A 57671-nucleotide genomic window follows, 5' to 3' on the forward strand; every position below is an offset into this window, starting at 1 on the left:
GAAAATAATTGCTCCGGCACCAATTCCAAGGTCAAATGCGGAGAAGAATGTAGCCGTTGCTACGCCGCGTCGATGCGGTGCTACGCCGCGTCGATGCGGTGCTACGCGGTCAATCATCCATGCTTGTAGTGCAGGTTGGATCGCTCCAAAACCACTTCCGTAACATGCTGCAGCAATAATTAAGCTCGGAATTGTCGTCGTATACGACAATAAAATAATACCTGTAAACGTTATAATAACTCCCGGAATGATGACGAATGTATGGCCTTTTGCATCATATAGCTTTCCAGAGAATGGACGAGTTACAGCGATTGCTAGTGCGTTACATAAAAAGAAGAGGCTAATATCAGCTATGCCGACTTCTGTAGCAAATAGTGTGATAAAACTTCCGATTCCTCCGTACATTAATGTAATACATAATATTAATAATGAAGGAAGTAAAGCTTTACGCTCAATAAATCCATCGAGAAAAGTACTAGATGATTGTTGTGGAGGCTGTTTCGTTTTTTGGATTTGAAGTAGTTTCGTTAATATTAATGAAACAATTGTGCACGATAATGCACATAAAAAAAGAATTGTGAAGTTATATGTTTGCATAAGCCATAGTCCGATAAGTGGACCGAGGGCCATTGCAATTGTTCCAGAAAGACCAAAATATCCCATGCCTTCTCCGCGGCGAGCTGAGGGAATTAAATCAGAAACGACAGTCCCATATGTAGTCGTTGTAATACCGAAACCAGCTCCGTGTAAAATACGAACAGCAAGCAAGAGAAAGATTGTTGAGGCGAAAAGGTAACTGCCCATAGCGAGTAAACAAATAGCAGTACCGATCATTAAGATGATTTTTTTATTAAATTTTTGCAAGGCGTTCCCAGTTAGCGGTCTAACAAAAAGTGCCGCAACGGTAAACATGCCGACAACCAATCCGATATTGGAACTTGTGCCGCCAATTTCTTTCACATAAACAGGTAAGGTTGGAATTAACATTTGAAACCCTAAAAACATACATAAGTTTGCAAAAATTAAAGCAACAAACTCTTTTGTCCATAACGGTTCTCGTTTTACGAGTATTGCTTCTCCCATATATTCATCCCCTATATAAAATTTTCTCTTTTCTTTCGAGTATATGTATTGGCCAATGCAACAGTCAAGGAAGGTGTCTTGAAAACGGATAACAATTTTTAAGGTGAAAAACTGACAAATTTGTGTAAAGGCTACACAACTATGAAAAAAAGATGTAAAGTATAGATGTATAGACTTGTAGGTGTTAAGAATGATAGAAATTGTTTTTTCTTTAAAGAAAGCGGATTCAAAGGAGTAGTGAACAAGAAGGGGATATATACTTTTTCACTACATATATTTGAAAAGGTTTACAATATGATGAAGAAAGAGGCGTGTACATATGAGACGATTAGGTATTTCTATTTATCCAGAACATTCAACAGTAGAGAAAGATAAGGAGTATTTAACATTAGCAAGTAAATATGGATTTACACGTGTATTCACATGTTTATTATCTGTGGATGGAGAAAAAGAGAAAATTATAGAAGAATTTAAAGGAACGATCTCTCATGCGAATGCATTAGGGTTCCAAGTATTAGTTGATATTAGTCCATCTGTTTTTGAACAATTAGGTATTTCGTATAATGATTTATCATTCTTCCATGAATTGGGTGCGTACGGTATTCGTTTAGATGTTGGTTTCTCAGGATTAGAAGAATCAATTATGACTTATAATCCGTATGGTTTGAAAATTGAGATTAATATGAGCAATGGTACGAAGTATGTAGATAACATTATGAGTCATAGACCAAATCGTGAAAATTTAATTGGTTGTCATAATTTTTATCCGCATCGTTATTCAGGGTTATCATACGATCATTTCATTAAATGCTCGAAACAATTTAAAGATTACGGTATGAGAACGGCTGCTTTTATTTCATCATTTGATGCAACATACGGACCTTGGCCAGTAACAGAAGGGTTATGTACATTAGAGCAGCATCGTGAATTACCGATGACAACACAGGCGAAGCATTTATTCGCGACGGAATTAATTGATGATGTTATTATTGCAAACGCATATGCGTCAGAAGAAGAATTACAAGCACTAGGTGCATTAAATAAAGAGAAACAAACATTTGATATAGAACTATATGATACAACGACAGAATTAGAAAGAATTATCGTATTAGACGAACCACATTTTTATCGCGGAGATGTATCTGAATATATGATTCGTTCTACACAAAGTCGTGTGAAATATAAAAAAGAAGAGTTTAAACCTCATAATACGCGTGAAATTAAGCGTGGAGATTTATTAATTGATAATGAACAATATGGCCAGTATAAAGGCGAATTACAAATTGCATTAAAAGATATGGTGAATACAGGAAAAACAGATGTAGTTGGTCGAATTATAGAAGAAGAAATTTTCTTATTAGATTATTTACAAGCATGGGATAAATTCGGGTTCACATTAAAGAAATAGAGAGAATATAAAGGGGAAAAACTACTGATTTCAGCAGCTTTTCCCCCTTTATATATAAAGAGCGAGAGGAAGAGCTATGACAAAGGTGCATCAGCGATTAATTTCTATTTTAGAGGAGTTTTTAGAAGAGAAATCGATGTTAAATCGAGCTTTTTTAGCGGGCCGTTTACATGTATCAACGAAGACGATTCAAAAGGATATAAAATTATTAAATGATATATTGGAAGAAAACGGAGCGAAAATCGAATCGCAAAGAGGGACTGGGTACGAATTAGAAATTATACAAACGAAGAAATTTGAAGAATTTTGTGTGAGTCTATTTCAAAAACAGACGGAAAAGATCCCAACTTCTTATGAAGAAAGAATAGCGTATATTCTGCAGCGTGTTTTAACGACAGAGGGATATGTGAAGCTTTCAGAATTAGCAGAAGAGATTTATGTGAGCAAATCAACGGTCAATTTAATTATGAAAGATGTTACAGATATATGTGGCCGCTATAAATTACAAATTGAGAAGAGACCGTATTATGGTATACGTATTGTTGGAGGGGAATTTAATATTCGTTCTTGTTTATCACAATATGGTTTACCGCGTTATGACCATACTCCGTTTCATGAGCAATTTGAGCAGACGGAGACATATTTATCGCTACCTCATATATCACTCATTCGTTCAATTATATTAAAGTATATTGAAGGCGGAACAATATATTTATCTGATATAGAAATTGATAATTTAGTCATTCATATTGCAATCGCATTAAAGCGTTGTCAAAGTCAACATTATATGAAAGAACTGCATGCGGAGCAATCAGAACTTATAATAAAGAAAGAATATACAATTGCGAAGCAGATTTTAGGAGATTTAGAGAAAGAGTTAAAATTTTTATTTCCAGAAGAAGAAGTATTATATGTGACGATGCATTTATTAAGTACTGCTGTTACAACGAGAGATCGCTATGAAAATGTAGAAGAGCTATTAGGAAAAGATATATATGCATTTATGCAACATATTCTTTTTAAAGTAGCGGAAGAACGGAATCTTATTTTTTATTATGATGAAGAATTATTATTTGGATTTGGTATTCATTTAAAAACGTTATTAAATCGTTTGAAGTATAAGTTAAATACGAGAAATCCTCTTTTGGCAGAAGTGAAAAAGAATTATCCATATGCTTTTGAAATTGCGGTTCTTGTTGGAGATATCATTGGTGAATATACGGGTGAATCGATCCCTGAAAGTGAAATTGGTTATATAGCAATTCACTTCGGCGGAGCGATGAGCCGTTTGCAGGAGCAGAATCAAAAGAAAAGATGCTTATTAGTTTGTGCGACTGGTCAAGGAAGTGCACAACTATTAAAATATAAAATTTTATCACAGTTCCGAGATAAATTAGAGATTGTAGGTATTACAGGCTATTATCAATTGAAAGTAGAAGATCTTTATAAAGAAAAAACTGATTGTATTATTAGTACGATTCATATACCGAGTGGCTTGCCTGTTCCAGTTATAAAAGTGAATTCAATATTTGATGATAAAGAGATTAAATCGATTGGTCAGCGGTTGTTTACGCATGTGAATAATAGTGTGCAGCAATATATTAAGGAAGATTTAATCTTTTTAAATCATAGTGCTTCTACGAAAGAGGATGTTATTCAGTTTTTATGTGAGAAAGCTGCTGAGAAACGCTATGTACCAGAAAATTTTTATGCTTCTGTTATGGAAAGAGAAAATACGTCTCCGACAGCGGTTGGGAATTCAGTTGCAATCCCGCATCCGATGCAGTTATTAAGTGAGGAAACTTTTTTGATGTTTTGCACACTTGAAAAGGCTGTTGATTGGGGAGATAAAAAAGTACAAGTAATTATTTTATTTAGTGTAAAGCGCAATAATAATGAAGATTTGCAAAGGCTTTATGATTTTTTATATGATATTATGTCTAGTCAAACTACGATAGAGAAACTTACTCAGACCGAGGTAATTGAAGATTTTCAAGAGATTTTATTATCATTTTGAAAAAGTATATAAAAACTTCCGTTACATAACGGAAGTTTTTTATGTTTAATTGTATGCGTTTTCATAATAAGATAAAAATATAGAAAACATATAGCTTGGGGGAATTTAAAATGGCTGATATGCAAACTCCATTTGCATTAATTTTACATGGTGGCAATGCGAGAAGTGCGGCGCTTGAAGCAATCGCTTTTGCAAGACAAGGAGATTTTGAGAATGCGGGTGAAAAGATGAAACTTGCTAGTGAGGGAATTTCAGCAGCGCATCGTATTCAAACGGATTTAATTCAAGAAGAGGCAAGAGGAAATCATGCAGAAATCAGTTTACTGTTAGTGCACGCACAAGACCATTTAATGAATGCAATTACAGTGAAAGAACTAGCTAAAGAATTTATTACTCTTCATAAACGCGTGGAAGAGAAAGTGACAGTATAAGATGTATATTTTATTATGTTGTGCAGCAGGTATGTCAACGAGTATGGTCGTAAGAAAAATGCAAGAAGAGGCAAAGAAACAGGGGAAGAATTATAAAATTAAGGCGGTTGATTCAGAACTTGTGAAACTTGAAATTAAGGAAGCTGATGTCGTTTTAATTGGTCCACAAGTGAAATATTTATTTCCAGCTGTAGAGTTTCTTGCAAACTCATACAACATACCAGTTGCAATTATAGACCAACGAGATTATGGCATGTGTGATGGTTTGAAAGTGCTTAGGCAAGCAGAACAATTAGTTTTAGCATAATTATATCTTTTTAAATATAAACATTATAATGTTATAAAGTTTATTTCATTCTTTTATAGTAGAGAGAAAGAGGAGGGCTATTGATGAATGGGTTTATGAATTTTATGGAACAAAAGATTATGCCAACAACGCAAAAGATTGCAGGACAACGACATTTATTGGCAATACGAAATGGGGTTATTTCTACATTACCGTTAACGATCGTCGGGTCATTTTTCGTTATCTTTTTAAATTTACCAATTGATGCATATATGGAATGGATTGCACCGTTTCGCCATATTTTAGATATTCCATTCCGATTTACAGTAGGACTAATGGCATTATACGCAGCGTTTGGTGTAGGAGCTTCGCTCGCGAACTTTTATCAGCTCAATCAATTAAGTGCAGGGCTACTATCTGTACTCGCCTTTTTACTAGCATCAGTTGAACCAATTCAAATTACGAAAGCTGTACCAGGTGTTATTGATGCAGGTCGATATATTTCAGTAGGAACATTAAGTGCAACGTCTTTATTCGGCGCAATTGTTACAGCATTAATTGCAGTAGAAATTTATCATTTTATGATTAAGCATAATATCTCAATAAAATTACCAGACAGTGTCCCACCAGCAGTTTCAAATTCGTTTGCAGCATTAATTCCAACATTAGTAGTTATTCTTTTATTCTGGGGCATTCGCTACGGTTTGAAATTCGATGTAAATACAACAATTACATACTTAATCGCACCATTAAAATCAGTACTAGTAGGAAATAACTTATTCGGTGGTTTATTAACAGTATTCTTAATCGTGTTCTTCTGGTCATTTGGTATACATGGACCGGCGATTTTAGGACCAATTATTCGTCCGATGTGGGATTCAGCAATTCTTGAAAATATGGAAGTGTTCACGGCTACAGGAAATGCACATCAGTTACCAAACTTATTTACAGAGCAATTCATTCAATGGTTCGTATGGATTGGCGGATCAGGCTCAACGTTAGCTTTAGTAATTATGTTTATGTTCTCTAAATCTAAGTTCCTAAAAGAGTTAGGTAGATTATCATTCGTACCAGGTTTATTCAATATTAACGAGCCAATTATTTTCGGGGCTCCGATTGTAATGAACCCAATCTTAATTATTCCGTTCGTTATTACACCGCTAGTGACAACGACAGTATCATATTTCGCAGTTGTTTCAGGTATGATTCCACTCATGATGGCGAAACTGCCATTTACGATGTTAGCACCAATTGCAGCGATTATTAGCACGGACTGGACAATTATGGCTGGTGTACTTGTACTTGTTAACTTTGCGATCTCATTCGTTATTTACTATCCATTCTTCAAAATGTATGAGAAACAACAATTAGCAGGAGAGGAGAAAACAGAATGCTCGGAGCAATTATCATCTTAATTACATTCGTGGTCGGACAGTGTATTGCCCATTATTCGAAATGGATACAAAGTAAATCTTTATTAGTGTTACTACTAGTATCAGTTTTATTTATCGGTTGTTCAATGGGTGCATATGTAATGTTAGGATTGCAATCACCGTACGTAATTATTGTACCGACAATTTTATGTGCAACGTGTTTATCTGCAAAATATAGATTTACGAGCATGGCATTAATACAACGTGTGAAGGAGATGCAAAAGCATGGAGCGTAAATTAGGAATTTCACTTTATCCAGAACATTCAACGAAAGAAAAAGATATGGCTTATATTTCCGCAGCGGCACGACACGGTTTTTCAAGAATATTTACTTGTTTGTTATCTGTGAATCGTCCGAAAGAAGAAATTGTAGCTGAATTTAAAGAGATTATCAATCACGCAAAAGATAACAATATGGAAGTTATTTTAGATGTAGCTCCAGCTGTGTTTGATCAGCTTGGTATTAGTTATAGCGATCTATCATTTTTCGCAGAGTTAGGCGCAGACGGTATTCGTTTAGATGTAGGTTTTGACGGATTAACGGAAGCGAAAATGACGAATAATCCGTACGGTTTAAAAATTGAGTTAAATGTAAGTAACGATATTGCGTACTTAGAAAATATTCTTTCGCATCAAGCGAATAAATCAGCTTTAATTGGTTGTCATAATTTTTATCCGCAAAAATTCACTGGTCTTCCGTACGATTATTTCATTCGCTGTAGTGAACGCTTTAAAAAGCATGGTATTCGCAGTGCAGCATTTATTACATCACATGCCGCAAACATCGGTCCATGGGATATTAACGACGGATTATGTACGTTAGAAGAGCATCGTAATTTACCAATTGAAGTACAAGCGAAGCATTTATGGGCAACAGGGCTAATCGATGATGTCATTATCGGAAATGCTTATGCGAGTGAGGAAGAGTTAGAGAAACTAGGAAACTTAAATCGCTACATGTTACAGCTAAAAGTGCACTTTGTAGACGAAGTGACTGAAGTAGAGAAGAGAGCTACGCTGCAAGAATTACACGTAAGACGCGGCGACATAACAGAGTATATGGTACGTTCTACAGAAGTACGTAAAAAGTACAAAGACTATGACTTCCCAGTGCGCGAAAGTGTGCTACAGGAAAGAGGGCAAGTTGTAATTGGTAACAATTCATTTGGTAAGTATAAAGGTGAACTGCAAATCATTCTAAAAGAAATGCCGATAGATGAACGGAAAAATATTGTCGGTATAATTGCGGAAGAGGAGTTATTCTTACTAGATTACGTAGGGGCTTGGACACAGTTTACTTGTGTGGAATAGGGAAGATAGGGGGCGGTCCAAATTTTGGAACGCCTTTTTAATATTAAAGTACTTTTAACGTCAAAATTTGTCGGTAAATCGATATCTCTTGTCGAATCGTTGATATATTGTAAGTTATGATAGATATATTCGAAAAATCGTTGATATATTGTAGGTTACGATAGATATATTTGAAAAATCGTTGATATAATTTCATTTACTATGTCATTTTTCAGTAGTTTAATAGAGTAAAAAAAAGAGCCAGCCTCAACGATGAGACTGACTCTTTTTTTTAACTAGTTTAATACTTTAACTGTAACTGTTTTACGTCCCCAGCTACTTGATGTGCCTTTATCTGGCATTAAAACGTCGATTTTATTACCTTTAATAGCTCCACCAGTATCACCAGCGATTGCTACTCCGTAACCTTCAACCCATACTTTTGAACCTAATGGAATGACACTTGGATCAACTGCAATTAGTTTCATGTTTGGATTAGCTGTTAAGTTGTGGCCTAAAGCTGATTTTACTTGGTCGCCTGCTTTATAACCATTTTCAAGTGGATCTGCTGTATAAGCTGTTGCTACAACACGTAACTCACGAGAAGATGATGGTGCACTTGTTTCAGTTTCTTTTACAACAGGTTGTTGTGTAGCTGGTTTTTGAGCTTTAACTGCTTCTTTAGCTTTAGCCGCTTCACGAGCTTCAGCTGCTTCTTGAGCCTTAGCCGCTTGAGCTTCAGCATCTGCTTGAGCTTTAGCCGCTTCACGAGCTTTAGCTGCTTCTTGAGCTTTAGCCGCTGCTTGAGCTTCAGCATCTGCTTGAGCTTTAGCTGCTTCACGAGCTTTAGCCGCCTCTTGAGCTTTAGCTTCTGCTTGAGCTTCAGCATCTGCCTGAGCTTTAGCTGCTTCTTGAGCCTTAGCTGCTTCACGAGCTTTAGCCGCTTCTTGAGCTTTAACTTCTGCTTGAGCTTCAGCTGCTTTAGCTTTTGCTTGAGTTTCAGCTACTTCCTGAGCTTTAACAGCTTCACGAACTTTAGCTGTATCTTGAACTGTAGTTGTTTTTTCAGCTTTAACTACTGGTTGAACTTTAACTGGTGCTTTACCTGTTAAGTAAGGAACATGAACATAAGCTGTTTTTCCGTTATATTCAAATTGAATCCAATCATTTTGTACTTGGTGTGTTGTTTCGATTACATCATCTTTTTTCAACTTACCAAGAATCTCTGAATCTGTGTTTGCACTAGCACGTACATTTAATACGTTTGCTGTTACGTAGTAAGTGTCTTTTGTATAGTCAGCGCTTATGAAAGCTTCTTTACCGCTATTCAATTGAACTTTTGACCAACCATTTTCTGTATGTAAAACATTTACTTTATATCCATCTAATAATTTTCCTACAACTTTTGATTCAGTAGTTGGGTTTTCTCGTACGTTTAGTACGTCAGTCGTTACGATCGTTTCTGCTTTAGCAGATGTTGTGAAAATCCCAAGACCAAAAACCGCTGCTGTTGCTATACCCATAAATTTTTTCATAATAGCCTCCATTGCATTTGTTTTCGTTGACCTCATTATAGCAACCATTATTTTCTTATTTGCGAAAAACATAAAATTACAAAGCTTTCGTAACGGGGCATTAATATTCTGTAACAATTCCATAAATATCCTGATAGCGCTTCCTTGTTGTTTTTTTGGCGTATTAGGGCATGTAAAACACAAAATGAGTAGCATTTCAATTACCGTAACATTAATAATGTTACGGTAATATTTCTTGTGGGTATCTATAGTATTACAAAAACAGCGTATTTTACTGTCTGAATGAAAAGATAGTTATGGAATGATAACCTTTTTAGATGTAAAAAGATATAAATGAGGCGAAATTTAATAAAATATCGATATAATTGTTACAAAATCAGTCGAAGCATGGAAAAAATTACGCCTTGATTTTCGTCTGTTACATAGTATTTTTGCAATAATAGGATTAGATAATAGCCTTAGTACCTATAAATAATGAAGAGTATTAGAGTGATAGTTGTAACGTGAAATATATATATAATAGAAGAAACTCGATTTAATAGGTAAATAAAAAACGCAGGAGTGTAAACTCCTACGTTTTTGTTTATTCATATCGTAAACATTCAATTGGATCAAGTTTTGCAGCTTTGTTGGCTGGTAGTAGTCCGAATGCAATACCGATTAGCATTGAAATACCTACGGCAAGAAGTCCAAGTTCTTTTGAGACAACGAGTGGCCATCCAGCAAAGATTGAGACGATCCAAGCGAAGAAAATACCAAGCATGAATCCGATGAAACCACCAAGTCCTGTTAAAATACAAGATTCGATTAAGAATTGTGTTAATACTTTACCACGTGTTGCACCAAGTGCTTTACGAATACCAATCTCACGTGTACGTTCTGTTACAGATACGAGCATGATGTTCATTACACCGATACCACCAACAAGTAAGGAGATAGCAGCAATACCACCGAATACCATTTTCATCATACCGATTGATTCGTCTAGTTGTTTCGTAAATTCACCTAAATCTTGTGCTTCGAATTTGTGCTCAAATTTAGGAGCTTTCATTTCGTTTAAGACAGAAACAGCTTGTTTTTCTACACTTTTACGTTCTGTCGGAGAGGTCATTGTTAATCTTACAGAGTCATACTCATTTACTCCTGAAATGACAGGCGCGTTTTCAAGTGATGTATAACCTTCAGGCATAGGCATTCCGAAGTCGTTTTTCGTTTCGTATACACCGACTATTTTATAAGGCTTTCCTTTTATATCTGTGTATTGGTTTGATTCCCAACCACTAAATAATTTGTTGAAAGCTTCTTCATTTAATATAACAGCAGGGATTGCTTGGTTTAGTTCACTGTCATTTAATTCACGACCGTTAACTAATTTTATTTTCGAATCTTTCATAAAGGCGCCTGTGCCACCTTTTAAATCAAGATTTACATCTTTTGAACCAGCAGATGCTTTTACTTTCATACTTACGTCTGGATATACATCTTTAACGCCTGGTACAGTTTGCAGACGGTTTAGCATATCAGGTGTGATTTTGGCACTATCTGTTCCGTAATCAGGGTTGTTGTAGTAAATCGTTACTTCATTATCTTTTCCTTGGCCTAATTCTTTTTTAAACTTTGCGTTTGTACCATCACCCATTGAGATGATAGTAATAATGGCACTAATACCGATAATAATACCTAACATTGTTAAGATAGAACGCATCTTATGAGCAAAGATAGAGGAAAGGGCCATGCGTATATTTTCACTCGTATTCAAAATTAACCTCTCCAATCTTGGACGATATTTCCGTCACGAATTACAATTTGACGTGCTGCAGCTTCCCCGATTTCACGATCATGGGTAATCATAATAATTGTTGAGCCTTGTTTATTTAATTCGTAAAAGAGGTCCATAATTTGTGTGCTTGTTTTCGTATCAAGTGCTCCCGTCGGTTCATCGGCTAAAATGAATTTTGGGTTATTTACGATTGCACGTGCAACAGCGACACGCTGCTTTTGCCCACCGGACAATTCGTTCGGTAAGTGAGTAGCGCGATCAGCTAAGCCTACTTTTGTTAAAGCAGCTAACGAGCGCTCACGTCTTTCTTTTTTATCGACTCCAGCGTAAATAAGAGGTAGCTCTACATTTTGAAGTGCTGTAAGTCTAGGTAATAACATGAAGTTTTGGAATACGAATCCGATTTCTTTATTACGTACGTGTGCAAGTTCTGTTTCAGACATGTTTGAAATGTTTTGACCAGCTAGTTCGTACGTACCTGTCGTCGGTTTATCTAAGCAACCGATAATGTTCATTAATGTTGATTTACCAGAACCAGAAGGTCCCATAATTGAAGTGAATTCTCCTTGGTTCAGTGTTACATCAATTCCGTGTAATATTTGAACGGACTCTGCACCATTTTGGAAGGATTTCGTGATGCCTTTTAAGTTAATCACTGGGCGACAACCTCCATACCATCTTTTAAGTCTTTTTCAGGCTTAGAGATAATTTCCTCTCCTTTTTTCACTCCAGAAACTTTTGCTTCGCTATCAGTCTCGAATTCAACAGTAACTGCTTGTTCTTTCGCTTTACCGTCTTTTACAACGAAGACAACATTTTTGTCACCTTTTTTCACGATACTGCTTTTCGGAACAATTGTACCAGTTGCTTCGCCAGATTTACTTGTTACGTAAACGTGGAATCCGTTTTGTAATTCGTCACTATTATCTAATGTGACAGTGAATTGATAGTTAGAAACAGTTTTATTTTCATCCATGCTCTTTAATGGTGTAGAACCGATTTCTGTTACTTTTCCTGCCCAAGTCTTACCAGCGACAGTTTTTGATGAAACAGTTACTTCTTGCCCAACTTTCATACTAGCAAGCTCATATTCAGAAAGTTGACCTTTTACTTTAAATTGACCAGCGTGACGAAGAGTAACTCCGCTCATACCTGTTTTTTCGTCAGCAGTTTTCACGATATCATCAATTACGCCATCAGCAGGACTTGTTACAGAAAGAGTGTTTACTTTCTCTTTTGCTGTTTTAATCATTTCATCAGCTTTTTCAACTTCAAACTTTTTCATTTCAAGTTGTGATTCTAATTGCCCAACTTCAGCTTCTGATGCTTTTAATGCTTCAGCAGGAAGGCCTGAATTTTTATCTTTTTGTAATTTTTGTTTCGCCGCATCAATTTGTTTTTGGAACAACGTTACTTCTTTTTGTGCGATTTTCTTTTGCATTTCTGCTTCTGTTACCCCTTGTTTAGCAGTCGGGTCATTGTATTTAAATAGAAGCTGCCCTTTTTTCACTTCATCGCCTTTTTTTACAGCTAATTCATATGTTCCTTTTGTTGGATCGAATGAAATAGTTTCAATTCCATTTGGAATAACTTCGCCACCAAATTTTTGCGCGTTTTGGATTTGTTTTTCGGTTACTTTATATCCGCTATATGCCATTGCTACATCTGAACCGCCCCCAGCAAATGCAAAGTATGATCCAGCTGCAATTCCGATTGCTACTACACTAGTAATTAACACTTTATTTTTCTTTTTCATCTATTTATCACCTTTTCGTTCGTTTTAGTATCTACATTAAGTATAGAAGAGGTGAAGAATCTGACAAATCGTTTTAGCTTACAATAACCTTACAGTTTTGTAAGGTATGAATATGTAAATGTAAGGTAGAGGTTGTCCTAGTGTAAGCAAATGAATTGACTCGTCGTTTCTTTCTTACAATAATATTGTATGGAGGAAAGGAGGAAGGAAGATGGAAGCTTATTTTAGCGCACACCCATTAAAACCATTTATTCCATACTCAAGGCAACATGCCCTTATATTATTTATTATGTTGGTGGGGATATTTTTTCTGTATCAATACCAAGATGTATTACGTCAAAGTGAGTGGAATATAACGGTTCGATATGCAATTGCATTTTTATTTATAGGTAGTGAAATTGGGCTTCATATGTGGGAGTGGAAAGCGGGGATTTTTGAGCTAGCTACTTCATTACCGTTTGAATTATGTACGATTAGTTTATTATTAGCGTCGATTATGATCGTAACGAAAAGTTACCGCATATATGAGATTGTATTTTTCACGGGAATTATTGGTGCATCACAAGCTATTTTAACGCCAAACTTGCAGTATGCTTTTCCGCATTTTCGTTTCATTGAATATTTTATCGCGCATATATTGCTCATTTGGGCACCACTCTTTATGACTTGGGTGGAAGGATATCGTCCGACAGTACAATCTATTAAACGCACAATGATATTTTTAAACATATTGATTCCAATTGTTTCGTTTGTAAATTACAAAACAGGTGGTAATTATATGTTTTTAGCTCATAAGCCAGAAACAGCTTCATTACTTGATATGTTAGGGCCGCATCCTTACTATATTATTTCATTAGAAATAGCTGCGCTTATTGGATGTTTGGTTTTGTATATGCCGTTTGCGAAAAGAGAAAGGCATGCGCATAAGGAATCACTAGGATCATAGCCTAGTGATTTTTTGTTCTTAAAATATTTACAATTCAGAAAATTAAGAATAAAATTAAGGGGTAAATTATAGAGAGAGAAGGGCGAAAATGGTCAAAAAGGTATTTTTGAATGGAATGGAAGTGACGATTCAATTTCTTATTTCGATTTTGGGGATTATTATTTTAGGGGCTTTGCCGAAATTATTTTATGGATTTAAGGTGGATGTATCAAAGTACATACAGAGTTTAAAAGAAGTGTTTGTGAACTTAATGGATATTTCCAATTTGCAATATGTGAGAGGTAAATTTTTATTTCCACAGTTGTTCGTCCATTATAAAGAAACGATTATTATTTTTTGGGCTGCTTTTTTCATTTCATTATTTGTAGCATTTTGTATCGTTTATGTAATTATGAGTAGTTCACCGCGTATACAACATCGAATTAAATCATTTCTTATCTTCCTAGAATCCATTCCAGATATTCTTCTTATTTTAGTATCACAAATTTTAGTTGTATGGTTTTTTAAACAAACAGGTTTTTTACCTTTTCAAATTGCTTCAATTGGAGGCGAGTCGATTAGAGGATTGCCGATACTTTGTTTGAGCATCCCGACTACGATTATGTTTGTAAAAATGGTAGTGCTTCGTTTCGAAAATGAATTAGAAAAAGATTATGTACTATTTGCTAAGGCGAAAGGTTTGGGGCGTTTTCATATTTTAAATCGTCATATTTTACGAAATGTGTTGCTTAGTACACTTTTCTTTGCGAAAACGAATATCTTTTTTATGTTATCTAATTTATATATTATAGAATGGATTTTTAATACGGGTGGTATTTTCATGTTTTTAAAATCGTACGAAGGTATTAGGGTGGAGGTTTTCATCGTTAGTGTACTGCTTATTTATATTCCGATTTTTATTTTATTTAAATTGTTTCATTATCTCATTCCGGCTGCGATGAAGGAGAGATTATAATATGTGGACGTATATAAAACGTGATAAAAGATTTTGGATAAGCATTGGGTTTCTTCTCATATTAGTTCTTTTGAGCATCGGAAATACGTTATGGAATGATGGACACATTAGGCAAGTTACATTGCAATATGATGCGGATGAAAATCCACAAGTGCCACCGTTTTCACCTTCATTCCAATTTTTACTCGGGACAGATCGGAAAGGATACGACCTTTTACATTTAGTTATTGAAGGCGCGAAGTGGACGATTGGTATATCTATTTTAATTGCGGCACTTAGAATGGTAATAGGTGTGTTCTTTGGTGTTGTACTTGGAACATATGTAAGAAGAGGTTTTTCAAAGATTGAGGCTTTTTTTGATAGTTTCACAGTTATTCCAACAGTTATGATTGCGTATTTTTTTCTTCAATTTGCAAATCTATTTGGAAGCGGGGAGGAAACAACAAGCTTTTTTGAAAGGGCTTCGTTTCAAGTTGTATTACTTGTAATGCTTGTGATGCCAGTTATTGCACTGTATGTCGCGAAGGAAGTTCGTAAATTACAAACGGAAGAATTTGTTGATGCTGCGCGCATATTAGGCGGATCGAGGAGACGTATTGTTATAAAACATCTTTTTCCGCATATCTATATGACTTTTATACTCGTATTTCTTCAACAGTTTACGCAGACTCTTACTATTTTACTGCACTTAGGATTACTAGAAATATTCTTTGGTGGAACGGTTAATTTTTTAGGGCCGATAGAAGAAATAGAATCTTATACACATGAATGGTCAGGTTTAATTGGAGTCTATTTTAGATCATTAACAGTGCATCCATGGATTCCTCTCGTCCCAATTACATTTTTCGGGCTTACTATTTTTTCAGGAAATATGATTTTGAAAAGTATAGAAGAGGCGATGTTGAAAGTAAGATTAGGAGGAGAGATAAAGAGGGACGTTGTAGAAGAGGAACAATCTGTTGTGCAGTCGAAAGAAGAGTTATTTACTTTTAAGCATACGATGTGAAAATAAAAAGAAGCAAGCATGTATTTCATGCTTGCTTCTTTTCTTTATTTTGTAGAAACTTCGCCTTCAGCTTCTGTTTGCGGAATAAAGTATCCGATTATACCACCAATTATTGCTGGAACGATCCAGCCGATTCCTAAGTTATAAAAAGGAATCGTGTGTACGATATTAGCGATAAAACTTGGTATCATTCCCACATTATCAAGTGCGTGAATACAGCTAATAATAAATGCTGCGATCATTGCTCCGATGTAGACAGAAGGTTTACGTTTCGTATATTTGTCGATAAATGATACGAAAACTAAAATGATTGTAATTGGGTACAAAATAATTAATACAGGTAGTGTGATTTTAATTAATAAGCTTAATCCTAAGTTTGAAATAACGAAGCTAAAGATACAAACGTATAGTACAAGCTTTTTGTAGGAAACATTTGTTAGTACTGTTGCGAAATAGTTTGCAAATGCACTTACAACACCAATTGCCGTCGTTAAACAAGCGAAGATAATGGCGATACTTAATAAAATATTACCGCTTGTCCCAAAGAATTGATACATAACAGTAGCTAATAGTTGACCACCGTTTTCGAATTGCCCTAAGTTCCCGTTTGAAGCTCCGATATAACCGAGTAAGAAGTAAACAATTGTTAAGAATAGAGCAGCAATGCTTCCGCAAATGATTGTATATTTTGCGATAGATTTCTTCTCTTGTATACCGTTTTGACGAATTGCATTTACAACAATTGTTGATAGTACGAGAGCGCCAATTGCATCTAACGTTAAAAATCCTTCGAGAAATCCTTTGAAAAACGGGATGTTTTTATAGTCACCGATAGGCTCTGCAAATGTTCCTGGTGAAAGAATCGCTTTTGTTGCCATAATTGCAATAATTACAAGTAAAATTGGCGTTAATATTTTACCGATATGATCTACTAGCTTGGATGGATTTAATGATAAGAAGTAAACGACTGTAAAGAAAATCGCACTAAAAACTAACATAGAATACCATTGATCTGGGAAAAGTGGTGCAATCCCGATTTCATAAGATACAGATCCAGTTCGTGGAATAACAAATAGTGGGCCGATTGAAAGATAAATAATGATAGCGAATACTGCTGCGAATTTTGGATGAACACGGCTCGCTAAAGTGTTAAAACTACCACCAGCAAGGGCAACAGCAACGATAGCAAGTAAAGATAAACCGACGTCTGTAATAATAAATCCTGTAATAGAAACCCACATATTTTCTCCGGAAGAAAGACCGAGAAGGGGCGGGAAAATCATATTACCAGCACCGAAGAAAACTGCGAATAGTAATAAACTAATCGAAAGTATTTGCGCTGGTTTTAAAGTTGTACGCATATAAAGAAAATCCTCCTAATGAGTATTTTTGTCGAAAATTCAAATAATTTGTCGAGTAACTGTTATTATTTTAAAGGTCTGATGACTAGAAAGCAATAGGGAATTTTGAAAAAATTAAAAAATAATGCATTAAATCGAATAAATATACTATTTATATGTTTAATAGGAAGGATTTAACTTTTAACATAAAAAAACACATATCGCTAGGATACGTGTATTAAAAATATATTTTTCTATCGCGTTCTTCTTTTAAAATTTCAACCGCTTCTCGGAAACGTTGTGAATGGACAATTTCTCGTTCGCGTAAAAAGCGTAAACTGTCATTTATATCGGGATCGTCAGATTGGTTAATAAGCCATTGATATGTGGCACGCGCTTTTTCTTCAGCAGCAATATCTTCGTATAGGTCGGCAATTGGATCACCTTTAGCTTGTATATAGGTTGCAGTAAATGGAACACCAGCTGCGTTATGGTAATGAAGTGCGCTGTCATGGTCAACGTAATGAGGGTCGAGACCAGCTGCCTTCATCTGTTCAGGAGTCGCATCTTTTGTCAGCTTATAAACCATCGTAGCAATCATTTCAAGATGTGCAAATTCTTCTGTACCAATATCGGTAAGGAGGCCAATGACTTTATCGGGAATTGTATAGCGCTGATTTAAGTAACGTAGTGCAGCAGCTAATTCTCCATCTGCACCACCGTATTGCTCAATTAATAATTTTGCAAGTGCTGGATTACAAGTTCCCACTTTAACTGGGTATTGTAATTTCTTTTCATAAATCCACATAGTTTCTCTCCTTTATATTTGCCATGGCCAAGGACCTTTGCTCCATTCCCAAGGGGCATTAGAATAGCTGTTTCCAAACTGTTGGAGTGGTCCGTATTTTTCTTCCATCTTTTGTTTTAATACTCTCCGCTTATAGGAAAAGTCATTAAATTGATTAATCGCGGCGGTGTCATCTGGATGTGTATCTAAATAAAGAGTGAGTTCAACTAGTACAAAGTCTAATTCTTGAAGCTCCAGTAAAAGCTGATAGTATTCTTCTGGTAGCGATTGATTCACGTCAGTAGTCACCGCCCTTTTTTATAAGGATTTTCATAATAGTCATAAAAAACAGGCCATAAAGTCCCTTTTTGTAGTGCTTCTTTTGGTGTGAATTGAGGCAAGTTTGGCGGTTGAAAGCCTAAAAATAAATTAGGAGGAGTAGAATAATATTTTTTTCCGATAGGAGGACAAGGATCGAGAGGACTATGATAGGGTACGAATGATCTCATATATTTATTCATGAATAAACCTCCTTACATGTTCATTACTACGTATTGTATTCAGACATAATAGGCCTTTATGACACATATAAAAAAGTAATAGGTACGGGGGGAATGAATGTGGAGAATGTGAAACAATTCATTGTATTGGAAGTGAAAAACTTAAAGGAAACTTTGTATTTTTATGAAGGGATTTTAGGAATCAAGCCTAGTTTAGAAAGACCCCAATTAGATGTAACAGGGGTTTGGTATGATGCTGATTCAATGAGAGTTAGTTTTGTAATGAATCGTAGTTTGGGTGGGCGTGAGAAGAGTGTTACGGATTCGGTTGATGTACTAATGTTTTCAATTTCTAACATAGAGAACTTAAAAAAGAGGTTAGTGTTTTATAAAATTGCATATACAGAAAACAAAAGTGAGAAGAGTATTGTAGTACAAGACCCAGATGGATATAAACTTAGAGTGATAGAGAAGGATGAATAAACGGAGGGGATTTAGTGGAGAGGAATTATGAAGAAAGTGCGTTGTTTGAGCATCAATTTTGGCTAAAGGTGCTTACTGATCATTCACAATTTTTACTTGATGCATTAGCTCCGAAGGAAAAAGAGGATATAAAGAAGGCCACTTATTTTCTTGAAACATTTACGAATCTTTTAAATAAAGTTCATAATGTGAATCTCATTGCACTTTCAAAAGAGGCAGAACGAGCCGCAAAGGAAATACGAATGTTTAAATTAAGTATTATACAGAAACAACTCGAGGGAAAAATCACTATTCATTTTACGCCAACTTTCATCAATCATATGGTAAACGAAGTAGAAGAATATATAACGGTGTTAGAATTTTTAAAGAAAGGAGAAGTTCCGCCTGTTTTTCATGAATTACATTACCATCTCGTTTGGTTAACGGATGCGGCTGGTCATGCAGGCTCTATTTCTGGTGGATTAGATCTTGTTGAAAAAAGATTGAAAGAGAAAAGTGAAGAATTTACGAAGCACTTTGAACAATTTTACTTAAAGGCAGTTGAGATGACAGGTTATTTACGGACAGAGCTTCATCATTTTCCTGCATTAAAGAAGTTTACAAAAGATGTTTCACTTGAGTTAAAATTATTTTCGCATTTTCTCCATGAGGTTGAAGAGATGGAGTTATCGAATGAAATATTAAGTGCATTATCTGCTAGAATGGCGGATCATATGGCAAGAGAAGAATGTTATTACTTATTAAAATTAGCACAATCTTCTGGACTTGAGATGCCAAAATGTAATCCGCTTTAAAGAAAAAAGAGGTCAATTTTATTTGGCCTCTTTTTCTGTTTTATTGTCTCTTTTTATTTTTGTTTGTTCAATACTTGCCTGTAATGTCTCCATAATATTGATGATGTTTGGAGCAGGAGAGATGGTTTCGGTTTTTTCCTGTTGTTCAATTTTATTTTCGATTAATTCGGTAAGAGCTTCTTTATATTCATCTGTATATAACTCTTGTTCAAAAGGATTTGTAAGATGGTGGATTAAATTGATTGCTGCTGTGAGTTCTTGTTTTTGAATCGTATAATTTTCGTTACTTGGTAAGTTAGGTGTATTTGTTATATCGCGAATTTCATTAGGGTAGTGAATAGTTTGTAATATAAGCCCATCTTCAAAGTTACGGATAATAGCTAAATGTTGTTTTTTTCTAATGGAAATATGGATAAGACCAAGTTTATTCGTACGTTCAAGAGCTTCTTTTAATAATAAATACGATTTTTCATGTCCTGAGGTAGGGCCTATAAAATAAGAACGATCGTAGAGAACAGAATCAATTTCGTTATTTTGGACAAAAGATATAATACGAATAGATCTTGGTTCGTGAGCTTTTTGCAACTCAGCTAATTCTTTTTCATCCATAATAATGTACTTATGAGGTGCGTATTCATAGGCTTTTACAATATCTTTATCATCAATTTCTTCATCCGTACAATCAGGAGCAAATTTTTTATATTTAATAGGTGTTAAGCATTCTTTATGAAGACTTAAAAATTTTATATCGTTTTCTTCTACGGCACTGTATAGTTTGATTCCTATATTTAATAGTCCAAGTGAAAGTGCGCCTTTCCATACGGTATGCAAATGAAACATCTCCTTTCATTCAAAAACGATTATGTATATTATTAGATAGTAAGAAATTTCCTATACGTTTATTTGTTTTTAGTAAAGAGTAAGCGAGAGAGCTTGAGATATAAAATATATTGACAAGCCCCAAAAAATATTTTAATGTGATTGTATAAAATTGTGTATATAAAGGGGAGTAACTTATTACAGTAAAGTCGTCATTACAGGGAGAAACCCTCGGCTTTATTGGCAACGTTTCGTTGTTAGTGAGACCTTTACCAGCAATGGTAAAGGCCCCTTATTGTCTTTTTTAGGACCCTTACCATGTTTGGTAGGGTCCTTTTTGTATACAAAGAGAGGAGATATAAAAATGAAAAAACTTATTAGTAGATTAAGAGTTGTATTTCATGTTCGCCGATTTGTTCCATTCCTATTTGACTTTTTCACTTCAAAAGAGGTTTCAATAAAGAAGAAAATTTTATCTATTGCGTTTTTAGTTGGTTATGTTGCGATGCCGCTCGATTTAATTCCAGACTTCCTGCCGTTTATCGGTATTTTAGATGATATTGGAATTGTGTTATTTATTTTGAACCGAATTGTAAAAATGGCGCCAATTCAATTACAAGAAAAGCATAACGTAAACGTAGGATAGGAGTTAAAAATATGGAGCAAAATATTTTAGATATAATCGAGTTTTTAAAGCAGTTTTCTTATTTTGGAGTTGTGTTAGCATTAACGTTTGAATTTATTCCAGCAGAAGTAGTTTTGCCCATGGTTGGTTATTGGGTGTACGAGGGAGATATGAATTTTTGGCTTGCTGTACTAGCTGGAACCCTGGGCGGAACGACAGGACCTTTAACTTTATATGCACTCGGTTATTACGGCGGTCGTCCTCTATTAATAAAATACGGGAAATACTTCTTCATTAAAGAAGAACAAATTCAAAAAGCAGATGATTTCTTTGAGAAATATGGACCGGTTGTAGCATTTGTTGGACGCTTTGTGCCAGGGGTTCGAACGCTTATTTCTGTTCCGTGTGGTATGGCGAAAATGAACATATGGAAATTTAGTATATATACATTTGTAGCAATGTTCCCGTTAACGACTTTGTATGTTTATTTTGGAATGAAATTAGGTCCGCATTGGGAAAAGGCAGCGGACGTTGTTGGGCAATATATGCTACCAATATTAGGCGGCGTTATTCTTATCGTGGCTAGTATCTTTGCCTATAAATATATGAAGAAAAGAAACAAAACGGAATCTATCTAGTCATTTGAATATTTTTTGAAAATAGATGAATAGTACAGGCAAAAGACTCTGAGGGACATACACATATAGGGAATATAAAAGAGAGAGGGGAAGCAACTATGTCTTGTGAGTGCTCAGGGTCAGCATTAACTTGTTGTCCAGATAAAAATTATGTGCAAGATAAAGTGTGTAGTCCGTGGTCTGCTACTGTAGTTGCAACAGCAATTGATAATGTTCTCTATACAAATAATATTAACCAAAACGTAGTTGGTACTGGTTTTGTTAAATATGATGTTGGACCAGGCCCAATTACTGTAGAAGCGCTTGATTCTGCTGGGGGTACAATTGATACACAAACATTAAACCCAGGAACGAGTATTGCTTTTACGTATCGTCGCTTTGATAGTATACAAGTTGTGTTACCTGCAACACCTGCTGGAACGTATCAGGGAGAATTTTGTATTACAACACGTTATCCACTTTCATAGCAGAATAGGAGAGGATCGAAATGGGAATGAGAAGTTCCAGTTTGTCTTGTTGTTCTAATAAAACACTTGTGCAAGACCAAGTATGTACAGACTGGTCTATTACAGGTGCTGGTACTCAAATTGTATATACAAATAATATCACGCAAGAAGTATATGGTTCAGGTTACGTGAAATATGATGTAGGAGCCAACCCGATTACAGTTGATTTTTTAGTAGGTGCAACAGTAGTTGATACAATTACTGTACAACCACAAAGCAGTGGTACTTTCACTGTCCGATATTTTACTACTGTCCGAATTACTACGACAGGAACGACTGTTAATCAAGGAGAATTTTGTATTACAGTACGTTATCCAATCTCATAAAAAGCATACCGTGAACGGTATGCTTTTTATATTAAGGAAATAATGAAATTGGTATTCTATAAGCAACATGTAAATTCGCAACAGTACTTGCCTTCTAAATATAGTGAAGGATTACTTGTTATATTGATAATATTGACAGAATGTAGGTCTTTTCCTGTGTACGATATTGTATTACCAGGAAAAACAGTGAAAATATTGGTTACTGTTCCAACGATTTGAATTGTAATTGCTTTGGTGCTGCTAGTACTATTGTAAACCGAGACAGTACCTGATATAAGTAGTATCCCATCACTTTGCCATAGTATCATTAATTGTGATGCATCTTTGGCAGAGGGGATGGTGTTATTAGTTATGAGGAAATTCCCTGCAAATTCATTTGTTACTCGCTCGCAATTTGGATTTGGAGGAGGGGGCGGTGGACAAGGGTCTGGACAAATAATAGATAAAGGAGCGAAACAGCCGATATTTTTTTTATTCTTCAATACAACCCCTCCTTTTAAGTTGTCTTTTACTACTATTAAATGTAAAAGCATGGCCGATGTGTTAAAAAAAGAAGGAAATATTAAAAATTAAGATTGTCTAATAGGCTTAAACCTTAACTTATCATTAGCGTTATAGAAAAGATTATATGTGAATAGTCATAGGAAAAGAATGATCAGACTCGTTTAGACAAAAGGTGGTTGTATACAATAGTACGAGGAATGTTGGACTTAATTTCTAATTAACTGTATATTTACAAAAATCTAATAAAGTTCATTTGTTATTTAAACGACATTAACATGTATTAGATAAAATAGCCCTTGTAATGAATCAATTATTATGAGGAGGATTCACGTGGACAGAAATGCTTTAAGAAAAGTAAAAGGCCTTATTGGATTATTAATGGTTTTTGTATTAGCGTTCGTATCATTTCCGTGGAGTACATCAGTCAAGGCGGAAGAGAAAAAGCAAGAAAAGGCATCAAGTGAGAAGAAGATAGTTTTTCCAGTTGTAAGTGATGTGCATATTAAAAATAGTGGAACAGATGATACGTTTCGCTGGAAAAGAGCGATTGAACAGTTTAATACATTAGCACCGAAGCAAGATGCATTTGTTATTGTAGGTGATTTCACGGATACAGGATCGGTGCAGCAATATGATCGTTTCATGCAAGTGTACAATGAAAATGCAAATAAAGATGCTGTGCGAATGAATTCTCTTGGTAACCATGATTATTGGAACGGTTTATCTGTAGAAGGTGCGCAGAAGCGTTTCTTAGAAAAAACAGGTATGGAATCAATTTATTATCATAAAGTGGTAAAAGGTTATCACTTCCTTGTTATGTCTCCAGAGAATGGAACAACTCATGGATATTATTCAGACAAGCAAATTAATTGGTTAAAAGAAGAAATGGCGAAAGCGCAAAAAGATGATCCAGAAAAACCGATTTTTGTATTTTTACATCAACACATTAAAGAGACAGTATACGGCAGTCATGAATGGGGAACACAAGATAGCGCAAAAATTAATGCGGTATTAAAAGAATACCCACAAGTTATTACGTTTTCAGGTCATTCACATTATCCATTAGATGATCCAAGATCGATACATCAAAAAGACTTTACATCAGTTGGTACATCTTCAGTAAGTTATATGGAAGTTGAAGGTGGTAAAGTACAAGGGAATATCCCGCCAGGAGCTAGTACGTTAAGCCAAGGTTTATTAGTAGAAGTAGATGATAAAGAAGTAACGATTAATCGTCGTGATTTTCATACGAATTCTTGGACAGGCGAGCCTTGGAAAATTAAATTACCAGCAAAGAAAGAAACATTTACACATGTAGAAGATCGTGATAAAGAAAAGCCTTACTTTGCTAAGGATGCAAAGCTTGTTGTATCAAATGTAACAGAAAATGCGGCAACAGTAACATTCCCGCAAGCATTGGACAACCTTCTTGTTCACTCTTACCGTGTACAAGCTAGAGATAAGCAAACGGGTGAAATAAAAAATAAATTGTTAGCATTCTCAGAGTTTTACCGTGATCCAGTGCCAAAAGATCTTACATTTACGCTTGCAGGGTTAGATGGCGGGAAAACATATACACTTGAAGTCGTTGCAATCGATTCATTCGGCAATGAAACTGCGCAGCCGTTAACTGCGGAAATTACTACGAAAAAAGATAATATTGACCCGAATGTGAAAGTACCAAAAGCTGATGTTTTCGATGTAAACTTTGCAGATGGTACATTTAAAGACAATTCACCATTTGGTACAAAAGGTGATGTGAAGGGCAATGTGACTATTGAATATGATAAAGCATTGAAAAAGAATGTTATGAAGTTAAACGGAAAAACAGATACATTTGGATATCTTCCATTTTCAGCAGCACAAAAAGAGAAAATAGCAAATACGTTTACGTTAGAAACTGTATTTTCAATGAATGAAATTCGCGGACAAGGCATCTTGCAAAATACAGAAGGCGGTGGAATTGGATTTGAGTCTACAGGAAGTGGATATGTTGAATTATGGGCTCACATTGGTGGCAGCTATAAACGTGTTGGAGTTCAATTAGAAGCGAACAAAACGTATCATTTAACAGGAACGTATAACGGAAGTGAAGTGGCAATTTACGTAGATGGTAAAAAAGTAAATAGTCAGCCAGCTACTGGGAAAGTGTATCATCCAAACGTACCATTTGCATTTGGAGCGGATCCTGATAGTAACGGAAATGGTGGTATTCCGTTAAATGGACAAATCGCGCTTGCGAAATTATATAGTAAAGCGTTAAGTTCTTCAGAAGTATTAGCGGCGTACAATGAGTTTTCTAACCGCACAAAGTTAGAGCAAGTGAACGCGTTATATGAAGAGCTTGGAAAAGTGAAAGAAGTATTAGCTGGTACGTATGAGTTTGGTGATAAGCCAGGTCAATATTCAAAGGAAGCATTTCAAGAATTAGAGAAAAGCTATAATAATGCAAAACAAGTGTTTGAAAATGTAGGGAGTACGGGAGAGCAAATCGTTCAAACATATAACGAATTAAAAACAGCTAATGCAACATTTGTACAATCTAAAGTAGTAGAACAACCGAAAACACCGAAAGAAAAATTACAAATCAATATTGAATCTGCAAAAGTAGTAGTGAAAAAAGCGCAAGATGCAAATGTAACGGACGGTTCAGTGAAAGCATTGAGTCAAAAAATTACAGTGGCCGAAGCTGTAGTGAAAGATGTAAAAGTAAAAGATGCACAGGTAGAAACGATGAATCGTACTTTAGAGTATATGATTTCACTTGTTGAAAAAAGCATAAACAAATAAGAGAGAAGAAAAGAAGCTTATCATGATAGGCTTCTTTTTTGTTATACTAAAAGTAGTATAGAATGAAGGAGCGAATAATTTGGAACAGAAAAAGCTAAAAAGAATTCTTGAATATGTATGGATTGCGGTTGTGCTCCTTGTAGGATATTATTTCTTAAAAGAGAAAAGTATTTGGGTTTTATTTTTAATGACTTTCTTATTAGCAGGACTAGGAACGTTATTTATTAACTTTTTCTTTGATAGTTTGAATGCCTGGAAGAATAAAAAGAAGGGAACGAAGTAAAGGAGGGAATATATGCAAAAGTGGAAGCTCATATATCAGGTGATTATTTTCCTATTACTTGTAGGTATTGGAATTGTTAAATACGCAACGCCAATAGGAAATTGGGCATGGTTTACAGCTTGCATTGGCATATTTTTCATTTTACAGTCGTTAACGAAAAAATATAATAGTACAGAAAGATAGCTCGCCGTTTTATCGGCGAGCTATTTTGTTATGCTTTTTTCTTTTCATCATTCGTTTTTTCGGTAGCTAAGTGACTATGCTTTCTAGAGTAGAAGAAATAGAAGCATAAGCCGACTATAAGCCAAACGGCAAAGCTAATCCATGTTGTTTTAGACAAATTGATCATTAAATATAAGCAGCAAAGAATCGCGACAACTGGTAATACAGGTACGAAAGGTGTACGGAATCCACGTTTTAAATCAGGATGTGTTTTTCGTAAAATAAGTACAGCGCAGCAAACGAATGTAAAGGCTGTTAACGTACCGATGTTTACTAAATTCGCTAGCAAATGTAAATCTAAAAGTCCTGCTAATAAAGCAGCAACAACGCCAGTAATCCACGTATTTAATAAAGGGATTTTTACTCTTTTATTTACACGTGCTAGCGCTTTTGGAAGTAGACCGTCACGGCTCATTGCATACGAAACGCGAACTTGTCCATACATAACGACTAAGAGAACGGTTGTCATTCCAGTCATCGCTCCAACAGCGAGTAGTCCTGCAATTGTGTCCTCACCAACGAAATGCAATGCAAATGCAACTGGATCAGAAACGTCTAATTGCGTATAAGGAACCATACCTGTTAAAACGAAAGATACAATCATATATAAAACAGTACAAATAAGAAGAGAACCGATAATACCAATTGGTAAGTCACGCTGCGGTTTTTTCGTTTCTTCTGCAGCGGTTGCGATTGCATCAAATCCTAAGAAGGCGAAGAACACAGTGGCAGCCCCAGTAATAATACCGTCGTATCCGAATGGGATGAACGGTGTCCAATTTTCAGGTTTTACATATTTTGCACCTGCTACGATAAAGGCAATGATAACAGCTAGTTTAATAAGAACCATAATATTATTAATGCGTGCACTTTCACGTATACCAAAACTTAAAAGGCCAGTAATAAGAAGTAAAATGCAGACAGCTGGTAAATCGATGAGACCACCTTTTCCTACGCCGGGGGCCGAGGCGATTATGGCGGGCAGGTGTATATTGAACCCTTGTAGTAATGATTGCAAATAACCAGACCAACCGACAGCTACTGCTGCAACAGCAAGTAAATATTCGAGCATTAAACACCATCCGACGATGAAGGCGACGACTTCTCCGACTGTCATGTATGCGTAAGTATACACACTTCCTGAGACAGGAATAGAAGAAGCAAATTCAGCATAACAAAAGGCTACACAAGCACAAGTAAATGCAGCAATAAGAAATGATAGCATAATACCAGGACCAGAATGTTTTGCTGCAACAATACCTGTTAATACAAAGATCCCTGTCCCAATTACGGCGCCGATCCCTAAAAACGTTAAATCGAGTGCAGTTAATGTTCTATCTAGCTGCTTTGGTGATTCAGTACTAAGCGCTTTTTTTCGTAATAATGACTTCACTTTGGACTCTCCCCCCGTTTTTTCATTTCCATAACTGCGACTATAGTATGAGCCCATTAAAAAAGAGTAAGTAAGTGGAGGTGCAGTTATGGTATGTAGTTTTTTAAAATTGCTGGATTAATCTTAATATAATTCAGAATATTTTGTCAAATAAAAATATGACAAATAAAATGCGGATCAATAGGGGAAACTACTTGCAGAAATGGACGGGGGTTAACGACCCACTGATTAAAGTTAAAGTAGGAGCAGATGCTATGTTATTTTATTTTGAACTTGTCGTCATTTTACTTTGTACGAAATTAGCTGGTGACATTAGTGTGAGACTGGGTCAGCCTTCTGTACTTGGTAAGTTAATTGTTGGTATTATTATCGGTCCGGCTGTACTCGGTATTATTAATAGTTCTGAACTAATTGATGAACTGAGTGAGATTGGTGTTTTGTTACTTATGTTTATGGCAGGACTTGAAACAGATTTAGAAGAGTTAAACCGGAATTTGAAATCTTCATTTGCAGTAGCGGCTGGTGGAATTATTTTTCCTTTCATCGGTGGTTATGTAACAGGATTGCTGTTTGGATTAATACAGTCCCATGCCATTTTTTTAGGGTTATTACTTTGCGCAACATCGGTTAGTATTACGGTCCAGACGCTACGTGATCTAGGAAAAATGAATACGAGAGAAAGTACAACAATTTTAGGTGCTGCCGTATTTGATGATGTCATTGTCGTTATTTTATTGGCATTTGTAATGAGTTTTTTAGGAACACAAGATGTGAATATAACACTTGTCATTGCAAAGAAAATTATTTTCTTTGTAAGTATTGTTTTTATTGCTTGGAAAGTCGTTCCTTGGATTATGCAAATGCTTGTACCGCTTCGTGTAACAGAAGCGTTAATTAGCGCGGCTCTTATTATTTGCTTTTCTTTTTCTTATTACAGTGAAATGATGGGAATTGCAGGTATTATTGGAGCATTTGCCGCGGGAATTGCTATTTCTCAAACAGAGTATAAGCATGAAGTGGAACATAAAATTGAACCGATCGCTTATGCAATATTTGTTCCAGTATTCTTCGTAAGTATCGGAATGGAAATTACATTTCAAGGCATTGGAAGCCAGCTTTGGTTCATTATTATTATGACTCTCATTGCGATTTTCACAAAGTTAATCGGATCAGGTTTAGGAGCAAGGTTGACAGGGTTTAACCTCCAATCTTCTATTAGTATTGGCGCGGGGATGGTATCACGTGGTGAAGTAGCGCTTATCATCGCTGCAAATGGACTTACGGCGAATTTATTAGCGAAAGAAAATTTCACAGCGATTGTTATTGTTGTTATATTGACGACGATTATTACACCGCCACTTTTGAAGAAATATTTTGTATAGAGAGGAAGGGCTTATCTGATGTAGGTAAGCTCTTTTTTTATTCCCAAAAGCAATGATCATATAGCATGAAGGGTTTGTAATTATGGTAAAATCTATGTATGTGATATGACAAGGAGAGGGAAGTGTGAAGATTACGAAGGAGAAGGTTATCGGTGTAATCGTACTTATTGCAGTATGTATACCATTTACTGCATGGAAAGAATCAAAAGTGAAAGATTTTCCGGTTTCTATTTTTTCGGAAGAAGCAGATGGTGAGTACGGTCAGAAGCTGAAATATACTGCTTTTTTACCTGATGTTGCTATTTGGATGAACGGTTGGGAAAAGAAGTGGACAGAAGGGGAAAGAACTGTTTATCAAAAAGGGAATCGCATTGTAAATGTGTTTCATCCTCCTGGCGATGATGGTTATTACCTTCTTGAAGCAAGAGAAAATAAGTGAACGCAACCGTAAGAAGTGGAGGTTAAATAGTGAAAGCTTCAACATTACTATTTAAAATTGAAAGTAATATGGATCAATTTTCACCAGCTGAGAAGAAGGTTGCCATGTACATAATGGAGAATGCAGAAATTGTACCAAATTTAACGACGAAAGAAGTGTCAACGAATGCAGGCGCAAGTGAAGCGAGTGTCGTTCGCTTTTGTAAATCGATTGGAATCGGAAGTTTTAAAGCATTTAAGATAGCACTCGTTCGTGAATTAACGATTGCTGATTATAATATAAATGATTTTTCAGTGATGAATACGGAAGATGGACCGTACGATTTGTTTAATAAAGTCACTTATGTGAATAAAGCTGCGATTGAGGCGAGTGTTACTGCGATAGATAAGAAGGAACTTGAGAAAGCTGCAGATCGTATTGTCAAAGCAGATAAAATTATATTTTACGGAGTAGGCGGATCAGCTACGCCAGCAATGGACGGGGCTTATAAATTTACGCGGCTTGGATTTACAGCGATGATGCTATCTGATTTTCATATGATGTTGCCGCTTGTGACAAATTTAAAAGAAGGCGATATATTTGTTGCGATTTCAACATCTGGTCGAACGAGAGATGTGCTTGAAATGGCGCAGTATGCAAAGAGACAAGGTGCAACTGTTATTGGAATTACGAAGCTAGATCAATCATCCCCCCTATATAAAGAAGCGGACATTCGTCTTTGTATGCCAGATGTAGAACAAGATCATCGTATTGCAAGTATTGCGTCGAGAATGACGCAACTGAATATGATTGATGCTTTATATGTGATTACTTTCAACCGAATTGGCAATAAAGTATTGGATCAATTTATGGAGACGCGAGAAGAAGCGTTGCGGTTACGGAAGTTAAAGTAGAAGAAAAGGTGAGGAGACTCATCTTTTTTATTATCTTTGACACAAATATGTCATGTTGTGAAATTTTATTTCATAAAATAAGAAAGAGTTATTGATTTTTAGTTTCTTAAAGTTATAATAAAAGTGTGAAATATAATTTCAAAGAGGGTGGCAATATGTTAGAAAATTTATCGACAGAACATCGTAATGAGAAAACAATGAATCTGGATGAAATGAGTATAAAAGAAGTGTTGCAAAGTATGAATGGAGAAGATCGAACTGTTGCGTTAGCAGTTGAAAAAGAGATAGAACAAATTGAAAAGGTTGTACAGACTGTTATTAAATCTTTTGAAGAAGAGGGACGCTTAATTTACATTGGTGCTGGTACGAGTGGTCGTTTAGGTATTCTAGATGCAGTGGAATGTCCGCCGACATTTGGTACGGATGATAAAATGGTGCAAGGATTTATAGCAGGTGGATTGAAAGCGTTTACTAAAGCGGTGGAAGGTGCCGAAGATCGCGAAGAGTTAGCAGAAGAAGATTTAAAAAGTATTGGATTAAATGAGAAAGATACAGTGATTGGAATTGCTGCAAGTGGCAGAACTCCTTACGTAATTGGCGGCTTGAAATACGCACAGAGCGTAGGAGCGAGTACAGCGAGTATTTCTTGTAATAAAAATGCTGAAATAAGTAAATATGCAAAGTTAAATGTGGAAGTAGAGACAGGTGCAGAAATATTAACAGGATCAACGCGTTTAAAAGCTGGTACAGCACAAAAATTAGTGCTGAATATGATTTCAACAGCTTCGATGATTGGTGTAGGAAAAGTATATAAAAACTTAATGGTAGATGTTCAATCCACAAATGAAAAGTTAGTAGAACGGTCAAAACGAATTATTGTGGAAGCAACAGGCGCTAGTTATGAAGTAGCGGCAGAGTATTATGAAAAGGCAGAACGTAACGTAAAAGCTGCCATTGTTATGGTGTTGTTGCAGTGTGAGTATGGGGAAGCACTGGAGAAACTAAAATACGCAAAAGGGTTTGTGAAGAAAGCACTATAAAGTAATAGGGAGGGGGATTCTATTATGAAGAAAGAAGAGAGAATGGCCAAGGAAATTTCGGAGCAACTTGGGGGAATAAAAAATATTCGTAGTATTGCTCATTGTATGACGAGACTACGTTTAACGCTTCATGATGAAAGTAAAGTAAATATGGACCTTTTGAAAAAAGTTGAAGGCGTTATGGGCGTTATAGAAGATGAGACTCTTCAAGTTGTCGTTGGTCCAGGAACAGTAAATAAAGTAGCAGCTGAAATGGAAGGTTTGACAGGACTAAGAATTGGTGAGGTAGCAGATCATCACCTTGAAGATATTGGGCAAGAGATGAAATCAGAGATTAAGAAGAAAAATAATACACCGGTGAAAAACTTTTTACGAAAAATAGGAAGTATTTTCATCCCATTAATTCCGGGGCTTGTTGCGTCAGGAATTATAAACGGGGTTGCTAACTTTGCGAAAAATGCTGGTGCTGATCCAAATGCAACGTGGTTACAAATGTTACTACTCATTGGCGGCGGTATCTTTACATTCTTAGGAATTTTAGTCGGCTGGAATACAGCGAAAGAATTTGGCGGGACACCGGTTCTTGGGGCAATTGCTGGTATTTTAATTTTCAACCCGGCGATGGCAAACGTAAAATTGTTTGGTGAAGCATTAGTGCCCGGACGGGGCGGATTGTTTGCAGTTATTTTTGCAGCATGGCTTATGGTTGTAGTGGAAAGACAAGTTCGAAAAGCAGTGCCAAATGCAGTTGATATAATCGTGACACCACTCATTACTGTATTAGTTGTAAGTATCGTAACGATGTTAGCCATTCAGCCATTAGCAGGTTTCTTATCAGATGGTATTACGAGCGGAATTAATGCTATTTTAAATATTGGCGGAGCATTTGCTGGCGCAGTACTTGCGGGAACATTTTTACCTCTCGTAATGGTCGGATTGCATCACGGTTTAACACCAATTCATATGGAATTTATTAATCAAACACACGTAACACCTTTATTACCAGTGCTCGCAATGGCTGGTGCTGGCCAAGTGGGCGCAGCAATTGCGATTTATGTGAAAACAAAAAACAAACGACTTCGTAACGTAATTAAAGGTGGATTGCCAGTTGGCTTTTTAGGAATTGGTGAGCCGTTATTATACGGGGTGACATTACCACTTGGGAAACCGTTTATTACTGCTTGTTTAGGAGCGGCTGTCGGTGGTGCATTCCAAGCAGTTATGCAAACAGCTTCTCTTGGAATTGGCGTATCAGGGCTATCTTTAATTCCGTTAATTGCTGACAATAAATATTTACTCTATTTCTTAGGTTTAGTAATTGCATATGCTTTCGGATTTATCTTTACGTACTTCTTCGGATTTAAAGAAGAAATGGCAGAAAACATATAGAGAAAGGGATTCCTTTCTCTTTTTCTATTAATAGAAAGGGAGATTTATATGATCGGAGTTTCCATTTATCTTTCAAAAGAACGAGTAGAGAAACAAGAAGAGTGGCTAAAAGTAGCGAAGGAAAATGGGTTTACATCTATTTTTACATCACTGCACATTCCAGAAGATGATCCAAATATGTATAAAGAGTTAATTCAAATATTAGGGAAACAAGCTCTTGCACATGAAATGGAGTTAATGGTTGATGTTTCTCCAAAATCGTTACATCATTTAGGGCTAACATATGAAAATGTGGAAGAACTATTGGACTGGGGCATTACCGGTTTAAGAATGGATTACGGCATTGCGCCAAAAGAAATTGCAAGCGTATCTCATAAGATGAAAGTAGCTTTAAATGCGAGTACGATTACAAAGCCATTTTGGAAAGAATTATTTGCAGAACATATAAGAGTAGAGAATGTAGAAGCGTGGCATAATTTTTATCCACGTCCAGAGACAGGACTAGCAAAGTCCTTCTTACAAAAACAAAATCAATATTTACAGAAGTGCGGAATAAAGACGATGGCATTTATTCCAGGAGATGCGGAAAAACGAGGTCCGTTATATAAAGGGTTACCAACGTTAGAAAAACATCGCAATATGCGCCCGCTTGAAGCGTATTTAGAACTTGTTCAAGATTGTGGTGTTGATAAAGTATTGATTGGAGATATAAGCGCAAGTTTGGAAAGTATGCAAGAAGTAGCTAGTGCGAGTAGAGGGATTATTCCATTACGTTACAAATCATTTATAACTGATAAAGAAGTATTAAAAGTGGTGGAGCAAGTGCATACAAATAGACTAGATCCGGCTCGTGATGTTATTCGATCTGTAGAATCAAGGGAAGGAAATAGAGTGGTTTTACAGCCGATGCATACAATTGTAAGAAAGAAAGGCAGCATTACAATTGATAATGAATTGTACGGTAGATATGCAGGGGAGATGCAAGTTGCTACACATGATTTACCTGTAGATGAGAAAGTGAATGTTGTTGGAATAGTTGTGGAAGAGGACGTTTCTTTACTGCCTTATATTGGCGCTGGAAAAATGTTTCAACTTTTTCTATGCGATAGAATAAAAGCTTGAATTAGCGCTATTTTGTAGGAAAACATTATCCGTAAAACGGATAATGTTTTTTGTTTTCTTTAAAAAAGTATTTGACGAATGAAATAAAATACCGTATTGTTTTGACTTGTAAATAAAAGTTCACCATAACAAAACAAAAAGGAGAGTTCAAAATGAATCAATATATTGGGAATTTAATTATTCGTATCGTGTTAGGAGTTACGTTCTTTGCACACGGTTTAGCAAAGTTTCAAACAGGTATCGATAATGTAGCAGGATGGTTTACAAGCATCGGTTTACCAGGTGGCCTTGCATACGGCGTAGCAACTGTAGAATTAGTTGGTGGTATATTATTAATTATCGGTTTAGGTGTACGATATGTAGGATTGTTATTCGCTCTTATTTTAGCTGGAGCTATCGTAAAGGTAAATGGAGCAGCAGGTTTATTAGGAGATGGAAAGAATCCAGGATATGAATTAGATCTTGCATTATTATCAATGGGTGCGTATTTATTCGTAGTAAAAGCAGAAGGATATGTAGATCGTTTCTTAAAAGAGAAAGTAATGAAAACGAAGTAAATTTTATTTATAAATTGTTGACTTGAAGAATTATTGTAACTATAATGATTACAACTAATGAATTACGAATGAAACAATTTAAATATTTTTTTACACAAGATGTAACTATATTGGTTACGTCTTGTGTAAAAATAAATAAACGGGAGGAAGTAATATGCCCAAATCAAATTTAGAAATTATTCAAAGCACGTATGAAGGATCAGCTTCTTCGAATGCAAAGCATTTAGCAGAAGCCCTCTCTGAAAAAGTGGAATGGACAGAGGCAGAAGGTTTCCCGTATGGCGGAACATATACAGGCGTAGAAGCTATAATGGAAAATGTATTTAGCCGTTTAGGATCAGAATGGGATGATTATAAAGCAAGTGTAAATACATATCATGAAGTAAACGGAAAAGATGTAATTATTGCTGAAGGTATGTATTCTGGAGTTTATAAAGAAATAGGAAAATCATTTGAAGCAGAATTTATTCATGTATGGCAGCTTGAAAATGGAAAAATCGTGAAGTTTAAGCAGTATGTAGATAGTCATATTGTTAGGGAAGCGATGAAGAGCTAATGCTTTTTAAATGGATTGTAGGTATATGTATTACCATTATGGTAATCATCTCTTCTATAGTTGGCGGAAAGAAATTGCTTGCATATGTGGAAAAAGAAAATACAAATATTCAAACTGAGCGAGCGGCAAACGAAAAAGAGAAACAAGCTGCAGAAGAAGCTCCGCAAATTAGTGAAGGTGAAATTATTTCTACTATGCATAAAATGGTCCACCAAAAGGTAAAATCCTCTGAAAAATGGGGATTTGTAGAGATGACAAAAAAGGAAATTTCTAATGTAAAAAGAGATATTGAAAATAGTACAGGTTTTCAATATAAAATGAAGTTATTTTCTATTATAAATAGATGGGAAAAAGGAGATTTTTCTCAAACTGTTGAGGAGCATAACTTTTTATGGAACCTTCAAGGTGGAGATACTGGCAAGGCGACGGAACGTTTATCGCCAGAAGAGGAAAAGCAGTATATAAAAGAAATGAAGAGAGAATAAAAACATCGCCAACCCAGATGACGATGTTTTTTCATTAAGAATGTTTTCGCATTAAAGGTCTAACAGGCTGAACGGCAACAGTTTTGAAATGAGAAAATAAATAACATCCTGTTACAACGACAATTGTTCCTAAAATTTGTATCCACGTTAATTCTTCTCCGAGGAATATGAATGCTAAAATGGCTGTGAAAATTGGATTGAAGTTTAGAAAAATACCTGATGTAGTTGCACCTAATTTTTGTACACCAATATTCCAAAATACCATACAAAGAACTGTCGAAATAAGCCCGGTATATAAAAGTGATGTGATGAAAGAAGTATTTATATTTGAAACAGTGAAGCTACCTATGTTAAACGGTAGTAATAAAATAACGCCGAAAATACCAGAGTACAACGTTGCCATAAGTGGTGTAGTTGTTTTTGTTGCCCATTTACTACAAACAGAATAGATTCCCCAAATACAGACTGCTGCAATCATCCATAAATCACCGCTATTAAAATGTAGTGAAAATAAAAGCGAGAAATCACCTTTTAATAGGACGAGGATAACCCCGAAGAATGAAAGAATCATGGATAGGATTTGGAGTGTATTTACTTTTTCTTTTAGAAATAATACTGAAAATAATGCGATTGAAATTGCATTCAAAGTAGAGATAAGACCTACATTCATAGCGGATGTTTTTTCTAATGCTAAAAATTGAAAGATGTTAAAAAGAGCGACCCCTGAAATTCCCATCAATATTAACGGAAGTATTGCGGTACGTGGTGGAAGGATTTTCTTTTCTTTAAACCATACCATTGGTAATAAACAAACAATCGCAATCATCCATCTTAAATTTGTCAGTGTCATCGGCGATGCATGATCGACGAGTGATTTTCCAACGACAAAATTTCCTCCCCATAATAAGCTCGTTAGTAATAGTAAAAAGACGTAAAAATAAGGCATGCTAAAATCCCCTTTTTTGTAATCAATACGAATTGTAAATAATTTTAGCATTTTTCTTTATTGTGTAATATATTCTTTTGTATAATGATTAAAACTCGATAAAATATTTAGTTATGAATGATATTTACGGAATGATATTCAGTTTTTTGTAAGGTATAAGGTGTTTTTTCGAATAATCATCGGTAAGAAAAAAGGGGGAATTGTAATGGAGTCGTCTGTTATTAAAGTGTTGGATGATTTGGATGTACAAATTTTAGATATATTGCAGAAGGAGTCACAAGTAAGTAATGCAGAGCTGGCACGTCGCGTTAATTTATCACCGGCTGCGATGCATGCAAGAATAAAAAGATTGGATGGGGAAGGTTTCATCGATAAGCAAGTTGCGATTTTAAATCAAGAAAAGCTTGGATTTGATTTATTATGTTTTATTTTTATGAGTACAAATATTCATCAATTTGACAAGCTGGAAGTGTTGGAGAAAGAATTAGAATCGATGCCGGAAGTGTTAGAATGTCACTGTTTAACAGGAGAGTACGATTATTTATTAAAGGTTGCAAATCGTGATCGTAAAGAACTGGAGCAGTTTATTAGAAAGCTGAATAAGCTTGGTATTACAAAGATACAGACAAGTTTAGCACTTCGTGAAATTAAATATTCGACGGTATTGCCGATACGAGATGAGGAACCGAGCATCAATTAGATTGCTTGGTTTTTTGTTTGCATAAAGTGATTGACGAGGAGAAAAGAGAGCTGTATTATTATATAAAATTATGAATTAAAATTCATTTAAAGTTATAAATATTAATATCGAGGGCAAGGGGATGTAATATGAAAATCTGTAATGCAGTGACGAGTGATGTGAAAGAAATTTATAGTCTTATTGAGGTTTATGCAAAAGAGGGAGTTGTTTTACCACGTTCTCTTTTGTCTCTTTATCAATATTTGCAATGTTTATATGTTATGAAAGAAGACGAGAGAATTGTTGGAGTTGCTGGATTGCATGTATTGGGGGAAGATCTTGCAGAAATACGCTCGTTAGTAGTTTCGCATACATATGCAGGGAGAGGGATAGGGCGTATGCTCGTAAATCATGTAATGGAGGAAGCTACGAAAATAAATGTAAGAAGAGTAATTTCCTTAACATATGAAACAGTATTTTTTCAAAAGTGTGGATTTGATTTTGTAAATAAAGAAACGTTGCCAGAGAAAGTATGGATTGATTGTAGGCATTGTCCAAAGGTTGATTATTGTGATGAGGTGGCGATGGTGCGGTATGTTGGATGAAAATTTTATAGAGAAAAAGCTCCCACTATTATTTGCATATATAGTGGGAACATATATTTCCATAAGAAATGGACAGGTTATTAAGAATTTGAATTCTTTTGTCTCACGGCAAAATTATAAAGTGGATCTTTAAGTTCATAGTTATATGTTAAGCCGTCGACAATTCCTACAACATTATCATTATCATAAAGGTCGAGCATAAATTGTGCCATTTGTTTTGCAGTGTGGAATTTTGGTACAACATTATCGTATTGGAATTCATCAATATCAAATGAACGCTTCGCAAATTCTGTTTCAGTTGCAGCAGGAGCTAAAACTTTTGCTTGCAGTTTTGCGCCTTGTTCTTTCAGTTCGTGAGACAACCCTTCTGTAAATGCACTTACATAGAATTTCGTAGCGCAATACGTAACAGCATCAGCAACAATTGTGTATCCGCCGCCCGATGAAACGTTAATAAGCTGTGTTCCATCAACCATTGAATAATCTCGAACGAAAAGAGAAGAGAAGAGAGTATTGTTAGTGCTTCTATATTTACATGTAACATCGTTTCGATTTTATTTAAATTTTGTTCAGCAATTGAGGCGAAATTACCAAAACCTGCGTTGTTAATCCATGTTTCAATTTGAAAAGCTTGTAGGCTTTCATAAAGTTTATAAACATCTTCAGTAACAGATAAATCAGTTCTTCGAATGACAACATCCAACTCCGGATGCATTTCGTTAATTTTCAATTTTAATCCGTTTAATTCTTCTTGTCTTCGAGCTACAAGTACTAAATTTTTTCCGCGAGATGCAAATGCTAAAGCTGCTTCATAACCAATTCCGGAACTTGCGCCAGTAATAACCGTGTATTTCATATAAAATCCCCCTAAATTCAAATTCATTTATGGTTAGATTGTATTTGTTAGAGTATACTCTAAGTCAAATGTTTTTTATAAATTTGATACGGTTATAAAATATAAGAGAGTAAGCATGTGAAGGGAGTTTTAGTATGTACACAATTAGCGAGGTAGCAAAATTATTAGGCGTGAGCACACATACACTACGTTATTATGAAAAGGAAAATATATTAATTGCAAATCGTGATACAAATGGAAATCGACTTTACGAAGAGTCACATATAAAGTGGTTGCAGTTTGTAATGAAATTAAAACAAACGCAAATGCCAATAGCGAAAATAAGAGAATACGCTAGATTATATACAGAAGGGGAGCATACAACAGAAGCTCGTTTACAGCTCCTAGAAGATCATAGGAAATCTATTCAGATTCAAAGAGAAAACTTAGAAGTTACAGAGAAGATGCTTGAGAATAAAATTAGTGCATACAAAAACTCATTGGAAAATAAATAGAAGGTTGTTATGTGATGAAAAATGGATTTGATCTATGAGTATTTCATCATAGTGTACGGACAAATAAAAAAGAGCAGCTAGCAAAAGCTAACTGCTCCATTCAAGGGATCTCTCCAAGGGGGAGTGGAGAAAATATTATGTTACTAGCAGTATTAACAGATTATTGAGAAATATACAAATCGGATGAAAGAAGTTTTAAATAAACTTTCGGCATTGACAGTTTTTAAAATGTTCATGTACAATATATATGAATGACATTCAGTCATTTTTATGTGACAGGATGCAGTTAGCTTAGAAGTGGAACAAATACAATGGTAAATGAGGATGATAGTTGTTTTTATATAGTATTGATGAAAGAGTATATTTTTTTAAAACAAAATGACTGATAGTCAGTCATAAGAGGTGAGAGGTATGAAAAATAGAGCTTGGTTATATGTCATATTAACATGTATCTTTGAAATTTTTTGGGTGTTTGGTTTTAATACGGCTAATACTTGGTGGCATTGGATTATTATTTTAGGAGTTATTGCTATTGATTTTCACTTCCTTTCTAAAGCGTGTGAACATCTTGCAACAGGGACTGTATATGCTGTTTTCGCCGGAGCTGGTACGGTAGGTACTTTCTTAATGGATGTATTTCTTTTCGGTGGAAGTTTCAGCGCAGGCAAACTATTCTTCATTCTTATGGTAGTAGCCGGCGTTATCGGTTTAAAGCTAGCTGATAATAAAGAAGAAACTGTGGAAGGAGCTGCTTAAAAATGGGTTGGTTTTTCGTATTTTGTGCTGCAATTAGTGAAATAGTCGGTGTGATGGGACTTAAAATGTATAGTAAAGATAAGACATTGGCCAATGGTGCGATTTATATAGGCGGGTTTGCTACATCCTTCACATTTTTGTATACTTCCTTCTTATTTTTACAAGTAAGTGTCGCGTATGCGGTTTGGATTGGTATCGGAACAGCAGGTGCAGTTTTGTTAAACATGTTCTTGTTTGGTGAGTCGAAAAGTAAAGCGCGTATCATTAGTGTGTTTCTTATTGTATGTGGAGTGACAGGATTAAAGGCACTTTCTTAAAGATATATTGTATTTTTATCTCCTAATTGTTTATTAGGAGATTTTATTATAAAAAAATGATTTCCTCTTAGAGTTCACTATCATTGACAGTACAATCGATTATCTTATAAAATGAGTGACAGTCATTCAATATGCGTGTGAAAGGGTTTAGATGATGAATAAAAAAGAGAAAATTGTCTATGCAGCTATTGAAGTGTTTCAGGAAAAGGGCGTCGAAAAAACGAAGATTTCTGATATCGTGAAATTAGCTGGCATTGCGCAAGGAACTTTCTATTTATATTTTCCTTCTAAGCTATCTGTTATGCCTGCAATAGCAGAAGTGATGGTTGAAAAGATGATACTTGCAGTGAAAGAGAAAGTACAAAAAGATGTACCTTTTTCAAATAAAGTGGCACAAGTAATCGATGCGGTGTTTCAATTTATAGAGGAATACCGTGAAATACAAGCTTTAATGTATGCGGGTCTTGCATCTACAGAACATATAAAAGAGTGGGAAGCTGTGTATGAGCCTCTTTATATGTGGTTAAGCGAATTTTTAAGTGAGGCGAAAGAAGCTGGTGAAATTCGTGATTCGGTTCACGCAGAACGAACAGCGAAGTTATTTATCGCTCTTGTTGAATCAGCAGCGGAACAAGTTTATTTATATGATCATAAAGATGATGATCAAGTCGAGCTACAAAAGGCAGAAGTACTAGATTTTTTAACACATGCACTACATATAAAGAAGTAGTAAGATGAACCTGTCTGAAAAGGTAGGTTCATTTTTGAGGAAAACTGAATGATAGTCATTCACCTAATGCTTATGTATGTGTGGAAGGATAGAGTGAAATTCTAATGAGTGGAGGCATCCTCACTCATTACTAGCCCGCAAAGAGCAGGATAAAGAAAAAGCTTCTTGGGCATTATTTTTTGAGAGGAACTTACGGGAAGAGGTGTTAAAAAGTGAAGAAACCGATAAAAGAACAAAAGATGGTATTGGTCATTCTTTTGAGTAATATATTTATCGCTTTTCTAGGGATTGGATTAATCATTCCGGTTATGCCGTCCTTTATGAATGATATGCATTTAACAGGGAAGACGATGGGCTATCTTGTTGCAGTGTTTGCAATGGCACAGCTCATTACTTCACCTATTACAGGCCGGTGGGTTGATCTTTACGGTAGGAAGAAAATGATAATCATTGGATTATTTATTTTTGGTGTTTCAGAGCTTCTTTTTGGATTAGGAAAAGATGTATGGATGCTTTATGTAGCAAGGGTATTAGGCGGAATTAGTGCTGCTTTTATTATGCCTGGTGTTACGGCATATGTTGCGGATATTACATCTATTCAGGAACGTCCAAAGGCGATGGGATACTTATCTGCGGCTATTAGTACTGGATTCATTATAGGGCCTGGAATCGGCGGATTTATTGCAGAATACGGTATACGTGTGCCGTTTTTCGTTGCAGCAGTAATTGCTTTTATAGCATGTGTGATTTCGATTTTTATTTTAAAAGAACCGTTAACGAAAGAAGAACTTGCAGAGATTTCTTCTAATACGAAAGAATCAAGTTTTATTGGTGATTTAAAGAAGTCATTACATCCAATGTATGCAATTGCATTTATTATCGTATTTGTACTCGCATTCGGATTATCAGCGTATGAAACTGTGTTTAGCTTATTCTCAGATCATAAATTTGGTTTCTCGCCGAAAGATATTGCAGCAATTATTACAATCAGTTCAATCTTTGGGGTAGTTGTGCAAGTATTTATGTTTGGCAAATTGGTAGACATGTTCGGTGAGAAAGTATTAATCCAAATATGTTTAATTGTAGGGGCAGTATTAGCATTCGTCTCAACTGTAGTCTTTAATTATTGGATTGTACTTCTCGTTACTTGCTTCATTTTCTTAGCATTTGATTTACTTCGTCCAGCTTTAACGACGTTTTTATCAAAAGCAGCTGGAAAAGAGCAAGGATTCGTTGCTGGGATGAACTCGACTTATACGAGTTTAGGAAATATAGCAGGACCAGCGATGGGCGGAATATTATTTGATATGAACATTCATTATCCATATGCATTTTCAGGCGTTGTTTTAATAGTTGGTCTCGCTATTACATTTATGTGGAGAGAGAAACAGTTGGCTGAAAGTTTTGCTAAGTAATAAAACCCCTTACGACGGTAAGGGGTTTTTGTTTTATCCTGATTAAGGTTTCATTTTATAGACTTAATCCAAACCGTTTTAATTCAATAAAAATCCCCTCTAATTGCTTTCCTTTATCCGTTAATGTGTACTCTACACGAGGCGGAACTTCTGGATATACTTTTCTCGTTATAATGCCTTGAGATTCTAATTCTTTTAGTCGAAGCGATAATGTTTTCGGACTAATGCCGTCCATTGATTTTTGTAAATCACTAAAGCGTAATGTTCCTTCGATAAGAAGGTCACGGATGATTAAAAACGTCCATTTTGTACTGATTACATCAAGCGTTTTAGCAATAGGACAAGGTATGCCAGGTAAACCTTTCGTTAATTCAACTGGATCTATATTGTTCATGGAACTAGCCTCCATAAAATTTTTTTGGATGAATTTGCTTTATAGTATCACAAAACTATACTTTTGGTAACTATATGAAAAAAATATCACTACTTCCATAAATGAAGTTAGTGCATATACAATAGCAATACGAAACATAAAGGATTTATATGAGGAGGTGGTGATTTCCATGGGGATAAAAAAGTTATTTGGATTCCTTAGTTTGTTTGTTATTTGTATTGTGCTTGTAGCATGTGGTGTGGAACAAAAAACTGAAGTTCAGTTATTAAAAGAAATGCCAAAGCCAAAAGCAATCACAATTGATCCCTCACTAAGTAAAAAAGAAGCGACAGAAATGGTTCATGCGGCGCAGCGTTTTTATGCATTTTGGGATACAGGTAAGGAGGAACTTATTCCGCAGACTGTTACTGAAAATTTTTTCGATAATACATTGCCGAAAGGGCGACCACAAGGCATTGAAGGATTAAAGTTTGCAGCGCAAAATTTTCGTAAAGTTGTGCCTGATATACATTGCGAGATTGAAGACTTATTGGTTGTTGGTGATAAAGTAACAGCCCGTCTTTCTTTTACAGGAACGCATAATGGTAAGAAAATTAATTTTTTTGCAATTGATATTTTACATGTGAAAGACGGAAAGATAACGGAAGATTGGCATTTAGAAGATAATCTTACACTACAGCAGCAACTTGGCTTAATAGCTGAAGAGTAGATCATATAGGGGAGAGAAAAGTAATGAAAAATATATTTATTATAAATGGACATGAAAAATACGGTACAAAGGAAGGACGATTAAATAAAACGTTAGTAGATTATATGGTTACTCTATTAGGCGAGAATCATTATGTGAAAACAACAACGATTCAAGATGGTTACAATATTAAAGAAGAACAGGATAAATTTTTATGGGCCGATGTTGTTATTTATCAAACACCAATTTACTGGTTTAGTGTTCCAGGCTTATTTAAAACGTATATGGATGAAGTATATGAATACGGTTTGTTCTTTAAAGGTGCAGATGAATATGGAACAGGTGGTTTATTAAAAGAGAAAGAGTATATGTTCTCTACAACTTGGAATGCACCTGAAAAAGCATTTGGAGATAAGACGAAGTTCTTTGAAGGAGAAAGTTTAGAATCAACGCTTAGTCATTTACACCGCGTGCAAAAGTTTCTCGGTATGAGCCCGTTAAAGAGTTTTGCTTGTTATGATGTGGTGAAGAATCCGGATATTGAGAAGTTTTTAGTAAACTTGAAAGATCACTTAGATGGAGCAATTAAATAATAGTTTGCATCTGTATGTGAAGAAGGTACTACTAAGGATGTAGTACCTTCTCCTTTTATAAAAAATCATACTTTAATACGTGGATGGTTGTATCCATAACTTCGCAAAATTTGCCCAACCGAATGAATCAATTGTTACGTTTTTTAAAGAAGAAGGGTATGTTTTTCTTTTTAAAACGTGATAGTTAAATAAAATGATGTGTTCTGCTTGTAAAAACTCTTCAATCTCATACATGAGTTCATAACGCTTTTCTTTATTTTCTTCTAGTAAAAATGTATCTAGCAAACAGTTAATTTGTTTTTCGTAGTGTGGGTCCATGAACCGATTTACGAAGCAACTTTTATTTTTAAATACATTTAAGAATGCAATTTCATGATTGGCAGCAAACACTTCTCCCATGAAAATAATATCGGCATGTTTATCAATAGAGCGATCCATATAATCTGAAACGGGAAATGGGTGAAGCGCTACTTGTATACCTAAACTTTCACATCGTTCTTTTAAGAAATATGCATCATTTGCACTATCTTTAAATGCGAAGAAGTAAATATGTAGTGTTTCTCCATTATAGGTGCTCTTTTTTAAATACTCTTTCGCTTTTTCTAAAGAGTAAGATCTTTTAGAAGCTTGGCTACTTCTTTCAGGGAAAAAGCTTGATGCAGCAATTGTTCGTCTACCCTCTATGCTACGAAGTATCGTTTCAACATCATATAGTTCTCTCCAAGCTTTTCGAAAGTAAATGTCATGGTGGGGACCAGGTTTTGTAAAGTTAAAGCCAGCATAAATGCAGCCTATTTCTTCTACTTGTATGTCGTACCTTTCATTTTCTTCTTCGTTTGGTAGTTCATAATCAGCATCTATTTGCACATGGTCAGGAATACCCCAAAATTCAATACGGTCTAATAACGCGCGCTCTTTAAAATAATGAGTGAACGCTTCGAGTACGATATTATCTTCAGAGTAATGAGCAAGTTTGAAAGGTCCGGTACCTATATAATGATGATTTTGAATACTCGTATCACGCGGTAAAATTGCGAGCTGCATAGAACTTACATAGTGTAAGAAAAATAAATTTGGTTTTGCTAAATGGAATTGAATTTGCAGTGGTGATGGTGTTTCAATTTGAATAATTTCTTCTGTTAACCATTCAAAAGGAGATTGAACTTGCTTTAGTCTTTCAAATGAAAATTGTACATCTTTAGAAGTTAAAATTGTTTCGTTATGAAAATATATATCTTTTCGTAAATAAAAGGTCCACGTAAGTCCATCTTCACTTAATTCCCACGTATGCGCAATGTGAGGCTCCATTTTTTCAGTAACATCGTTATAGACGACTAACGTATCAAAAATTTGACTCGTAAGATGGCTCTCTGTAGTTACAGCCACAAAAGCCGGATCTAATGGGAATATCTTTCTCGATATAGGAATCTTTAATACGTCGTACATATCGTTTGAAGGTTCGTATCCAAAATGATGATGTAGTTTATTTTCTATCTTTTTTTGAAGTGCAAGGGGGAGGGGTTCTTTTAAAAGAAGAAAGATATCTTTTAATTTTTCTTGCGCTAACAGTTCATCTGTATAGGACTCAATCGCTTCTACGAAATTATGTATAAATAGAATTTCCGTTTTATTTCCGCGGCCTCGCCCTGGAGTCCAGCTAATTAATTGCTCCTCGCTCATTTTCTTTAATAAAATCTTTACATTTTTCGTACTACAATATAAAACATCCGCTAATTCTTGTAAGCTATTTCGCATATGTTGTTGATCTTGTGCATGTAGTCTTAGTCTAATGTAATAGTCCATAATTTTCATATATACACTTCCTTCTATCATAAAAGGGGAAACTCTTTAGAATATTCTAACCTTTTTCTTCCTTTTTTTCAAAGTAAAATAAGTAAGCATAAGGAGGGGGAAACAATGGGATTTTGGAGTATGCATCGAAATATAAAAATTAGAATTATAACTTCGTTTTTAACACGTACTGTGTCCACAATGATTTTTCCATTTATGGCGATTTATTTTTCAATAAAGTTAGGTAGTGCGATTGCTGGTGCGTTACTACTTATTAATGTCATAGCTTCGTTAGTAATTGGTTTATACGGTGGATATGTTGGGGATCGGCTTGGGCGTAAAAAGGTTATGATTATCGGTCAAAGTATACAAGTCATTTCCATTGCTTGTATGGGAGTTGCGAATTCGGATTACGTTGACTCACCATGGCTAACATTTGTGTTTATGTTAGTGAATAGTTTAGGCTCTGGACTTATGAATCCTGCGACAGAGGCGATGTTAATTGATGTGAGTACACCTGAAAATCGAAAAGTAATGTATAGCATTAATTATTGGGCTATTAATTTATCCATTGCGATTGGAGCAATATTTGGTGGATTACTATTTGAAAACTATAGATTACAATTGTTTATCATATTAACGCTTGTTGCAATTATTACTTTATATGTGATGGCTGTGTATATGGAAGAAGTGTATGTAGCACGAAAAACGGTGGAGAAGAAAAATGTATTAAAAGGTATGGCAGATAGTTATAAAGTCGTGATGAAAGATAAAGCATTTTTAATTTTTTGTGCAGCGAGTATATGTACATTGTCTTTAGAGTTTCAAATTAATAATTATTTAGGTGTTCGCTTGCAGAAGGAATTTGAAACGGTGCACTTTTTATTCGGGAATGGTATTACGTTTGATTTAACAGGGATTCGCATGCTGAGCTGGATTTCTGCAGAGAATACAATTTTAGTTGTGTTATGTTCAGCACTTCTTATTAAAATGCTGAAAAGCTTCAACGATTTGAAAATCTTATATGTAGGTTTATTCATTTATACAATTGGATTTACAATACTCGGAACGAGCAATAGCTTATGGATTTTATTAATTGCAGGGCTTTTCCAAACGGTAGGTGAGATGATGTATGTGCCAGTGCGTCAATCTATTATGGCAGATATGGTGCCAAATGAGGCAAGAGGTTCTTATATGGCGATTAACGGAATGGTCTTTCAAGTGGCAAAAATGAACGGGGCATTAGGTGTTATGCTAGGTTCATTTATTGCATCTTGGGGCATGAGTGCTCTGTACTTTATCGTTGGTATGAGCAGTATTTTACTATTTATGAAAGCGATAGGGAAAGAGAAGTATGAGGATGAGAGAAATGTTTCTCAAATTGGATGAAACTATATAAAAGCGAACCAGCTATACTGGGATTCGCTTTTTATATAATTTTTAGAACGGATCAACTTCAGCTAAATTTGGAGTGGTATTCGGCTGTAGCAAAAGATTTTTTAATGTGCCTACTTCAGAAAGAGCGACTAATATGTAGCCACTAATCAGTACAATAAGCCCAATGACGCGTAACGTTTGTAAGCTCACTTCATTATTATTCGTTTCCGTTGCATTTGGGGGCGTTGAAGGTGGATTGTTATTCATAAATAAGGCTCCCATCTTTTGTATTTATATATGTGCGAAATCATTATTTAACTTATGGATAGGAATTATATAGTCATTTTCACTATATGAGAACTGCCTATGAAAAGTGATAAGGAATTTTTGGGTGAGAAAAGGGGGGAATCCAAAAGATCATTAAAACTGAACTTTTGGATTCCCCTCTTTTTATTTATCTTGCTATTTGTGGTGGTCGGATTGCCTGTAAACGACCAGTTGGTGAGGGTTAATTAATCAGTGGGGGATGAATAAAACCCCACTGATTAACTATTTTCATGTAAATAAAAGGAGGTTAGTTATCCTAATATACGCAACGATTCTTCAATAAACGCTGGGATGTCCTCTGGCTGTCTACTTGTTACTAGCTGATTTTGACATACGACAACCTCTTTGTCATGAAAGTTCCCGCCGGCATTTTTTAAATCGACTTCAATAGATTTATATCCAGTTACATCGCGTCCTTCAAGTGTTTGTGCAGTGATGAGTAGCTGAGGTCCGTGACAAATAGCGAAAACAGGTTTTTCCGCATCCATAAATGCTTTACTAAAGCGAACAAAACGTTCATCTGCACGAAGTATATCTGGGGAGAACCCGCCTGGTATGAAGAGGGCATCAAAGTTCTCTGGAGAAACATCATTAATACTTTTATCGATTACGACTTCACTTTTTCCTTGTTTACCGTGTACCGTTTTCCCTTTTTCAGTTTCAATAGTTGTTAATTTATATCCCTTTTGTTTAAAAGCTCCTACTGGCTCTGTGTATTCTGTATCCTCGAAATAATCCGTTATTAAAATAGCAATTTTTTTACTCATTCTAATCCGCTCCTTACATTATATTATCGGTTCCAAAATCTTCCTTGGGCAATACTTTCTATAAATGATTCAATTGAAGTGTTTGTTAAGTTGTAAACTCCTGCTCCATCCAGTTTAATCTTACTATGGTCCAAAGCATGAGGATTACTAAGGACATGAGCTATCGGTTTAAAATGTTTAAAAGTAGTTTCTGCAAATTCTAAAACAGGGGGTTGAATGACAGACTCACTACTAAACACTAATACTGCATCAAAAAGGGAGGAGTCTGTTGTTGTATAAGTATCAGTTACTTTAATGGAATCATTGAACTGATAAATTTTATTATCTATGATGCTATAGTTAATACGATGCTGTGCAAAAGCTTGAATCCATTCGGACAGAAGGGAGACACTTGGGTCACCATTTAATAGAATTGCAACATTTTTGGAGTCAGCTTTAAAAATAGTGTTAGACATACTTAGTGCAGGTGATTTTGCATCTGAATTTACTTCGTGATTTTCCTTAGGTAAAGGAGATCCAATAATGTTAGCGACTTCTTGTGCTAATTGACGATCGACGTGGTTTAGGAGAGCAATTACATTTGCCTTCACCATGTCTGATTTACACTTCCCAACTTCAAAGCAAAAAGCTTCTTTTATGTGCTGCTTTTCAATAGGGCTCATACTATTGTAGAAAAGTTTAGCCTGAGAATAAAAGTTAAGAAAGCTTTTACTGCGACCTCTAATTTTATGCCCATCAATCTTTTCTTGATAATGTTCATATCCTCCTTGTTCGGCTTGGACGGTTGCAGGTTGATTGTTATTTAATCCATTAGGATGATAGCTTGTTTGACCGCGATGAATCTGCATTTGATGCATACCATCACGTTGATTATTATGAAAAGGACATACGGGCTGATTGATAGGGATTTGATGGAAATTAGGGCCCCCTAAACGAGATAATTGTGTATCTGTATAGGAGAATAATCTTCCTTGCAGAAGAGGGTCATTTGAAAAATCAATACCTGGTACGACATGACCAGGGTGAAAAGCTACCTGCTCTGTTTCAGCAAAGAAGTTATCAACATTTTTGTTCAATGTCATTTTACCAACTAATTTTACGGGAACTTCTTCTTCTGGCCATAATTTCGTTGGATCTAAAATATCAAAATCAAATTTATGTTCATCTTCTTCTGGAATTAACTGTAATCCAAGCTCCCATTCAGGATAATCCCCTTTTTCAATTGCTTCGTATAAATCTTGACGATGAAAATCAGGATTTTTCCCAGCAATCTTTTGAGCTTCATCCCATACTAATGAATGAACCCCGAGGGTAGGTTTCCAGTGAAATTTTACGAAATGGGCTTTTCCTTCTGCGTTAATGAGTCGAAATGTGTGAACTCCAAAACCTTCCATCATTCGTAAACTACGTGGAATAGCTCGGTCGCTCATTTGCCACATGACCATATGAGTGGACTCAGGATTATGCGCAACAAAGTCCCAAAAGGTATCATGAGCGCTAGCTCCTTGAGGAATATCATTATGTGGTTCTGGTTTAACTGCATGGACAAAATCAGGAAATTTAATGGCATCTTGGATAAAGAATACTGGCATATTATTACCCACTAAATCATAGTTTCCTTCATCTGTATAAAATTTTGTGGCGAATCCGCGTACATCTCTTACTGTGTCATTGGATCCTTTAGAACCTTGAACGGTTGAGAACCGTACAAATACAGGTGTTTTCTTTGAAGGATTAGTAAGAAAATCTGCTTTCGTATATGCTTCTAACGATTCATAAAGGTGAAAATAACCATGAGCGCCAACTCCGCGTGCATGAACAATCCTTTCAGGAATTCGTTCATGATCAAAGTGGGTCATTTTCTCGCGAAAGTGGAAATCTTCTATTAAGGTTGGGCCTCTTAAGCCCATCTTTAAAGAAAATTCATCTTCAGCTATTTTTACTCCTTGGTTTGTTGTTAAAGCATGTTTGCGTTGATTGTCGGTAACATGGTGCTTCAATTGCTCCATTTTTTTATTCACAATATAGGCCCCTCCTTTACGCTGTTAATTTAATAGATACCCTTTTTATTAGGACGTAAACATGTATTATGATTTTTGTATGTAAAAATCATAATTAAACCCTAAAACATCAAGGGGAAGAAAGGGAGTTTGTATAGCACTCTATGCTTAAGAAAAACAGGAGTAATATACCTAAAGTTTGTAATTAAGTATGAACGATAGGTTTAACATTAAAAAATAAAAAAGCCAAGGAGATAATTTATTTTCTCCTTGGCTTTTAAGATAATTCTTTTCGTTAAAATGCGGAAATTCTTTGCTTCGTTTTTGGTACAATAATAAATTTGATCCAGAGTAACCCGACAATCATAATGATAAGGCTATGTAAAAATTGACCTGTAGCAATGAGTATAACAATTGAAAATACAATGAGTTGAATACTTAGCAATATAAAGATTAAGCTAAGAAACTGCTTCATCCTTTCTTCAGTATGGATTGGATATAATGCTACAATAATATTTCCCGAAAAATATTTCCATAGTGAACGAAGCTGCATAGAGATCATATATAGAACGATGTAAGTGATAGCGCCTTTTACGTATATATTTGGTATGAAATATAAGGCGAAAGCACCGATCAATCCTAAGCGAATATATATACCGAAATAATCATTTCCACGTAAAAATGCTAGTGTATGTAAGTAGAAGAAAGTTGCTCGTTTTTTATGTAATAAAGGTTCAATCCAATTTGTAAGCCATTTTCTTTTATTTACTTGTTTATTCAGTTGCGGAACATCTGTAAAAATGCTAGCAAATTGATAAAAACGAACGTTCATTTTTTCTTCTTGCTCGATTATGTAATCCCACGGTATTCGTTTTGTAGGCTGTTTTTTCGTATATAGAAGTAGGAAAGCAAGTAGTAAGAGTAGTCCGCCCAATATGAGAACATTTGCGGAATAAAACAGCATGAAAATGATTAGGGCGTTACAAGTAATACGAATGATTAGCCATATGTTTTTTTCGTGACTATCACGCCACATCCAATGTATGTACATGTTCCAGGCTTTCGTAATCATTAACATGATAAAGATTGTACATAAAAAAGGAACCGTTAATTGCAATGATTGCATAGCAAGTGGAACGAGAATAAGGAACGTAAATAACAATGGGAAAAGCTGAATGATGTAATTGTATAGAAGAGATTTTTTGAAATAAGATGTTAATTTCTCTTCTAGTGCTAGTAAATAGACAGCATCAGGTTTTTGAATAAATGTACGGATAGGGCATCTCGTTATAATGAATGTAAGTACAATCGTTATAATTATTAAAGATATTCCTTTAGAAGGAGATGCTTTTAGAAACTGAGCATAATAATATGCACCAACGCATGAAATAAAGATAAAGCTATATAGTAAACCGTTAATCATACGTGCAAAGTATGTAATGATATTTTGAATATGTTGTTGGAAGCGACTGCTCCATAGCGATTCGATTGACATGTTTTTCACCTCTTTGTTCTATTATATATGTTTTACAAAAGAAAAAACGAGCAAATTGCGTTATGCAACTTGCCCGTTTTTCTTTTCGTTATTTTTTTTCTGATCACGATTCATTAATGGATAGAAAGCAAATCCGATTACGAATAAACCAATTCCGAGAAGGAACGTTTTTATATCGGATGCGCCGGTTTTAATAACCCATAGTGCGTAGCAAAGTGCGATAACTGCGACTATGCCATCTGTAATTCTTGCCCGCATTTCATTTTTATATGTTTCACCAGTTGCGACTAGTTTTAACTGGAAGATTGGTGAAACGAGATATGGAATGAGGTAGGCCAGTGTCGATACGGTAATAACGAATGTATAAGCTTCCGCAATGGTTCCTGATAATGTTGAGAATAGGAATACTTGCGACATAATGTTTGTTAATCGTAATGAGTAAATTGGACTTCCTTTTTTATTTGTTTTCGTGAAGAAGGAAGGGAAGAAACCTTCTTTTGCTGCTTGATAAGGTACTTCTGAGCTTAATAAAATCCAGCCTAAGATAGAACCGAACAGGGAAGTAAGAGCAAGTAATGCCATCAGTTTCCCGCCGCCATGACCCATTGCAGCGTTTAGTGCATCTGCTAATGGACGTTCAGAAGTTTGTAATTTATCAACGTGAAGTACACCCATTGTTAAAATTGTAATTCCTAAGTAAATCGCAACTGTAATAAGTAATCCCGCAACTGTTGCACGTTTTACCGTTTTTGGAGAAACAGCACGGTTTGATAAAAGAACGGCTGATTCAATTCCGATAAACGCCCAAAGCGTTGTAAGAGCAGCTAAATTTACTTGTGAAAGAAGACCATGTGATACACCTGATTTATCAATCATCGGCGTGTACCATTGTCCAAACTTAGAAGCTTCGAATGCAAATAACGTAACGACGATGAATAAAAGGAATCCAGTTACTTTCGTTGTTGTTGCTAAGAAGTTTAGTTTTCCAGCTCCGCTTACACCATTTGTTAATATAATATGAGTTCCCCAAAGTAAGATGGAACAAATCGTAAATGTAATTAGTTTTCCGACTTCTATGTTAAAAGAACCGATTGAAAATAGTAGTCGCGTATCTTTCATAATTGGGAAGAAGAGTGATAAATATCCCGCAAATGATGTAATGATGGCAACGTTACTTGCCCAGTTTGCAACCCAATATCCCCATACCATACTGAATCCAGCCATTTTTTTCTTTTTTGGTGTTGAGAATAAAGCATATGCATGACTTTGTGGTCCTGTCGTTAAATCAGGACGACGAATTGCTAAATTACCGAAAACAAGAGCTAGCATTAAAACACCAAACCCTGTTGTTAACCAAGCTAAAGTGACACCGAGTGGGCTTGCTGTTTGTGCCAACGTACTTGGCACCATGAAAATACCAGCGCCAACCATGTTACCGACAACGAAAGCTGTTAGTACCCAAAAGCCCCATTTTTTTTGTTGCATAGAAAATACCTCCAAAGTTAGTATAACCAAGTCAAGCGAGGAGATATGTATGTCTTCTTAGTAGAGAAGAGAAGTCCCAAACAAAACAAAAAAAGCACATAATCTGCCGCTACATGCTTTCTATCTTATAAGAAACCCACGACATACCTCTCGATAGCTCTCCACAAACGAAACGTTTGTGACAGTTCTGCACTTATTAAATGCAGACCCAGCAAGCGTGCATGGTGGATACGACTTACTTCGGCAACCATTCCTTTCTCATTCCTTCATCAATGCCACTACATCTCCTGAAATGATACTCTTAATGATTGCAACCTCTACCTCACCGAGATACGAATGAGGATTTAAATATTAAATTAACGTCTTTAAGAGTAACAAATGTATTTTTATACGTCAATGGATATAGTAATAATCAGATTATAGAGAAGAGTTTGTGATTAAAAGTAAGAGGGATTGTTATGTGATATTTGAATTTTCGTAATATAATACATGTTATTGGCGCTAGATGATTGAAAAGGGGATGAAATAAATGTCTGTTTGTCATAAACATTCAGTAATAGGTGTGTTAGATTCGGGAGTTGGGGGATTAACAGTTGCGAGCGAAATTATAAGACAATTGCCTAAAGAGAGCATTTATTATATTGGTGATAATAAGCGTTGCCCGTATGGGCCAAGAAGTGTAGAGGAGGTGCAATCTTTCGTATTTGAAATGGTTGAGTTCCTCAAACAGTTTCCATTAAAAGCGCTAGTCGTAGCATGTAATACTGCTGCAGCTGCTGCATTGACTGCGCTGCAAGAAGCACTTTCCATTCCAGTTATTGGCGTTATACATCCAGGAGCAAGAGCGGCAATTAAAGTAACAAAGAAAGAGAAAATCGGAGTAATTGGAACTGTAGGTACGATAAAATCTAATATGTATGAAAAAGCATTACATGAGCTTGATACATATTTGGAAGTGTATAGTCATGCGTGTCCGACTTTAGCTACAGTTGTAGAAAATCGATTAGAAGATATAGCATATGTCACGCAGCAAGTGAAACAAGCTTTACTTCCATTAACGAAAGAAGATATAGATACGTTAATTCTTGGATGTACGCATTATCCACTTTTAGAGTCCTATATTAAAAAGGAACTAGGAGAGGCTGTAACGATTATTAGTTCTGCAGAAGAAACAGCGATAGAGTTAAGTACCATTTTACAGCACAAAGGAATTTTGTCTGACAATCTGAATCCGAAGCATCGTTTTTTTACAACGGGATCTGTTTTATCATTTGAACATATTGCTGAGCGATGGCTAGGATATCACATTTCTGTAGAATGTGTGGATTTACCCGTAAAGAATGCTCGTATCTGTAATTAGACTGTATTAAAGTACTTTTTGTTCAATAAATTAGGTTAGTTGCATAAGAAGGAAAAAATGCACTTTTAATTGAAAGGATTAAGGTCATTTCAATTAAAGGGGAGATTGGATTATGGAATTATCAAGATCTCAATTATTTGCTTTAGAGTATATTTCAAAATATGCAGAGAACGAAAAACGTGAGGCTAAAGCAACGATTAATCATATACTTAAAATGTCTAATATTACAGATGAAATATTTGAAGAAGCTGTCGCTAATTTAAAATCTCATGCAAGGATTGCTTTACACTTTCATCCAGACAGACTTGATTCGAGTATGAAAAGTGTTGCTGAAGCATTGTTTGAGCAAGGAGTATATAAAAGTCAATTTGAAACATTACTATCTAATGGAAGCGTATCTGCTTACCCTGGTGGTGAACGTGACCTTTGGGAAAAGAGAATATTTGGAGGGGCATATCAATTAGAAGGCGTAACGAATGAGCAACGGCCAAAATACGGAGCGCTAAATTTAATGTTACATCCAGATGGGCCGGCTCCGCGTTTTGGTTCATGTTATTTTCTTTTATCTCCAAAAGTTTCTTCGCGCTCTACATATATGTATTTAGATTCGCATCAAGATCCGAAAGAAAAGGGGACTTATGAGGAGTTTGATATGATTTTAGCTGCTCTTTTGGAAGAGACATTCGTAAGAGATTTTGCAATTGGTGAAGGAAAGTTGACTCCAACAATATTAATTAATCATTTACTGGCTAATCTAAAAAGGCCGTTTATAGATTTAGTAAGCAAAGAGCCAGCCCGTAATCTTAATCATTATATTGAAGCGCAGATTCATGGAGAGATTTCTCTTAAAGAAGACGTAGAGGTGCTTGTTGCAGATCCTTCATTTAAGGGTACGGATGTAGGAAGAGTTTTAGAAGAAATTTGCCTGAAGTATGCTATTGATTTGTATTGGCACATCGGTTTTGTACTTATGGTAGACGAAGTTCCGATGGATTTTAGAGGTTCAAAAATGCCATCTTTAGCAAGACGCATTGAAAGGAATCATTGTATCGATGCAAATATAATTGGCTCTGCTGTAGTGGATTTGAAACGCAATCCATTATCTTGGAGTGATCGTGGCACTTATGAAGAAGTGCTTCAGGAATTAAAATTATTATGGCATGTTTTAGTTCGATTTGGAAAACCAAATCGGAAGTAGAATGAAATACTCCGTTTTTCGGAAGTATTTATATAGAAAAGAAGCTGATTTAAAAATAAATCAGCTTCTTTTTATAAGATTAAACTAAGTTTAATACAGTTACTTTTTCACGTGTCATAGACTCAAGGCTCTTACGAATACCTTGTGCGCCCATACCTGAACCTTTTACACCGATGAATGGGAAGTGATCAGGGCCGCGCTCTGTACGTCCGTTAATTTGAACAGAACCAGTTTCGATTTTGTTAGCAATTGCAAATGCTTTGTTAATGTCTTTTGTGAAGACACTTGCTTGTAAGCCGAACTCTGATTTGTTAGCAATTTCAATTGCTTGCTCGTCTGAAGAAACACGGATGATTGGAAGGATTGGGCCAAATGGCTCTTCCCAAGCAACTTTCATTTCTTCTGTTACGTGGTCGATTAATGTTGGGTAAATTAAGTTACGCTCACGTTTGTTACCGATAACGATTGTAGCACCTTTTTCAACAGCATCGTCAACTAAGCCTTGAACGAAGTCAGCAGACTTGTCGTCGATTAATGGAACGATTGTGCTGTCTTGTTCTGGAGATCCAACTGATAGTTCAGCTACTTGCGCTTTTAATAAGCTAACAAGCTCGTCCGCTACGTTTTCGTGTACAAGTACACGTTTAATAGCTGTACAACGTTGACCAGAGTAAGAGAATGCACCGCTTACGATATGGTTTGCAGCATCTTGTAAGTCAGCATCTTCACGAACGATACCAGGATCTTTACCACCAAGTTCTAATACAAGTGGAATCATTGAAGCTTTTTTCGCTAAATGTTTACCTGTGTTTGTACCACCTGTGAACGATACCATATTGACGCCTTCGTGTTCTACTAAGTAGTCACCAATTACAGAACCGCGTCCTGTAGCTACGTTTACAAGACCTTTTGGAAGGCCGGCTTTGTGAAGTGCTTCAACCATTTTAATACCACTAATTGCACCTTGAGTTGCTGGTTTGAAAATAACAGCGTTACCCATAATTAATGCTGGTGCAAGTTTTGCAGCAGATAAGTTTACTGGGTAGTTAAATGGTGCGATTGCTAATACAACACCAAGTGGTGCGCGTTGGATGATCGCAAGTTTCGATTTCGTTCCGCCAGGGAAGCTATCGCCCATCATGCTTTCTCCGTGCATATGTAAAGCTTCTTCGATCGTGTAACGAATGAAGTCAGCTGTACGAACAACTTCTTTCTTCGCATCTTTATAGCCTTTACCGACTTCTTTCATAATGATATCGGCAATTTCATCCTGCATATTTACGAGCTCATCAGCCCATTTATATAAGTATTTTGCGCGATCTTGTAGGGAAGCTTCAGCCCATGATTTTTGAGCTTCTTTTGCAGATGCAATTGCTTCATCTACTTCTCCGCGAGTAATTGCTTGTACTTGTCCAATTACTTCGTGTAAGTATGGAGATGGAATTTCGATTGTTTCTCCTGAAGAGCTTTCTCTCCATTCTCCGTCTAAATAAAATTTGTACGTATTGCTAGTTGTCATGATTAGTCCTCCTAAAATAGCAACTTGTAAGAGTGAGTATAAGGTGATTGTAGGGGGTTTGATAACATTTTTCAAATGAA

General features: G+C 35.6%; 62 protein-coding genes, 1 pseudogene and 1 riboswitch (1 of these 64 cut by a window edge). Of the genes and pseudogenes, 41 read left to right on the forward strand and 22 right to left on the reverse strand.

Annotation, left to right across the window (positions count from 1 at the left end):
* Positions 1 to 1083 carry the 5' portion of an MFS transporter gene (locus ACQRBL_RS04065; protein ID WP_411996097.1) on the reverse strand. The gene continues 141 nt to the left of window position 1, outside the view, so only the first 1083 of its 1224 coding nucleotides appear in the window; it begins with the start codon at positions 1081 to 1083; its stop codon lies beyond the left edge, outside the window.
* Positions 1084 to 1402: 319 nt separating this feature from the next.
* Here ACQRBL_RS04065 and ACQRBL_RS04070 point away from each other — a divergent pair, with 319 nt between their 5' ends.
* The 7 genes from ACQRBL_RS04070 to ACQRBL_RS04100 all read left to right on the forward strand — a co-directional run bounded on the left by ACQRBL_RS04070 (position 1403) and on the right by ACQRBL_RS04100 (position 7969).
* Positions 1403 to 2491, forward strand: coding sequence for a DUF871 domain-containing protein (locus ACQRBL_RS04070; protein WP_411996098.1), 1089 nt, complete (start codon positions 1403 to 1405; stop codon positions 2489 to 2491).
* A 76-nt stretch (positions 2492 to 2567) separates the two neighbouring features.
* The gene (locus tag ACQRBL_RS04075; protein WP_411996099.1) at positions 2568 to 4508 is read left to right on the forward strand and encodes a BglG family transcription antiterminator; all 1941 of its coding nucleotides are present in this window, start codon (positions 2568 to 2570) and stop codon (positions 4506 to 4508) included.
* Between the two features lie 110 nt (positions 4509 to 4618).
* Positions 4619 to 4939, forward strand: coding sequence for a PTS lactose/cellobiose transporter subunit IIA (locus ACQRBL_RS04080; protein ID WP_411996100.1), 321 nt, complete (start codon positions 4619 to 4621; stop codon positions 4937 to 4939).
* Between the two features lies 1 nt (position 4940).
* The gene (locus ACQRBL_RS04085) at positions 4941 to 5246 is read left to right on the forward strand and encodes a PTS sugar transporter subunit IIB (protein ID WP_000275645.1); all 306 of its coding nucleotides are present in this window, start codon (positions 4941 to 4943) and stop codon (positions 5244 to 5246) included.
* A gap of 83 nt (positions 5247 to 5329) precedes the next feature.
* On the forward strand, positions 5330 to 6640 hold the full coding sequence (locus tag ACQRBL_RS04090) for a PTS sugar transporter subunit IIC (RefSeq protein ID WP_001013042.1): 1311 nt from the start codon (positions 5330 to 5332) through the stop codon (positions 6638 to 6640).
* Complete coding sequence (locus tag ACQRBL_RS04095) at positions 6616 to 6894, forward strand: hypothetical protein (protein WP_000900043.1); 279 nt, start codon at positions 6616 to 6618, stop codon at positions 6892 to 6894. The genes ACQRBL_RS04090 and ACQRBL_RS04095 overlap by 25 nt, the downstream gene beginning before the upstream one ends.
* Complete coding sequence (locus ACQRBL_RS04100) at positions 6884 to 7969, forward strand: DUF871 domain-containing protein (RefSeq protein ID WP_000440050.1); 1086 nt, start codon at positions 6884 to 6886, stop codon at positions 7967 to 7969. Before ACQRBL_RS04095 ends, ACQRBL_RS04100 begins: the two co-directional genes overlap by 11 nt.
* Positions 7970 to 8244: 275 nt before the next feature.
* Here the strand turns inward: ACQRBL_RS04100 and entC are convergent, their stop codons facing one another.
* The 4 genes from entC to ACQRBL_RS04120 form a co-directional block, all read right to left on the reverse strand.
* Positions 8245 to 9606 (reverse strand): cell wall-binding protein EntC, encoded by a 1362-nt coding sequence (gene entC, locus ACQRBL_RS04105; protein WP_411996101.1) that lies wholly within the window; start codon positions 9604 to 9606, stop codon positions 8245 to 8247.
* 460 nt (positions 9607 to 10066) lie between these two features.
* Positions 10067 to 11218 carry an ABC transporter permease gene (locus tag ACQRBL_RS04110; protein ID WP_411996124.1) on the reverse strand — a complete coding sequence of 384 codons (1152 nt, stop codon included), beginning with the start codon at positions 11216 to 11218 and terminating at the stop codon, positions 10067 to 10069.
* A 26-nt stretch (positions 11219 to 11244) separates the two neighbouring features.
* Entirely contained in the window at positions 11245 to 11919 is a 675-nt protein-coding gene (locus tag ACQRBL_RS04115; protein WP_000609100.1) for an ABC transporter ATP-binding protein, read from the reverse strand.
* Entirely contained in the window at positions 11916 to 13019 is a 1104-nt protein-coding gene (locus ACQRBL_RS04120; RefSeq protein WP_000728804.1) for an efflux RND transporter periplasmic adaptor subunit, read from the reverse strand. The genes ACQRBL_RS04115 and ACQRBL_RS04120 overlap by 4 nt, the downstream gene beginning before the upstream one ends.
* Before the next feature lie 211 nt (positions 13020 to 13230).
* On the opposite strand from ACQRBL_RS04120, the gene ACQRBL_RS04125 reads away from it, so the two are divergent.
* The 3 genes from ACQRBL_RS04125 to ACQRBL_RS04135 all read left to right on the forward strand — a co-directional run bounded on the left by ACQRBL_RS04125 (position 13231) and on the right by ACQRBL_RS04135 (position 15926).
* Positions 13231 to 13965 (forward strand): TIGR02206 family membrane protein, encoded by a 735-nt coding sequence (locus tag ACQRBL_RS04125; RefSeq protein ID WP_000388700.1) that lies wholly within the window; start codon positions 13231 to 13233, stop codon positions 13963 to 13965.
* Positions 13966 to 14053: 88 nt separating this feature from the next.
* Positions 14054 to 14920 carry an ABC transporter permease subunit gene (locus ACQRBL_RS04130; protein WP_411996102.1) on the forward strand — a complete coding sequence of 289 codons (867 nt, stop codon included), beginning with the start codon at positions 14054 to 14056 and terminating at the stop codon, positions 14918 to 14920.
* A 1-nt stretch (position 14921) separates the two neighbouring features.
* Complete coding sequence (locus ACQRBL_RS04135; protein WP_411996103.1) at positions 14922 to 15926, forward strand: ABC transporter permease; 1005 nt, start codon at positions 14922 to 14924, stop codon at positions 15924 to 15926.
* A gap of 44 nt (positions 15927 to 15970) precedes the next feature.
* On the opposite strand, the gene brnQ2 is transcribed toward ACQRBL_RS04135, so the two are convergent.
* The 4 genes from brnQ2 to ACQRBL_RS04155 form a co-directional block, all read right to left on the reverse strand.
* Complete coding sequence (brnQ2, locus tag ACQRBL_RS04140; RefSeq protein ID WP_023521227.1) at positions 15971 to 17287, reverse strand: branched-chain amino acid transport system II carrier protein BrnQ2; 1317 nt, start codon at positions 17285 to 17287, stop codon at positions 15971 to 15973.
* Between the two features lie 217 nt (positions 17288 to 17504).
* Entirely contained in the window at positions 17505 to 18074 is a 570-nt protein-coding gene (cotJC, locus tag ACQRBL_RS04145) for a spore coat protein CotJC (protein ID WP_000265278.1), read from the reverse strand.
* Between the two features lie 12 nt (positions 18075 to 18086).
* On the reverse strand, positions 18087 to 18350 hold the full coding sequence (locus ACQRBL_RS04150) for a spore coat protein CotJB (RefSeq protein ID WP_001076510.1): 264 nt from the start codon (positions 18348 to 18350) through the stop codon (positions 18087 to 18089).
* Between the two features lie 8 nt (positions 18351 to 18358).
* Entirely contained in the window at positions 18359 to 18574 is a 216-nt protein-coding gene (locus ACQRBL_RS04155) for a spore coat associated protein CotJA (RefSeq protein ID WP_001046257.1), read from the reverse strand.
* Positions 18575 to 18607: 33 nt separating this feature from the next.
* Here ACQRBL_RS04155 and ACQRBL_RS04160 point away from each other — a divergent pair, with 33 nt between their 5' ends.
* Complete coding sequence (locus ACQRBL_RS04160; protein WP_167332611.1) at positions 18608 to 19036, forward strand: lactoylglutathione lyase; 429 nt, start codon at positions 18608 to 18610, stop codon at positions 19034 to 19036.
* 14 nt (positions 19037 to 19050) lie between these two features.
* The gene (locus ACQRBL_RS04165; RefSeq protein ID WP_023521229.1) at positions 19051 to 19830 is read left to right on the forward strand and encodes a DUF2935 domain-containing protein; all 780 of its coding nucleotides are present in this window, start codon (positions 19051 to 19053) and stop codon (positions 19828 to 19830) included.
* An 18-nt stretch (positions 19831 to 19848) separates the two neighbouring features.
* Here the strand turns inward: ACQRBL_RS04165 and ACQRBL_RS04170 are convergent, their stop codons facing one another.
* A complete protein-coding gene (locus ACQRBL_RS04170) occupies positions 19849 to 20661 on the reverse strand; it encodes a Ku protein (RefSeq protein WP_411996104.1) in 813 nt (270 codons plus the stop codon).
* A 352-nt stretch (positions 20662 to 21013) separates the two neighbouring features.
* Between ACQRBL_RS04170 and ACQRBL_RS04175 the strand changes: the two genes are divergently transcribed.
* The 4 genes from ACQRBL_RS04175 (at position 21014) to ACQRBL_RS04190 (ending at position 22744) form a co-directional block, all read left to right on the forward strand.
* Entirely contained in the window at positions 21014 to 21295 is a 282-nt protein-coding gene (locus ACQRBL_RS04175) for a YkvA family protein (RefSeq protein ID WP_000733842.1), read from the forward strand.
* Between the two features lie 11 nt (positions 21296 to 21306).
* On the forward strand, positions 21307 to 21912 hold the full coding sequence (locus ACQRBL_RS04180; protein WP_411996105.1) for a DedA family protein: 606 nt from the start codon (positions 21307 to 21309) through the stop codon (positions 21910 to 21912).
* A 98-nt stretch (positions 21913 to 22010) separates the two neighbouring features.
* Positions 22011 to 22379 carry a DUF3992 domain-containing protein gene (locus ACQRBL_RS04185; protein ID WP_001277540.1) on the forward strand — a complete coding sequence of 123 codons (369 nt, stop codon included), beginning with the start codon at positions 22011 to 22013 and terminating at the stop codon, positions 22377 to 22379.
* A 20-nt stretch (positions 22380 to 22399) separates the two neighbouring features.
* Positions 22400 to 22744, forward strand: coding sequence for a DUF3992 domain-containing protein (locus tag ACQRBL_RS04190; RefSeq protein ID WP_000525819.1), 345 nt, complete (start codon positions 22400 to 22402; stop codon positions 22742 to 22744).
* 56 nt (positions 22745 to 22800) lie between these two features.
* Here ACQRBL_RS04190 and ACQRBL_RS04195 read toward each other — a convergent pair whose 3' ends face one another.
* Positions 22801 to 23184 carry an S-Ena type endospore appendage gene (locus tag ACQRBL_RS04195; RefSeq protein ID WP_232482560.1) on the reverse strand — a complete coding sequence of 128 codons (384 nt, stop codon included), beginning with the start codon at positions 23182 to 23184 and terminating at the stop codon, positions 22801 to 22803.
* Here ACQRBL_RS04195 and ACQRBL_RS04200 point away from each other — a divergent pair.
* The 4 genes from ACQRBL_RS04200 (at position 23069) to ACQRBL_RS04215 (ending at position 26504) form a co-directional block, all read left to right on the forward strand.
* The gene (locus ACQRBL_RS04200; protein ID WP_043924624.1) at positions 23069 to 23317 is read left to right on the forward strand and encodes a hypothetical protein; all 249 of its coding nucleotides are present in this window, start codon (positions 23069 to 23071) and stop codon (positions 23315 to 23317) included. The two genes, ACQRBL_RS04195 and ACQRBL_RS04200, sit on opposite strands and share 116 nt — an antisense overlap.
* A 261-nt stretch (positions 23318 to 23578) precedes the next feature.
* A complete protein-coding gene (locus tag ACQRBL_RS04205) occupies positions 23579 to 26038 on the forward strand; it encodes a LamG-like jellyroll fold domain-containing protein (RefSeq protein ID WP_411996106.1) in 2460 nt (819 codons plus the stop codon).
* 79 nt (positions 26039 to 26117) lie between these two features.
* Complete coding sequence (locus ACQRBL_RS04210; RefSeq protein ID WP_000435797.1) at positions 26118 to 26321, forward strand: hypothetical protein; 204 nt, start codon at positions 26118 to 26120, stop codon at positions 26319 to 26321.
* A gap of 12 nt (positions 26322 to 26333) precedes the next feature.
* Positions 26334 to 26504, forward strand: a complete 171-nt coding sequence (locus ACQRBL_RS04215) for a hypothetical protein (protein WP_001174839.1) — start codon at positions 26334 to 26336, stop codon at positions 26502 to 26504.
* 28 nt (positions 26505 to 26532) lie between these two features.
* On the opposite strand, the gene ACQRBL_RS04220 is transcribed toward ACQRBL_RS04215, so the two are convergent.
* Positions 26533 to 27993, reverse strand: coding sequence for an amino acid permease (locus ACQRBL_RS04220; RefSeq protein WP_153592908.1), 1461 nt, complete (start codon positions 27991 to 27993; stop codon positions 26533 to 26535).
* Between the two features lie 101 nt (positions 27994 to 28094).
* Between ACQRBL_RS04220 and ACQRBL_RS04225 the strand changes: the two genes are divergently transcribed.
* The 9 genes from ACQRBL_RS04225 (at position 28095) to ACQRBL_RS04265 (ending at position 35799) form a co-directional block, all read left to right on the forward strand.
* Positions 28095 to 29318: a cation:proton antiporter gene (locus ACQRBL_RS04225; protein WP_043924625.1), complete on the forward strand. Its 1224-nt coding sequence runs from the start codon at positions 28095 to 28097 to the stop codon at positions 29316 to 29318.
* 124 nt (positions 29319 to 29442) lie between these two features.
* Entirely contained in the window at positions 29443 to 29757 is a 315-nt protein-coding gene (locus tag ACQRBL_RS04230) for a hypothetical protein (protein WP_000704958.1), read from the forward strand.
* A gap of 29 nt (positions 29758 to 29786) precedes the next feature.
* Positions 29787 to 30650 carry a MurR/RpiR family transcriptional regulator gene (locus ACQRBL_RS04235; RefSeq protein ID WP_000648159.1) on the forward strand — a complete coding sequence of 288 codons (864 nt, stop codon included), beginning with the start codon at positions 29787 to 29789 and terminating at the stop codon, positions 30648 to 30650.
* A gap of 155 nt (positions 30651 to 30805) precedes the next feature.
* Positions 30806 to 31690 carry an N-acetylmuramic acid 6-phosphate etherase gene (gene murQ, locus ACQRBL_RS04240; protein ID WP_000892367.1) on the forward strand — a complete coding sequence of 295 codons (885 nt, stop codon included), beginning with the start codon at positions 30806 to 30808 and terminating at the stop codon, positions 31688 to 31690.
* Positions 31691 to 31714: 24 nt separating this feature from the next.
* On the forward strand, positions 31715 to 33079 hold the full coding sequence (locus ACQRBL_RS04245) for a PTS transporter subunit EIIC (protein ID WP_000711293.1): 1365 nt from the start codon (positions 31715 to 31717) through the stop codon (positions 33077 to 33079).
* 48 nt (positions 33080 to 33127) lie between these two features.
* Positions 33128 to 34201, forward strand: a complete 1074-nt coding sequence (locus ACQRBL_RS04250; RefSeq protein WP_411996107.1) for a DUF871 domain-containing protein — start codon at positions 33128 to 33130, stop codon at positions 34199 to 34201.
* A gap of 152 nt (positions 34202 to 34353) precedes the next feature.
* Positions 34354 to 34758, forward strand: coding sequence for a DoxX family protein (locus ACQRBL_RS04255; protein ID WP_411996108.1), 405 nt, complete (start codon positions 34354 to 34356; stop codon positions 34756 to 34758).
* A gap of 154 nt (positions 34759 to 34912) precedes the next feature.
* A complete protein-coding gene (locus ACQRBL_RS04260) occupies positions 34913 to 35314 on the forward strand; it encodes a nuclear transport factor 2 family protein (RefSeq protein ID WP_411996109.1) in 402 nt (133 codons plus the stop codon).
* Positions 35314 to 35799, forward strand: coding sequence for a PRK06770 family protein (locus ACQRBL_RS04265; protein WP_411996110.1), 486 nt, complete (start codon positions 35314 to 35316; stop codon positions 35797 to 35799). The genes ACQRBL_RS04260 and ACQRBL_RS04265 overlap by 1 nt, the downstream gene beginning before the upstream one ends.
* 34 nt (positions 35800 to 35833) lie before the next feature.
* Here ACQRBL_RS04265 and ACQRBL_RS04270 read toward each other — a convergent pair whose 3' ends face one another.
* Complete coding sequence (locus ACQRBL_RS04270; RefSeq protein WP_065482299.1) at positions 35834 to 36745, reverse strand: DMT family transporter; 912 nt, start codon at positions 36743 to 36745, stop codon at positions 35834 to 35836.
* Between the two features lie 205 nt (positions 36746 to 36950).
* Here ACQRBL_RS04270 and ACQRBL_RS04275 point away from each other — a divergent pair, with 205 nt between their 5' ends.
* Both ACQRBL_RS04275 and ACQRBL_RS04280 read left to right on the forward strand, forming a co-directional pair.
* Positions 36951 to 37445 carry an Lrp/AsnC family transcriptional regulator gene (locus ACQRBL_RS04275; protein ID WP_023521241.1) on the forward strand — a complete coding sequence of 165 codons (495 nt, stop codon included), beginning with the start codon at positions 36951 to 36953 and terminating at the stop codon, positions 37443 to 37445.
* Between the two features lie 128 nt (positions 37446 to 37573).
* Positions 37574 to 38029, forward strand: a complete 456-nt coding sequence (locus ACQRBL_RS04280; protein ID WP_023521242.1) for an N-acetyltransferase — start codon at positions 37574 to 37576, stop codon at positions 38027 to 38029.
* 80 nt (positions 38030 to 38109) lie between these two features.
* Here ACQRBL_RS04280 and ACQRBL_RS04285 read toward each other — a convergent pair.
* Positions 38110 to 38885 (reverse strand): annotated as a pseudogene (locus ACQRBL_RS04285) (SDR family NAD(P)-dependent oxidoreductase).
* 134 nt (positions 38886 to 39019) lie between these two features.
* Here ACQRBL_RS04285 and ACQRBL_RS04290 point away from each other — a divergent pair.
* The 5 genes from ACQRBL_RS04290 (at position 39020) to ACQRBL_RS04310 (ending at position 42597) form a co-directional block, all read left to right on the forward strand.
* Complete coding sequence (locus ACQRBL_RS04290; protein WP_000288069.1) at positions 39020 to 39379, forward strand: MerR family transcriptional regulator; 360 nt, start codon at positions 39020 to 39022, stop codon at positions 39377 to 39379.
* Between the two features lie 411 nt (positions 39380 to 39790).
* Positions 39791 to 40135 carry a DMT family transporter gene (locus ACQRBL_RS04295; protein ID WP_017656912.1) on the forward strand — a complete coding sequence of 115 codons (345 nt, stop codon included), beginning with the start codon at positions 39791 to 39793 and terminating at the stop codon, positions 40133 to 40135.
* Between the two features lie 2 nt (positions 40136 to 40137).
* On the forward strand, positions 40138 to 40452 hold the full coding sequence (locus ACQRBL_RS04300; RefSeq protein WP_097984220.1) for a DMT family transporter: 315 nt from the start codon (positions 40138 to 40140) through the stop codon (positions 40450 to 40452).
* Between the two features lie 151 nt (positions 40453 to 40603).
* Positions 40604 to 41182, forward strand: a complete 579-nt coding sequence (locus tag ACQRBL_RS04305) for a TetR family transcriptional regulator (RefSeq protein ID WP_043924626.1) — start codon at positions 40604 to 40606, stop codon at positions 41180 to 41182.
* 212 nt (positions 41183 to 41394) lie between these two features.
* Positions 41395 to 42597, forward strand: a complete 1203-nt coding sequence (locus tag ACQRBL_RS04310) for an MFS transporter (protein WP_000742955.1) — start codon at positions 41395 to 41397, stop codon at positions 42595 to 42597.
* Positions 42598 to 42652: 55 nt separating this feature from the next.
* On the opposite strand, the gene ACQRBL_RS04315 is transcribed toward ACQRBL_RS04310, so the two are convergent.
* A complete protein-coding gene (locus ACQRBL_RS04315) occupies positions 42653 to 42991 on the reverse strand; it encodes a winged helix-turn-helix transcriptional regulator (RefSeq protein ID WP_001059470.1) in 339 nt (112 codons plus the stop codon).
* A 169-nt stretch (positions 42992 to 43160) separates the two neighbouring features.
* On the opposite strand from ACQRBL_RS04315, the gene ACQRBL_RS04320 reads away from it, so the two are divergent.
* The gene (locus ACQRBL_RS04320) at positions 43161 to 43700 is read left to right on the forward strand and encodes an ester cyclase (RefSeq protein WP_411996111.1); all 540 of its coding nucleotides are present in this window, start codon (positions 43161 to 43163) and stop codon (positions 43698 to 43700) included.
* Positions 43701 to 43723: 23 nt separating this feature from the next.
* Positions 43724 to 44272, forward strand: coding sequence for an NAD(P)H-dependent oxidoreductase (locus ACQRBL_RS04325; protein ID WP_411996112.1), 549 nt, complete (start codon positions 43724 to 43726; stop codon positions 44270 to 44272).
* A 72-nt stretch (positions 44273 to 44344) separates the two neighbouring features.
* Here ACQRBL_RS04325 and ACQRBL_RS04330 read toward each other — a convergent pair whose 3' ends face one another.
* A complete protein-coding gene (locus ACQRBL_RS04330; RefSeq protein WP_411996113.1) occupies positions 44345 to 46105 on the reverse strand; it encodes an SgrR family transcriptional regulator in 1761 nt (586 codons plus the stop codon).
* Between the two features lie 84 nt (positions 46106 to 46189).
* Between ACQRBL_RS04330 and ACQRBL_RS04335 the strand changes: the two genes are divergently transcribed.
* A complete protein-coding gene (locus ACQRBL_RS04335; protein WP_000508213.1) occupies positions 46190 to 47452 on the forward strand; it encodes an MDR family MFS transporter in 1263 nt (420 codons plus the stop codon).
* A 51-nt stretch (positions 47453 to 47503) separates the two neighbouring features.
* Here the strand turns inward: ACQRBL_RS04335 and ACQRBL_RS04340 are convergent, their stop codons facing one another.
* The 5 genes from ACQRBL_RS04340 to ACQRBL_RS04360 form a co-directional block, all read right to left on the reverse strand.
* Positions 47504 to 47707 (reverse strand): hypothetical protein, encoded by a 204-nt coding sequence (locus ACQRBL_RS04340; RefSeq protein ID WP_023521249.1) that lies wholly within the window; start codon positions 47705 to 47707, stop codon positions 47504 to 47506.
* Between the two features lie 311 nt (positions 47708 to 48018).
* On the reverse strand, positions 48019 to 48534 hold the full coding sequence (locus ACQRBL_RS04345) for a type 1 glutamine amidotransferase domain-containing protein (RefSeq protein WP_000037549.1): 516 nt from the start codon (positions 48532 to 48534) through the stop codon (positions 48019 to 48021).
* Between the two features lie 23 nt (positions 48535 to 48557).
* Positions 48558 to 50555: a catalase gene (locus ACQRBL_RS04350; RefSeq protein ID WP_411996114.1), complete on the reverse strand. Its 1998-nt coding sequence runs from the start codon at positions 50553 to 50555 to the stop codon at positions 48558 to 48560.
* A 274-nt stretch (positions 50556 to 50829) separates the two neighbouring features.
* Positions 50830 to 52029 carry an ABC transporter permease gene (locus tag ACQRBL_RS04355; protein WP_071731183.1) on the reverse strand — a complete coding sequence of 400 codons (1200 nt, stop codon included), beginning with the start codon at positions 52027 to 52029 and terminating at the stop codon, positions 50830 to 50832.
* 60 nt (positions 52030 to 52089) lie between these two features.
* Positions 52090 to 53514 carry an amino acid permease gene (locus tag ACQRBL_RS04360; RefSeq protein WP_001186293.1) on the reverse strand — a complete coding sequence of 475 codons (1425 nt, stop codon included), beginning with the start codon at positions 53512 to 53514 and terminating at the stop codon, positions 52090 to 52092.
* Between the two features lie 146 nt (positions 53515 to 53660).
* Positions 53661 to 53842: riboswitch (Lysine riboswitch) on the reverse strand.
* Between the two features lie 201 nt (positions 53843 to 54043).
* On the opposite strand from ACQRBL_RS04360, the gene racE reads away from it, so the two are divergent.
* Both racE and ACQRBL_RS04370 read left to right on the forward strand, forming a co-directional pair.
* The gene (racE, locus tag ACQRBL_RS04365) at positions 54044 to 54874 is read left to right on the forward strand and encodes a glutamate racemase (RefSeq protein ID WP_411996115.1); all 831 of its coding nucleotides are present in this window, start codon (positions 54044 to 54046) and stop codon (positions 54872 to 54874) included.
* Between the two features lie 112 nt (positions 54875 to 54986).
* Entirely contained in the window at positions 54987 to 56072 is a 1086-nt protein-coding gene (locus tag ACQRBL_RS04370; RefSeq protein ID WP_411996116.1) for a DUF3626 domain-containing protein, read from the forward strand.
* Between the two features lie 79 nt (positions 56073 to 56151).
* On the opposite strand, the gene gapN is transcribed toward ACQRBL_RS04370, so the two are convergent.
* The gene (gene gapN / locus ACQRBL_RS04375) at positions 56152 to 57591 is read right to left on the reverse strand and encodes an NADP-dependent glyceraldehyde-3-phosphate dehydrogenase (RefSeq protein ID WP_000213616.1); all 1440 of its coding nucleotides are present in this window, start codon (positions 57589 to 57591) and stop codon (positions 56152 to 56154) included.
* Between the last annotated feature and the right edge of the window lie 80 nt (positions 57592 to 57671).

The sequence above is a fragment of the Bacillus sp. AF62 genome (assembly GCF_050312695.1).
GTDB classification, from domain to species: Bacteria; Bacillota; Bacilli; order Bacillales; family Bacillaceae_G; genus Bacillus_A; species Bacillus_A cereus.

Coding starts and splice junctions, on each gene's coding strand:
- ACQRBL_RS04280 (WP_023521242.1), top strand. CDS start 37,574: ATGAAAATCTGTAATGCAGTGACGAGTGATGTGAAAGAAATTTATAGT.
- brnQ2 (WP_023521227.1), bottom strand. CDS start 17,287: ATGCGTACAACTTTAAAACCAGCGCAAATACTTTCGATTAGTTTATTA.
- gapN (WP_000213616.1), bottom strand. CDS start 57,591: ATGACAACTAGCAATACGTACAAATTTTATTTAGACGGAGAATGGAGA.
- ACQRBL_RS04290 (WP_000288069.1), top strand. CDS start 39,020: ATGTACACAATTAGCGAGGTAGCAAAATTATTAGGCGTGAGCACACAT.
- ACQRBL_RS04305 (WP_043924626.1), top strand. CDS start 40,604: ATGATGAATAAAAAAGAGAAAATTGTCTATGCAGCTATTGAAGTGTTT.
- ACQRBL_RS04220 (WP_153592908.1), bottom strand. CDS start 27,993: ATGGGCTCATACTATAGTCGCAGTTATGGAAATGAAAAAACGGGGGGA.
- ACQRBL_RS04110 (WP_411996124.1), bottom strand. CDS start 11,218: ATGGCCCTTTCCTCTATCTTTGCTCATAAGATGCGTTCTATCTTAACA.
- ACQRBL_RS04085 (WP_000275645.1), top strand. CDS start 4,941: ATGTATATTTTATTATGTTGTGCAGCAGGTATGTCAACGAGTATGGTC.
- ACQRBL_RS04185 (WP_001277540.1), top strand. CDS start 22,011: ATGTCTTGTGAGTGCTCAGGGTCAGCATTAACTTGTTGTCCAGATAAA.
- ACQRBL_RS04320 (WP_411996111.1), top strand. CDS start 43,161: ATGGGGATAAAAAAGTTATTTGGATTCCTTAGTTTGTTTGTTATTTGT.
- cotJC (WP_000265278.1), bottom strand. CDS start 18,074: ATGTGGATTTATGAAAAGAAATTACAATACCCAGTTAAAGTGGGAACT.
- ACQRBL_RS04250 (WP_411996107.1), top strand. CDS start 33,128: ATGATCGGAGTTTCCATTTATCTTTCAAAAGAACGAGTAGAGAAACAA.
- ACQRBL_RS04135 (WP_411996103.1), top strand. CDS start 14,922: ATGTGGACGTATATAAAACGTGATAAAAGATTTTGGATAAGCATTGGG.
- ACQRBL_RS04335 (WP_000508213.1), top strand. CDS start 46,190: ATGGGATTTTGGAGTATGCATCGAAATATAAAAATTAGAATTATAACT.
- ACQRBL_RS04180 (WP_411996105.1), top strand. CDS start 21,307: ATGGAGCAAAATATTTTAGATATAATCGAGTTTTTAAAGCAGTTTTCT.
- entC (WP_411996101.1), bottom strand. CDS start 9,606: ATGGAATTGTTACAGAATATTAATGCCCCGTTACGAAAGCTTTGTAAT.
- ACQRBL_RS04275 (WP_023521241.1), top strand. CDS start 36,951: ATGGAGTCGTCTGTTATTAAAGTGTTGGATGATTTGGATGTACAAATT.
- ACQRBL_RS04300 (WP_097984220.1), top strand. CDS start 40,138: ATGGGTTGGTTTTTCGTATTTTGTGCTGCAATTAGTGAAATAGTCGGT.
- ACQRBL_RS04325 (WP_411996112.1), top strand. CDS start 43,724: ATGAAAAATATATTTATTATAAATGGACATGAAAAATACGGTACAAAG.
- ACQRBL_RS04315 (WP_001059470.1), bottom strand. CDS start 42,991: ATGAACAATATAGATCCAGTTGAATTAACGAAAGGTTTACCTGGCATA.
- ACQRBL_RS04345 (WP_000037549.1), bottom strand. CDS start 48,534: ATGAGTAAAAAAATTGCTATTTTAATAACGGATTATTTCGAGGATACA.
- ACQRBL_RS04125 (WP_000388700.1), top strand. CDS start 13,231: ATGGAAGCTTATTTTAGCGCACACCCATTAAAACCATTTATTCCATAC.
- ACQRBL_RS04225 (WP_043924625.1), top strand. CDS start 28,095: ATGACAAATAAAATGCGGATCAATAGGGGAAACTACTTGCAGAAATGG.
- murQ (WP_000892367.1), top strand. CDS start 30,806: ATGTTAGAAAATTTATCGACAGAACATCGTAATGAGAAAACAATGAAT.
- ACQRBL_RS04340 (WP_023521249.1), bottom strand. CDS start 47,707: ATGAATAACAATCCACCTTCAACGCCCCCAAATGCAACGGAAACGAAT.
- ACQRBL_RS04190 (WP_000525819.1), top strand. CDS start 22,400: ATGGGAATGAGAAGTTCCAGTTTGTCTTGTTGTTCTAATAAAACACTT.
- ACQRBL_RS04255 (WP_411996108.1), top strand. CDS start 34,354: ATGAATCAATATATTGGGAATTTAATTATTCGTATCGTGTTAGGAGTT.
- ACQRBL_RS04260 (WP_411996109.1), top strand. CDS start 34,913: ATGCCCAAATCAAATTTAGAAATTATTCAAAGCACGTATGAAGGATCA.
- ACQRBL_RS04095 (WP_000900043.1), top strand. CDS start 6,616: ATGCTCGGAGCAATTATCATCTTAATTACATTCGTGGTCGGACAGTGT.
- ACQRBL_RS04270 (WP_065482299.1), bottom strand. CDS start 36,745: ATGCCTTATTTTTACGTCTTTTTACTATTACTAACGAGCTTATTATGG.
- ACQRBL_RS04090 (WP_001013042.1), top strand. CDS start 5,330: ATGAATGGGTTTATGAATTTTATGGAACAAAAGATTATGCCAACAACG.
- racE (WP_411996115.1), top strand. CDS start 54,044: ATGTCTGTTTGTCATAAACATTCAGTAATAGGTGTGTTAGATTCGGGA.
- ACQRBL_RS04100 (WP_000440050.1), top strand. CDS start 6,884: ATGGAGCGTAAATTAGGAATTTCACTTTATCCAGAACATTCAACGAAA.
- ACQRBL_RS04155 (WP_001046257.1), bottom strand. CDS start 18,574: ATGAATAAATATATGAGATCATTCGTACCCTATCATAGTCCTCTCGAT.
- ACQRBL_RS04070 (WP_411996098.1), top strand. CDS start 1,403: ATGAGACGATTAGGTATTTCTATTTATCCAGAACATTCAACAGTAGAG.
- ACQRBL_RS04330 (WP_411996113.1), bottom strand. CDS start 46,105: ATGATAGAAGGAAGTGTATATATGAAAATTATGGACTATTACATTAGA.
- ACQRBL_RS04120 (WP_000728804.1), bottom strand. CDS start 13,019: ATGAAAAAGAAAAATAAAGTGTTAATTACTAGTGTAGTAGCAATCGGA.
- ACQRBL_RS04295 (WP_017656912.1), top strand. CDS start 39,791: ATGAAAAATAGAGCTTGGTTATATGTCATATTAACATGTATCTTTGAA.
- ACQRBL_RS04175 (WP_000733842.1), top strand. CDS start 21,014: ATGAAAAAACTTATTAGTAGATTAAGAGTTGTATTTCATGTTCGCCGA.
- ACQRBL_RS04130 (WP_411996102.1), top strand. CDS start 14,054: ATGGTCAAAAAGGTATTTTTGAATGGAATGGAAGTGACGATTCAATTT.
- ACQRBL_RS04215 (WP_001174839.1), top strand. CDS start 26,334: ATGCAAAAGTGGAAGCTCATATATCAGGTGATTATTTTCCTATTACTT.
- ACQRBL_RS04355 (WP_071731183.1), bottom strand. CDS start 52,029: ATGTCAATCGAATCGCTATGGAGCAGTCGCTTCCAACAACATATTCAA.
- ACQRBL_RS04080 (WP_411996100.1), top strand. CDS start 4,619: ATGGCTGATATGCAAACTCCATTTGCATTAATTTTACATGGTGGCAAT.
- ACQRBL_RS04075 (WP_411996099.1), top strand. CDS start 2,568: ATGACAAAGGTGCATCAGCGATTAATTTCTATTTTAGAGGAGTTTTTA.
- ACQRBL_RS04370 (WP_411996116.1), top strand. CDS start 54,987: ATGGAATTATCAAGATCTCAATTATTTGCTTTAGAGTATATTTCAAAA.
- ACQRBL_RS04265 (WP_411996110.1), top strand. CDS start 35,314: ATGCTTTTTAAATGGATTGTAGGTATATGTATTACCATTATGGTAATC.
- ACQRBL_RS04360 (WP_001186293.1), bottom strand. CDS start 53,514: ATGCAACAAAAAAAATGGGGCTTTTGGGTACTAACAGCTTTCGTTGTC.
- ACQRBL_RS04245 (WP_000711293.1), top strand. CDS start 31,715: ATGAAGAAAGAAGAGAGAATGGCCAAGGAAATTTCGGAGCAACTTGGG.